The sequence below is a fragment of the Pseudomonas sp. SWI44 genome, from assembly GCF_002947915.1.
In the GTDB taxonomy this organism is placed as follows: Bacteria; Pseudomonadota; Gammaproteobacteria; order Pseudomonadales; family Pseudomonadaceae; genus Aquipseudomonas; species Aquipseudomonas taiwanensis.
In genome coordinates this window covers 621,426-670,662 of the sequence record NZ_CP026674.1, presented here as the reverse complement: position 1 = coordinate 670,662, position 49,237 = coordinate 621,426, and the positions used below count along the sequence as shown (strand labels likewise).

77 protein-coding genes (2 of these 77 only partly in view) are annotated in these 49,237 nt (G+C 60.3%); 51 read left to right on the top strand and 26 right to left on the bottom strand.

What is annotated here, in order from left to right:
• From C4Q26_RS03390 to C4Q26_RS03305, 17 genes are all read right to left on the bottom strand, one after another.
• Positions 1 to 379 carry the 5' portion of a hypothetical protein gene (locus tag C4Q26_RS03390; RefSeq protein ID WP_104882769.1) on the bottom strand. It extends 362 nt beyond the left edge of the window, so the window shows 379 of its 741 coding nt (coding positions 1-379); the start codon lies at positions 377 to 379; its stop codon lies beyond the left edge, outside the window.
• A 12-nt stretch (positions 380 to 391) separates the two neighbouring features.
• Positions 392 to 625 (bottom strand): hypothetical protein, encoded by a 234-nt coding sequence (locus C4Q26_RS03385; protein WP_177429821.1) that lies wholly within the window; start codon positions 623 to 625, stop codon positions 392 to 394.
• Positions 606 to 1,316, bottom strand: a complete 711-nt coding sequence (locus C4Q26_RS03380; RefSeq protein ID WP_104882767.1) for an HNH endonuclease signature motif containing protein — start codon at positions 1,314 to 1,316, stop codon at positions 606 to 608. Before C4Q26_RS03380 ends, C4Q26_RS03385 begins: the two co-directional genes overlap by 20 nt.
• A gap of 68 nt (positions 1,317 to 1,384) precedes the next feature.
• A complete protein-coding gene (locus C4Q26_RS03375) occupies positions 1,385 to 1,747 on the bottom strand; it encodes a hypothetical protein (protein WP_104882766.1) in 363 nt (120 codons plus the stop codon).
• Positions 1,722 to 2,069, bottom strand: coding sequence for a hypothetical protein (locus C4Q26_RS03370; protein WP_104882765.1), 348 nt, complete (start codon positions 2,067 to 2,069; stop codon positions 1,722 to 1,724). Before C4Q26_RS03370 ends, C4Q26_RS03375 begins: the two co-directional genes overlap by 26 nt.
• 41 nt (positions 2,070 to 2,110) lie before the next feature.
• A complete protein-coding gene (locus C4Q26_RS03365) occupies positions 2,111 to 2,305 on the bottom strand; it encodes a hypothetical protein (RefSeq protein ID WP_104882764.1) in 195 nt (64 codons plus the stop codon).
• 3 nt (positions 2,306 to 2,308) lie between these two features.
• The gene (locus C4Q26_RS03360; protein WP_104882763.1) at positions 2,309 to 2,821 is read right to left on the bottom strand and encodes a hypothetical protein; all 513 of its coding nucleotides are present in this window, start codon (positions 2,819 to 2,821) and stop codon (positions 2,309 to 2,311) included.
• A 7-nt stretch (positions 2,822 to 2,828) separates the two neighbouring features.
• Positions 2,829 to 3,392 (bottom strand): siphovirus Gp157 family protein, encoded by a 564-nt coding sequence (locus C4Q26_RS03355; protein WP_027907654.1) that lies wholly within the window; start codon positions 3,390 to 3,392, stop codon positions 2,829 to 2,831.
• Complete coding sequence (locus C4Q26_RS03350; RefSeq protein ID WP_104882762.1) at positions 3,389 to 4,120, bottom strand: Rad52/Rad22 family DNA repair protein; 732 nt, start codon at positions 4,118 to 4,120, stop codon at positions 3,389 to 3,391. The genes C4Q26_RS03355 and C4Q26_RS03350 overlap by 4 nt, the downstream gene beginning before the upstream one ends.
• A 484-nt stretch (positions 4,121 to 4,604) precedes the next feature.
• Complete coding sequence (locus C4Q26_RS03340; protein WP_104882760.1) at positions 4,605 to 4,820, bottom strand: hypothetical protein; 216 nt, start codon at positions 4,818 to 4,820, stop codon at positions 4,605 to 4,607.
• Positions 4,817 to 5,011: a hypothetical protein gene (locus tag C4Q26_RS03335; RefSeq protein WP_104882759.1), complete on the bottom strand. Its 195-nt coding sequence runs from the start codon at positions 5,009 to 5,011 to the stop codon at positions 4,817 to 4,819. The genes C4Q26_RS03340 and C4Q26_RS03335 overlap by 4 nt, the downstream gene beginning before the upstream one ends.
• Entirely contained in the window at positions 5,008 to 5,421 is a 414-nt protein-coding gene (locus C4Q26_RS03330; protein WP_104882758.1) for a hypothetical protein, read from the bottom strand. Before C4Q26_RS03330 ends, C4Q26_RS03335 begins: the two co-directional genes overlap by 4 nt.
• Before the next feature lie 20 nt (positions 5,422 to 5,441).
• Positions 5,442 to 5,702, bottom strand: a complete 261-nt coding sequence (locus C4Q26_RS03325) for a hypothetical protein (RefSeq protein ID WP_104882757.1) — start codon at positions 5,700 to 5,702, stop codon at positions 5,442 to 5,444.
• Complete coding sequence (locus C4Q26_RS03320) at positions 5,699 to 6,061, bottom strand: hypothetical protein (RefSeq protein ID WP_104882756.1); 363 nt, start codon at positions 6,059 to 6,061, stop codon at positions 5,699 to 5,701. Before C4Q26_RS03320 ends, C4Q26_RS03325 begins: the two co-directional genes overlap by 4 nt.
• Positions 6,062 to 6,529: 468 nt before the next feature.
• Positions 6,530 to 6,676 (bottom strand): hypothetical protein, encoded by a 147-nt coding sequence (locus C4Q26_RS03315; protein WP_218274787.1) that lies wholly within the window; start codon positions 6,674 to 6,676, stop codon positions 6,530 to 6,532.
• A 117-nt stretch (positions 6,677 to 6,793) separates the two neighbouring features.
• Positions 6,794 to 7,006 (bottom strand): hypothetical protein, encoded by a 213-nt coding sequence (locus C4Q26_RS03310; protein ID WP_104882754.1) that lies wholly within the window; start codon positions 7,004 to 7,006, stop codon positions 6,794 to 6,796.
• A 29-nt stretch (positions 7,007 to 7,035) separates the two neighbouring features.
• Positions 7,036 to 7,353 carry a hypothetical protein gene (locus C4Q26_RS03305; RefSeq protein WP_104882753.1) on the bottom strand — a complete coding sequence of 106 codons (318 nt, stop codon included), beginning with the start codon at positions 7,351 to 7,353 and terminating at the stop codon, positions 7,036 to 7,038.
• A 455-nt stretch (positions 7,354 to 7,808) separates the two neighbouring features.
• Here C4Q26_RS03305 and C4Q26_RS03300 point away from each other — a divergent pair, with 455 nt between their 5' ends.
• Both C4Q26_RS03300 and C4Q26_RS03295 read left to right on the top strand, forming a co-directional pair.
• A complete protein-coding gene (locus tag C4Q26_RS03300) occupies positions 7,809 to 8,135 on the top strand; it encodes a DUF1654 domain-containing protein (RefSeq protein ID WP_104882752.1) in 327 nt (108 codons plus the stop codon).
• A gap of 86 nt (positions 8,136 to 8,221) precedes the next feature.
• Positions 8,222 to 8,803, top strand: coding sequence for a hypothetical protein (locus C4Q26_RS03295; protein ID WP_104882751.1), 582 nt, complete (start codon positions 8,222 to 8,224; stop codon positions 8,801 to 8,803).
• Between the two features lie 63 nt (positions 8,804 to 8,866).
• On the opposite strand, the gene C4Q26_RS03290 is transcribed toward C4Q26_RS03295, so the two are convergent.
• The 4 genes from C4Q26_RS03290 to C4Q26_RS03275 form a co-directional block, all read right to left on the bottom strand.
• On the bottom strand, positions 8,867 to 9,250 hold the full coding sequence (locus C4Q26_RS03290; RefSeq protein ID WP_104882750.1) for a hypothetical protein: 384 nt from the start codon (positions 9,248 to 9,250) through the stop codon (positions 8,867 to 8,869).
• 153 nt (positions 9,251 to 9,403) lie between these two features.
• A complete protein-coding gene (locus tag C4Q26_RS03285) occupies positions 9,404 to 9,739 on the bottom strand; it encodes a hypothetical protein (protein ID WP_104882749.1) in 336 nt (111 codons plus the stop codon).
• 54 nt (positions 9,740 to 9,793) lie between these two features.
• Positions 9,794 to 10,024, bottom strand: coding sequence for a hypothetical protein (locus C4Q26_RS03280; protein ID WP_104882748.1), 231 nt, complete (start codon positions 10,022 to 10,024; stop codon positions 9,794 to 9,796).
• Between the two features lie 2 nt (positions 10,025 to 10,026).
• The gene (locus tag C4Q26_RS03275; protein WP_104882747.1) at positions 10,027 to 10,833 is read right to left on the bottom strand and encodes an XRE family transcriptional regulator; all 807 of its coding nucleotides are present in this window, start codon (positions 10,831 to 10,833) and stop codon (positions 10,027 to 10,029) included.
• Positions 10,834 to 10,936: 103 nt separating this feature from the next.
• Here C4Q26_RS03275 and C4Q26_RS03270 point away from each other — a divergent pair, with 103 nt between their 5' ends.
• The 16 genes from C4Q26_RS03270 to C4Q26_RS03205 all read left to right on the top strand — a co-directional run bounded on the left by C4Q26_RS03270 (position 10,937) and on the right by C4Q26_RS03205 (position 17,586).
• A complete protein-coding gene (locus tag C4Q26_RS03270; RefSeq protein ID WP_009397152.1) occupies positions 10,937 to 11,152 on the top strand; it encodes a helix-turn-helix transcriptional regulator in 216 nt (71 codons plus the stop codon).
• 30 nt (positions 11,153 to 11,182) lie between these two features.
• Positions 11,183 to 11,383: a hypothetical protein gene (locus C4Q26_RS03265; RefSeq protein ID WP_060476701.1), complete on the top strand. Its 201-nt coding sequence runs from the start codon at positions 11,183 to 11,185 to the stop codon at positions 11,381 to 11,383.
• An 18-nt stretch (positions 11,384 to 11,401) separates the two neighbouring features.
• Complete coding sequence (locus C4Q26_RS03260) at positions 11,402 to 11,608, top strand: hypothetical protein (RefSeq protein WP_104882746.1); 207 nt, start codon at positions 11,402 to 11,404, stop codon at positions 11,606 to 11,608.
• A gap of 31 nt (positions 11,609 to 11,639) precedes the next feature.
• Entirely contained in the window at positions 11,640 to 11,834 is a 195-nt protein-coding gene (locus C4Q26_RS03255; protein ID WP_104882745.1) for a hypothetical protein, read from the top strand.
• A gap of 94 nt (positions 11,835 to 11,928) precedes the next feature.
• Complete coding sequence (locus C4Q26_RS27825) at positions 11,929 to 12,222, top strand: hypothetical protein (RefSeq protein WP_158664880.1); 294 nt, start codon at positions 11,929 to 11,931, stop codon at positions 12,220 to 12,222.
• Positions 12,223 to 12,372: 150 nt separating this feature from the next.
• A complete protein-coding gene (locus tag C4Q26_RS03245; protein WP_218274786.1) occupies positions 12,373 to 13,116 on the top strand; it encodes a phage antirepressor KilAC domain-containing protein in 744 nt (247 codons plus the stop codon).
• Entirely contained in the window at positions 13,113 to 13,889 is a 777-nt protein-coding gene (locus C4Q26_RS03240; RefSeq protein WP_104882742.1) for a DnaT-like ssDNA-binding domain-containing protein, read from the top strand. The genes C4Q26_RS03245 and C4Q26_RS03240 overlap by 4 nt, the downstream gene beginning before the upstream one ends.
• On the top strand, positions 13,886 to 14,647 hold the full coding sequence (locus C4Q26_RS03235) for a replication protein P (RefSeq protein ID WP_104882741.1): 762 nt from the start codon (positions 13,886 to 13,888) through the stop codon (positions 14,645 to 14,647). The genes C4Q26_RS03240 and C4Q26_RS03235 overlap by 4 nt, the downstream gene beginning before the upstream one ends.
• Positions 14,647 to 14,802 carry a hypothetical protein gene (locus C4Q26_RS28055; RefSeq protein ID WP_177429820.1) on the top strand — a complete coding sequence of 52 codons (156 nt, stop codon included), beginning with the start codon at positions 14,647 to 14,649 and terminating at the stop codon, positions 14,800 to 14,802. The genes C4Q26_RS03235 and C4Q26_RS28055 overlap by 1 nt, the downstream gene beginning before the upstream one ends.
• Positions 14,799 to 15,269, top strand: a complete 471-nt coding sequence (locus C4Q26_RS03230; RefSeq protein ID WP_104882740.1) for a hypothetical protein — start codon at positions 14,799 to 14,801, stop codon at positions 15,267 to 15,269. Before C4Q26_RS28055 ends, C4Q26_RS03230 begins: the two co-directional genes overlap by 4 nt.
• Positions 15,266 to 15,565: a response regulator transcription factor gene (locus tag C4Q26_RS03225; RefSeq protein WP_104882739.1), complete on the top strand. Its 300-nt coding sequence runs from the start codon at positions 15,266 to 15,268 to the stop codon at positions 15,563 to 15,565. Before C4Q26_RS03230 ends, C4Q26_RS03225 begins: the two co-directional genes overlap by 4 nt.
• Positions 15,556 to 16,158, top strand: a complete 603-nt coding sequence (locus C4Q26_RS03220) for a recombination protein NinG (protein WP_104882738.1) — start codon at positions 15,556 to 15,558, stop codon at positions 16,156 to 16,158. Before C4Q26_RS03225 ends, C4Q26_RS03220 begins: the two co-directional genes overlap by 10 nt.
• The gene (locus C4Q26_RS28265) at positions 16,155 to 16,283 is read left to right on the top strand and encodes a hypothetical protein (RefSeq protein WP_256583370.1); all 129 of its coding nucleotides are present in this window, start codon (positions 16,155 to 16,157) and stop codon (positions 16,281 to 16,283) included. The genes C4Q26_RS03220 and C4Q26_RS28265 overlap by 4 nt, the downstream gene beginning before the upstream one ends.
• Positions 16,274 to 16,864, top strand: a complete 591-nt coding sequence (locus tag C4Q26_RS03215) for a hypothetical protein (RefSeq protein WP_104882737.1) — start codon at positions 16,274 to 16,276, stop codon at positions 16,862 to 16,864. The genes C4Q26_RS28265 and C4Q26_RS03215 overlap by 10 nt, the downstream gene beginning before the upstream one ends.
• A gap of 141 nt (positions 16,865 to 17,005) precedes the next feature.
• A complete protein-coding gene (locus C4Q26_RS03210; protein WP_104882736.1) occupies positions 17,006 to 17,317 on the top strand; it encodes a peptidase M48, Ste24p in 312 nt (103 codons plus the stop codon).
• A complete protein-coding gene (locus C4Q26_RS03205) occupies positions 17,317 to 17,586 on the top strand; it encodes a hypothetical protein (protein ID WP_104881553.1) in 270 nt (89 codons plus the stop codon). Before C4Q26_RS03210 ends, C4Q26_RS03205 begins: the two co-directional genes overlap by 1 nt.
• A gap of 37 nt (positions 17,587 to 17,623) precedes the next feature.
• On the opposite strand, the gene C4Q26_RS28260 is transcribed toward C4Q26_RS03205, so the two are convergent.
• Positions 17,624 to 17,860 carry a hypothetical protein gene (locus C4Q26_RS28260; protein WP_104881554.1) on the bottom strand — a complete coding sequence of 79 codons (237 nt, stop codon included), beginning with the start codon at positions 17,858 to 17,860 and terminating at the stop codon, positions 17,624 to 17,626.
• Between the two features lie 59 nt (positions 17,861 to 17,919).
• Here C4Q26_RS28260 and C4Q26_RS03195 point away from each other — a divergent pair, with 59 nt between their 5' ends.
• From C4Q26_RS03195 to C4Q26_RS03065, 28 genes are all read left to right on the top strand, one after another.
• Positions 17,920 to 18,135 (top strand): hypothetical protein, encoded by a 216-nt coding sequence (locus tag C4Q26_RS03195; protein ID WP_027907677.1) that lies wholly within the window; start codon positions 17,920 to 17,922, stop codon positions 18,133 to 18,135.
• 20 nt (positions 18,136 to 18,155) lie between these two features.
• Positions 18,156 to 18,767, top strand: coding sequence for a putative metallopeptidase (locus C4Q26_RS03190; protein WP_104882735.1), 612 nt, complete (start codon positions 18,156 to 18,158; stop codon positions 18,765 to 18,767).
• Positions 18,768 to 18,798: 31 nt separating this feature from the next.
• The gene (locus C4Q26_RS03185) at positions 18,799 to 19,272 is read left to right on the top strand and encodes a DUF2280 domain-containing protein (RefSeq protein ID WP_104882734.1); all 474 of its coding nucleotides are present in this window, start codon (positions 18,799 to 18,801) and stop codon (positions 19,270 to 19,272) included.
• Positions 19,272 to 20,822 (top strand): phage terminase large subunit, encoded by a 1,551-nt coding sequence (terL, locus tag C4Q26_RS03180; RefSeq protein ID WP_104882733.1) that lies wholly within the window; start codon positions 19,272 to 19,274, stop codon positions 20,820 to 20,822. Before C4Q26_RS03185 ends, terL begins: the two co-directional genes overlap by 1 nt.
• A gap of 15 nt (positions 20,823 to 20,837) precedes the next feature.
• Positions 20,838 to 22,226: a DUF1073 domain-containing protein gene (locus C4Q26_RS03175; protein WP_104882732.1), complete on the top strand. Its 1,389-nt coding sequence runs from the start codon at positions 20,838 to 20,840 to the stop codon at positions 22,224 to 22,226.
• 121 nt (positions 22,227 to 22,347) lie between these two features.
• A complete protein-coding gene (locus tag C4Q26_RS03170; RefSeq protein WP_104882731.1) occupies positions 22,348 to 23,163 on the top strand; it encodes a phage minor head protein in 816 nt (271 codons plus the stop codon).
• A 24-nt stretch (positions 23,164 to 23,187) separates the two neighbouring features.
• The gene (locus tag C4Q26_RS03165; protein ID WP_104882730.1) at positions 23,188 to 24,351 is read left to right on the top strand and encodes a DUF2213 domain-containing protein; all 1,164 of its coding nucleotides are present in this window, start codon (positions 23,188 to 23,190) and stop codon (positions 24,349 to 24,351) included.
• A 2-nt stretch (positions 24,352 to 24,353) separates the two neighbouring features.
• A complete protein-coding gene (locus C4Q26_RS03160) occupies positions 24,354 to 24,848 on the top strand; it encodes a hypothetical protein (RefSeq protein ID WP_104882729.1) in 495 nt (164 codons plus the stop codon).
• A 6-nt stretch (positions 24,849 to 24,854) separates the two neighbouring features.
• Positions 24,855 to 25,883 carry a DUF2184 domain-containing protein gene (locus tag C4Q26_RS03155; RefSeq protein WP_177429819.1) on the top strand — a complete coding sequence of 343 codons (1,029 nt, stop codon included), beginning with the start codon at positions 24,855 to 24,857 and terminating at the stop codon, positions 25,881 to 25,883.
• Between the two features lie 65 nt (positions 25,884 to 25,948).
• Positions 25,949 to 26,266 (top strand): hypothetical protein, encoded by a 318-nt coding sequence (locus tag C4Q26_RS03150; protein ID WP_104882727.1) that lies wholly within the window; start codon positions 25,949 to 25,951, stop codon positions 26,264 to 26,266.
• Between the two features lie 45 nt (positions 26,267 to 26,311).
• Complete coding sequence (locus C4Q26_RS03145; RefSeq protein WP_104882726.1) at positions 26,312 to 26,731, top strand: DUF4054 domain-containing protein; 420 nt, start codon at positions 26,312 to 26,314, stop codon at positions 26,729 to 26,731.
• The gene (locus tag C4Q26_RS03140; RefSeq protein WP_104882725.1) at positions 26,731 to 27,330 is read left to right on the top strand and encodes a hypothetical protein; all 600 of its coding nucleotides are present in this window, start codon (positions 26,731 to 26,733) and stop codon (positions 27,328 to 27,330) included. The genes C4Q26_RS03145 and C4Q26_RS03140 overlap by 1 nt, the downstream gene beginning before the upstream one ends.
• Entirely contained in the window at positions 27,327 to 27,695 is a 369-nt protein-coding gene (locus tag C4Q26_RS03135; protein ID WP_104882724.1) for a hypothetical protein, read from the top strand. Before C4Q26_RS03140 ends, C4Q26_RS03135 begins: the two co-directional genes overlap by 4 nt.
• Positions 27,692 to 28,237 carry a hypothetical protein gene (locus tag C4Q26_RS03130; RefSeq protein WP_104882723.1) on the top strand — a complete coding sequence of 182 codons (546 nt, stop codon included), beginning with the start codon at positions 27,692 to 27,694 and terminating at the stop codon, positions 28,235 to 28,237. Before C4Q26_RS03135 ends, C4Q26_RS03130 begins: the two co-directional genes overlap by 4 nt.
• Positions 28,238 to 28,255: 18 nt before the next feature.
• Positions 28,256 to 29,398 (top strand): DUF3383 family protein, encoded by a 1,143-nt coding sequence (locus C4Q26_RS03125; protein ID WP_104882722.1) that lies wholly within the window; start codon positions 28,256 to 28,258, stop codon positions 29,396 to 29,398.
• Between the two features lie 12 nt (positions 29,399 to 29,410).
• Entirely contained in the window at positions 29,411 to 29,818 is a 408-nt protein-coding gene (locus C4Q26_RS03120; protein ID WP_104882721.1) for a hypothetical protein, read from the top strand.
• A gap of 3 nt (positions 29,819 to 29,821) precedes the next feature.
• On the top strand, positions 29,822 to 30,223 hold the full coding sequence (locus C4Q26_RS03115) for a hypothetical protein (RefSeq protein WP_104882720.1): 402 nt from the start codon (positions 29,822 to 29,824) through the stop codon (positions 30,221 to 30,223).
• 160 nt (positions 30,224 to 30,383) lie between these two features.
• A complete protein-coding gene (locus C4Q26_RS03110) occupies positions 30,384 to 31,727 on the top strand; it encodes a hypothetical protein (protein ID WP_104882719.1) in 1,344 nt (447 codons plus the stop codon).
• A gap of 2 nt (positions 31,728 to 31,729) precedes the next feature.
• Positions 31,730 to 32,389: a phage baseplate protein gene (locus C4Q26_RS03105; RefSeq protein WP_104882718.1), complete on the top strand. Its 660-nt coding sequence runs from the start codon at positions 31,730 to 31,732 to the stop codon at positions 32,387 to 32,389.
• Entirely contained in the window at positions 32,389 to 32,691 is a 303-nt protein-coding gene (locus C4Q26_RS28655; protein WP_104882717.1) for a hypothetical protein, read from the top strand. The genes C4Q26_RS03105 and C4Q26_RS28655 overlap by 1 nt, the downstream gene beginning before the upstream one ends.
• Before the next feature lie 2 nt (positions 32,692 to 32,693).
• Positions 32,694 to 34,109 carry a transglycosylase SLT domain-containing protein gene (locus C4Q26_RS03095; RefSeq protein WP_104882716.1) on the top strand — a complete coding sequence of 472 codons (1,416 nt, stop codon included), beginning with the start codon at positions 32,694 to 32,696 and terminating at the stop codon, positions 34,107 to 34,109.
• Positions 34,110 to 34,119: 10 nt separating this feature from the next.
• Positions 34,120 to 34,776 carry a Gp138 family membrane-puncturing spike protein gene (locus C4Q26_RS03090; protein ID WP_104882715.1) on the top strand — a complete coding sequence of 219 codons (657 nt, stop codon included), beginning with the start codon at positions 34,120 to 34,122 and terminating at the stop codon, positions 34,774 to 34,776.
• Positions 34,773 to 35,120 carry a hypothetical protein gene (locus C4Q26_RS03085; RefSeq protein WP_104882714.1) on the top strand — a complete coding sequence of 116 codons (348 nt, stop codon included), beginning with the start codon at positions 34,773 to 34,775 and terminating at the stop codon, positions 35,118 to 35,120. The genes C4Q26_RS03090 and C4Q26_RS03085 overlap by 4 nt, the downstream gene beginning before the upstream one ends.
• Positions 35,113 to 36,330: a baseplate J/gp47 family protein gene (locus C4Q26_RS03080; RefSeq protein ID WP_104882713.1), complete on the top strand. Its 1,218-nt coding sequence runs from the start codon at positions 35,113 to 35,115 to the stop codon at positions 36,328 to 36,330. The genes C4Q26_RS03085 and C4Q26_RS03080 overlap by 8 nt, the downstream gene beginning before the upstream one ends.
• Positions 36,327 to 36,968 carry a DUF2612 domain-containing protein gene (locus tag C4Q26_RS03075; RefSeq protein WP_104882712.1) on the top strand — a complete coding sequence of 214 codons (642 nt, stop codon included), beginning with the start codon at positions 36,327 to 36,329 and terminating at the stop codon, positions 36,966 to 36,968. The genes C4Q26_RS03080 and C4Q26_RS03075 overlap by 4 nt, the downstream gene beginning before the upstream one ends.
• Position 36,969: 1 nt before the next feature.
• Positions 36,970 to 37,824 carry a hypothetical protein gene (locus tag C4Q26_RS03070; RefSeq protein ID WP_104882711.1) on the top strand — a complete coding sequence of 285 codons (855 nt, stop codon included), beginning with the start codon at positions 36,970 to 36,972 and terminating at the stop codon, positions 37,822 to 37,824.
• A gap of 1 nt (position 37,825) precedes the next feature.
• Complete coding sequence (locus tag C4Q26_RS27820; protein WP_158664879.1) at positions 37,826 to 37,975, top strand: hypothetical protein; 150 nt, start codon at positions 37,826 to 37,828, stop codon at positions 37,973 to 37,975.
• On the top strand, positions 37,975 to 39,444 hold the full coding sequence (locus tag C4Q26_RS03065; protein WP_104882710.1) for a hypothetical protein: 1,470 nt from the start codon (positions 37,975 to 37,977) through the stop codon (positions 39,442 to 39,444). The genes C4Q26_RS27820 and C4Q26_RS03065 overlap by 1 nt, the downstream gene beginning before the upstream one ends.
• A gap of 15 nt (positions 39,445 to 39,459) precedes the next feature.
• On the opposite strand, the gene C4Q26_RS03060 is transcribed toward C4Q26_RS03065, so the two are convergent.
• Both C4Q26_RS03060 and C4Q26_RS03055 read right to left on the bottom strand, forming a co-directional pair.
• Entirely contained in the window at positions 39,460 to 40,284 is an 825-nt protein-coding gene (locus C4Q26_RS03060; protein ID WP_104882709.1) for a S9 family peptidase, read from the bottom strand.
• On the bottom strand, positions 40,281 to 41,564 hold the full coding sequence (locus C4Q26_RS03055; RefSeq protein ID WP_104882708.1) for an acyltransferase: 1,284 nt from the start codon (positions 41,562 to 41,564) through the stop codon (positions 40,281 to 40,283). Before C4Q26_RS03055 ends, C4Q26_RS03060 begins: the two co-directional genes overlap by 4 nt.
• Between C4Q26_RS03055 and C4Q26_RS03050 the strand changes: the two genes are divergently transcribed.
• Together C4Q26_RS03050 and C4Q26_RS03045 are read left to right on the top strand one after the other, a co-directional pair.
• Positions 41,563 to 41,994 (top strand): lysozyme, encoded by a 432-nt coding sequence (locus C4Q26_RS03050; protein WP_104882707.1) that lies wholly within the window; start codon positions 41,563 to 41,565, stop codon positions 41,992 to 41,994. The genes C4Q26_RS03055 and C4Q26_RS03050 overlap by 2 nt on opposite strands.
• Positions 41,991 to 42,503 carry a DUF2514 family protein gene (locus C4Q26_RS03045; RefSeq protein ID WP_104882706.1) on the top strand — a complete coding sequence of 171 codons (513 nt, stop codon included), beginning with the start codon at positions 41,991 to 41,993 and terminating at the stop codon, positions 42,501 to 42,503. The genes C4Q26_RS03050 and C4Q26_RS03045 overlap by 4 nt, the downstream gene beginning before the upstream one ends.
• An 877-nt stretch (positions 42,504 to 43,380) precedes the next feature.
• On the opposite strand, the gene C4Q26_RS03035 is transcribed toward C4Q26_RS03045, so the two are convergent.
• Together C4Q26_RS03035 and C4Q26_RS03030 are read right to left on the bottom strand one after the other, a co-directional pair.
• On the bottom strand, positions 43,381 to 44,337 hold the full coding sequence (locus C4Q26_RS03035; protein ID WP_027906777.1) for a DMT family transporter: 957 nt from the start codon (positions 44,335 to 44,337) through the stop codon (positions 43,381 to 43,383).
• Positions 44,334 to 44,906 (bottom strand): TetR/AcrR family transcriptional regulator, encoded by a 573-nt coding sequence (locus C4Q26_RS03030; RefSeq protein ID WP_104882704.1) that lies wholly within the window; start codon positions 44,904 to 44,906, stop codon positions 44,334 to 44,336. The genes C4Q26_RS03035 and C4Q26_RS03030 overlap by 4 nt, the downstream gene beginning before the upstream one ends.
• A 561-nt stretch (positions 44,907 to 45,467) precedes the next feature.
• On the opposite strand from C4Q26_RS03030, the gene C4Q26_RS03025 reads away from it, so the two are divergent.
• The 3 genes in view from C4Q26_RS03025 to fdhF are tightly spaced (each overlapping or abutting the next) and all read left to right on the top strand, a layout consistent with a single transcriptional unit that may run on beyond the window.
• Complete coding sequence (locus tag C4Q26_RS03025; RefSeq protein WP_023379606.1) at positions 45,468 to 45,950, top strand: formate dehydrogenase subunit gamma; 483 nt, start codon at positions 45,468 to 45,470, stop codon at positions 45,948 to 45,950.
• Positions 45,944 to 47,503 (top strand): NADH-quinone oxidoreductase subunit NuoF, encoded by a 1,560-nt coding sequence (locus C4Q26_RS03020; RefSeq protein WP_104882703.1) that lies wholly within the window; start codon positions 45,944 to 45,946, stop codon positions 47,501 to 47,503. The genes C4Q26_RS03025 and C4Q26_RS03020 overlap by 7 nt, the downstream gene beginning before the upstream one ends.
• A protein-coding gene (fdhF, locus tag C4Q26_RS03015; protein ID WP_104882702.1) for a formate dehydrogenase subunit alpha crosses the window boundary here: on the top strand, positions 47,500 to 49,237 show its 5' portion. The gene runs 1,142 nt beyond the window's last position; only the first 1,738 of its 2,880 coding nucleotides appear in the window; it begins with the start codon at positions 47,500 to 47,502; the stop codon falls past the right edge of the window. Before C4Q26_RS03020 ends, fdhF begins: the two co-directional genes overlap by 4 nt.

Below are 49,237 nucleotides of genomic sequence, written 5' to 3'. Positions count from 1 at the left end.
TGATGTTCTCGGCGCGCAGCCGTTCAACTTCAACTGTATCGATCATGGACCCCAGACCGATCACCGGCTGTCCAACTTCCGCCGAATCCCTCTCTGCCTCTTCTTTGGTCCACCAGAAGGCAGTACCAACCATCCACGCTATCGGCTCGGGGTGGGGCTGCGGGACTGGCTGGGCAAACTCTTTGTAGGCTACCCACAAGCCCTGCACATATTTGTCTGCATAGCCTTCGCGATCATCGCCTCGGGCAAGCCAACTGCCATCGAGATATCCGAGGACTGGGTGCTTGGTCTCGATAACCCATTTTTGGAATCGTTCACGGCGACCCTGTGAGTGCTGGGTCGGCGCCTCTGTGATGCTGGATCGGTTTTCTGTGGGCATTGGTTGCTCCTTTCAGCGTGCGCCCGGCGACGGCAATGCGCGCTCAGACTCGATAAATCCGGTGGACGAGGCTTCAGCCCCGGTGGCGACAATGAACGCGACTTCAACCTTGGCGGAGTCGACCAACACCTTACCGACATCAGCAATCGCCTTGGCTCGGTCGATATCCATGGGGTTGTCCCGGTCTTGCAGCGCCTCAAGCGTTGCGAAAAGGTGATTACGCAGGTCAGTCATCTTGTTTTTCACTAGAGGCCTCGCTGATTGCGCGCTTCAGCTTGCTAAGCTGGCGGATGGTGGATTTCAGTTCTGGTGGATACCGGTGGATGGTGTTGCGGCGCATGTTTTCGGCGCGGCTGACCAGCTCAAGGTTGTCGAGCTCGATGTGTTGCGGATTGCGATCCTTAAAAACCACTAGATGGCCGGGCGGGATCTCGCCGTGGGCTTCTTCCCAAAGCAGCGAATGCACCGATTTCCACCGGCGATACGAAGGGCCGTCATCGCACACCTTCCGCTGAAGTATCCCGTCCTCAGTGATTCGCTCTGTGCCCACTGGCAGCCATGTGTGAGGCCTGTTCCCCTTTCGGAACTGAGTAGCTTCGCCGCCGATCTGCAGGCCTTTCAAACCCTTGTTCCATGGGTCTTGACCAGGCTTAAACCGATATTCGATTCCGGGGTTGTCCTCCCGTCTCAGGCGGCAGGCGTGCTCACTGGCGAGATATTCAGCGCTTCTGACCAGGCCCAAGGCATGGGCCTTGTTGTATATCGCGTGGTCGGGCCGATTGAATGCGCGGACCAGGTCCGGCATTGGGGTGTCGGGGTACAGCTCCCGGAGCCTGGCCACCTCCGCGTCGGTCCAAAATCTACGCGACGGCTCGGGCGAGTCCTTCACAAGCCGTCGCCTTGCGTCTTGCAAGGCCTGCAGGGCGATTGGGTTCATGGGTGATCCTCGCCGGGGAGGCGTTCCTCGTTTGAGAGGGTAAGGCGCTGGCGGGCAGCGCCGGAGGGTCAGGCCCGTTCTGCCAGCAGGATCAGGCCGGTATCGTCCGGGTCGTTGCCAAGCATCAGGTCAGGCGTGCGAAGCTCGCGGCTGATGCGGAACCGGTCTAGCTTTCGCGCCACGGAAGGGCTTAATTCAATCTTGTGGCGCGGAGGTTTGAGCAGCTTGACTGCTTCGTCTCGGGTCAGTTCATGCAGGCGATGAATCATCAGCGTCATCGCCTCGCCCTGTTCCTCGATCCCGGCCCACTCCATCAGTTCCAGCAGGGCCTGCTTAGTCCCTGGTCGAACCTTCAAGCGCAGGTCTTCTTCCTGCAGGCGTTCGGCCTTTGCCCTGCGCTTCTCGTCACGCTGCTGCTGCGTCAGAGCCATCATCGCCTCCATTGCGCACGAAGGTAGTTCCCGGCCCGATGTCGAGCAGGTCGCACACCCGGTTGATGATCTTGAGCGCGGCGTCGAACACCTTGGCGTCGTCCGGCTCGCGGGCGAGGCGCTTCATGTTCGGCTGGCGCTCCAGGCAGACCTTATCGACCAAGCGCCGGGCCAGCCTGCGCAGATGATCCGCGCTGTCGTGCATGCGCAGGCTCAGCGCGAATGCCAGGGCCACATCATCAGGCCGGTACTGGCCGCCGCTGCGGGTGATGTACAGCTTTCGGACCGGCTTGCGAATCGATGCGTCGAAAAGGGATGCCATGCTCGACCTCCTGCAGGCCGCTTGGTGGAAGGTGGAAATGCTCACGCCGCCTTGTTCTTTGCAGCGCGCTTCGGATTTTTCTGCTCAATCTCAAGATCCATGTCGTTCCAGCCGGCCAAGAACCAGGCCCCATGGAACGTGTGATAGGCGAATGGGTTGGCCATCTTGCCGCCACCGTTTTGGCGGCATTCCCGGCCAAGGTAGTAGACGCTGGGGTGCTCGCCGTGCTCGCTCATGGCCTACCCCTGGCGCCGCTGAACTGGAAAATCAATGCCGAACTCATCGAGGATCCGCACAAGACGACAGTTGCCGATACCCAGCTCAGACGTGGTCCGGCATCTGGACTTGCCAGCATCACGCATGGCAATGATCTTGTCGGCCAAGTCGCGATCCTCCTGGCTCGGTTCGGCATTTACCTTCGCCGGTCTGGCTGACTTAGGCGGGTTGAAGAATCTGAATCCTCCCCGCGCCGCTACGCCCCATAGAGCGGTCTTGGTTTCGCCCAGGAGCTCTGCGACCTCACCACAGGTCATGGTCTTGGCGAGCTCTTCGATCTTGGCTGTGCGTGCCTTGGCGCGGCTTTTGCGCTCGCCGCCGCGCTCCTGCTTGACTGGCTTTGGCCGCTTTGGCCTCGGTTCGGGGTGCTTGCGCTGCCGAAATGGCACGTATTCGAAGCCCTCAAGCACAACCAACTGGCCGCCAGATGCGAAGAAGGCAGCCTTCGCTGCCTCCAGGTCGATTGATTGGTCCATGGGCGCCTCACTTGATGCGGATCGAGCTCTCGCCGCGCTCAAGATGCGCCCAGCCTGGCTCGGGGATGAGTTCGTGCTCGCAGTCTTCGCCTGCGGCCATGCGCTTGCGGACAGCTTCGTTGTGCTCGCGGTCGGCCTTGAGCTTGGCGGCGATGGCGTTCTTGTCCGGTGCGATTTTGGTCACCACCGACGTCAGCTCATCGGGTACCGCCTGCTCGTTATCGACGATCACCTTTTCCTTTCCGGCTACCAGGCTGATGGTGAACAGCGGGCGCTTGATCGACTTGATGTTTGCGGCATCCATGTTCCGGCGCAGGTAGTCGGTGATGGCTGTCACGCTGTTGGCCTTGATGCGCTTGAGCTCGCTCAGGCGGTTGATCTCGGCGTCGATCGCGCCAATGTCGCCCTCGATGTTGCGGCGCAGCATCACGATGCTGTCGGCCTTAACCTCGAATTCGCCCTGGATACCGGCCATGGTGTCCTGAATGGCCTGCTTGAGACCTTCGTCGTCGGTGTCACACATGGCAGCCAATTCGGCCATCTGACCGGTGAGTGCGTAGAGCTGGGTCATGCTGCGGCCTCCTGCGGTTTGCCGGCTTCGAGGTTCTTCAATTCAAGGGCGATACGGGCGGCGCCTTTCTCATCCTTGCGGCCGATGAGCTTGCGCACGGCATGGTCGTGGATCTTCTTGCGCTCATGCGGCGTCACCGCCCTCTGCATGGTCTCGATCGTGTCCTTGATGAAGTCCAGGCGCTGTTGCTGTTGGCGTTCGATTTCGGCCTGACGGTCCTCGGCCTGTTCAATCGCCTGCTCAGCCTGTAGTTGCTGGACGTAGTTCACGTCATCGAACATGCCCAGGAACACGTCCGCGCTGAAGCCCAGCATGGACAGGGCTTTCTTGATGGCGTCGGTCAGCGACTTCTTCGGCGCCTCGCCATCAGTGGTCATGCCGTACTTGGTCTTGTACTGGTACCGGGTGCACCCGTACTGCTCGACCTCGCCGCGCTGGCCGTCCTGCATGAACCAGAGCTGGATCTTGACGGTGTGGCCGATCTCCCGGCCCAAGCAGATTCGCTTGTCGCCTTCACCGGAAAACACCTCGTGGCCGTCGTCGAATCGCTCTTCGAGGACCTTCCAACCCCAGCCGATGCCGACCGGTCCGAACACTTCGGTCGCCTTCATGACCATCGCGGTGCCGTTCAGGCTTGTGATCTTCTGGCCGCCGACCTCGGCGTTCTTGGTGTAGCGGGTATCGGTGGTCTGCACCTGCTCCCAGATGCGCATGTTGGTAGTGGACATTGGAAAACCTCGCGCCAGGCCGGCGCCGTCAGTTGAAAGGGGAAATGCCAGGTCACCCGGATTGGAGGTGCCACCAGGCCCTGGCTGCGGTGGATGGTTGCGCGCTCTCGCCGCTTACGCTCCGGGTAGGTCCGGTTATCCCCTAAGGGCCCGCCGGGCTCGGGCGTGTGTTCAGGAAGTGATGCTGCCGGCCAGTGCGCTGGCGAGCATGAAGAAGGTGCAGGCGAAGAGCATGGAGAAGGAGCCGCGCCAGATGACCAGGCGGCGGGCGCGCTGGTAGCGGGTCATGACGAGCTACCCATCAGGTCATCGCCGTAGCACTCACCGTTGCAGCCAATTGCGCCGCATTCACGGCAAGAATCTTCTTGGCCTTCCTCGCGCTGGCAGTTCTGCCCGCCGCAATGCGGGCACTCTGTATGGGTTAGGTTGCTGAATGGCCCCATCCAGCGGATGCCGTATTGGCCGCAGTTGCCGCAAATCATGGTCATGTCCGCACCTCGTAGGCCAAGGTGCACATGCCGCACAGGTAAGCCCGGCCCGACCAGGCCGCCGGGTTCTCGATGTGAGCCATGCGCGCTTGATTCATGGCGTCCGCCATGGTCAGCCCCTTGAACACCAGCAGGATGCGGTCATCTGGCAGGGCCTGCGCAGCCTCGGCCACCTGGTCGTCGATGATCGACGGGAAAACAGGCGTGGTCATGCAACCTCCTTGCGCCCATCAACGATCTTGTTGAGGCGCCCGCAGTAGTGGTTGAACTCTTCAATGGTGATGCGCTGATCGGCCAGCATTTCAGTGAGGAGCTTCTGCACCATGACGCTCCAGCTCAGATCCGTGCCGGGGTGCGCCATGGCGTCGAGCTCTTCGTCGATCAGAACGTGCGGGCTTCTCATTGCGCCTCCTCGGCCTGGGCCAGCACTCCTTCCTTGGCGAAGGGGGTGAGCAGCTGGCGTGCGATTTCTTCCAGTGCTGCCTCGGGGTTGGCGACGCTCATGATCTCGTCGGCCGCTGCCTTTGCGTCGCTGGTGATCTTGGAGCGGGCTGCCAGAACCAGGCGGCCCAGTACCGAGCTGCTGATCCCCGATAGGCCCAGCTGGCCCATCACAAACTCATCCACCGCCTGGGCGAAGCGCTCGTAGGTGACGCCCTGCTTCGGGCGCATCCGACGCTGAAACACAACGTCGCGGCGCGCCATCAGCTCAGCGATGCCATCGTCGATCCACAGGCGCTCCGGCACATCGTCCGGGTGCTCGCCTGGAAGGCGGTTGTCGTACTCAAACTGTGCTGCTCGAAGTGCGCCCATGGTCGCCTCCAGGTGGTGGGTTACTCGGTGGGTTCGGCTGGCAGCGGGTGCCAGTGGGTTGTGATTGGCCGGGCGACTTGGCCAGGGCCGTCAGCGCAGGTTTCGATGTGCTGGCAGGATTCCTCTGCCTCGTACCAGGCGCCGCCTTCGGTATCGCTCGAATCCGCCTGCCAGCAGTCCAGCTCGGCAGCGAAGCAGTTCCAGTTCGGCCACTTGCGCCATACGACAACGGTTTGGCCATCAGTTGGCTTGGCGTCTTCGCACTTGATCCAGCCGCTCATGGCTTCACCCGGGCCTTGTCGATGGCGTCTAGCTGCTCAGCCCACGCCTCTGTGAATTCGAGATAATCGGTGCTGTCGAGCCACTGAGCCTGTACTGAGTCGACGTCTCCACTTGGGGTTACACGCTGAATCCAGTCTTCAAAAACTCGTTGCTCGGCGTTCTCTACCAGCGACACCAGCGCAGCGAACATTTCAGGTGCAGCAGCCATCAAGCAAGCATTGGCCTCGCCTTGTTCAATCAGGCTGTTGTAGGAGGCGATCACGATGTCGCCACCTTCTGCTGTTACCTGAGCTTCGAGCTTGTCTACAGCGTTATAGCCGGACCAGTAGCTCCAAGGCCCTGGAGTGTGATTGCTCATTGCGTGAACCTAAGTAGCCAACCGCATTGGCCAGGAGCCAGGCGAAGGTGACCAAACCCACCGTGAAAGGTGGCCTGGCGCCTGCCAATGCGGTCGAAGTGAAGGGAAGGGGATGCAGAGGCCGGGCACTACCCCGGCAGCTGGCTTGGCGTGGACCCATCCAGCGGCGCAATTCGTTTACCCTCAGAGCGAGGGAAGGGACGTCCACAGGTGCTTCGGTAACCGCGCCCGGAGCTGGGCGCTTCTCTGCATCGGGGTGTGATCTGGCCGGTGCTGCGTTCTCTCCGGCTTGGCGGCCTAACTCTGTGATGTCTCAGTAGCTCGCCAACGAGACTAGGTTTGCGCATCAGCCTGCGCACTCAGATCACACTCCGATGAAGCCTGCGATGGGGAGCAGGGCATCGGGCAGTTAGCGACAGGCTGTCGGAGCGAAGACCTTGCATTCCGTTTCTAGCGCTGCCGAGGCAGCTACGCGGTTTGCAGCGGGTCACGCTCATTTTCCAGCAGCAGGCCGTGCTCAATGCAGAACTGAATCTCTGCGTCAAAACCGGCACGGTTCAGAACCTGCTGGCCGTTCGGATCGTAAATGGCTCGATGGTGGCCGGCGCCGGTCACTCGTGGCGTCCTGACGACTGCATAACCGTGACGTTCGAAGCAGCCGTTCGGGCTGTTTGGCTGAGGTTGCATAATCAAGCCTCCAGGGCATCGGGCCGTCTTTCCGGCTGTCAGGGATCAGCGCTTGCCCAGGACCGCCTTGGTGACGACCTTGGGGAATTTCTTGGTGCGGATTTCGTTCGCCTGCTTGTCGGTAAGCAGCCCCGCTAAGTACAGCGTGGTGATCGAGGTATTGATGTGGTCGAGGCGCTTGGCCTCGTCGGCGTTCATTTCCGGGAACTGCTGGGCGAAGGGCCGCGCGGCCCAGCCTTGCTCGAATGTCTGAGGCATCGATCTGCCCTCCAGGGCGGTTGATCAGGTCAGGCCGGTAAGTTTCTGTCGTCGCCTTCGTGCGAAAGAAACTCATGAATCTTGTCAAGGCCGATGTGCTCCAACGTGTCGTCTGGATCGCTATTGGCCAGAAGCCAGGCGCGAACTTCCTCCTCTCCGATCTGCTGCAAAAGGGTCTCGGCGCCTACCTCGCTCACGATGTCCACGGGGTCGAGATCGTGGAGGCGGTCGTCAAGGTCAAGCTGAGCAGCGACCTCTCGGCCATTGGCCTGAACCGTTACGCTGACTCCGCTGTTGTGATAGGTGCTATCCACGCTAACGCTGTCTGCTGGGAATGTGATTTCCATTGGTGTCACTCCAGTTGATTTCCAATGCCGGCTCAGTGAACCGGCATCAGTAAATCGTTCTGTCCCATTACCGCCGGGGTGGCGGTGCGCATTGCATGCCCGGGTCGTTCTCTCGGTTAAGGCGTTTCACCTTCGTCAGCCGTACAGGGTTCTCCCTGTCGTGGGCAGCCTTTCGGGGCTGTCTGGCGCCGGTCGCCGGTAGAGGCAATGCGGTCTGTTGGTTGTTGCGCTGGTTGTTAAAGAGCGGTGAGGCTTGAGGGCCTCGGCAGTCCCTCGTGAGTGACTGCTGTGTTGAGGCAAATATCACGCAATGTGTTTTTTATGTCAACACGAAATGTGATTTATTTTTTCGAGGCCGTGTTGAAAATCTTCCAAGCGAAGCGTGTTCACCTTTCACAGGGCGTGATGTATGCTTCGCTAAATACTGGATGGATGTACAGTTAACGGAGGAAGGTATGGCCAAGCAGAAGAAGTCGGCGCCGCAGGCGCGCCATGAAATGACCGGTCTGGAGCGCCTTGGCTTGCGGGTCTCGTCGATGATCAATCACCCAATCGCGCAGGCTCAGCGCTGGGTGACGATCCATCGCCTGGACACGGACGGTGATATGGAGTGGGAGGAGGTGATGGGGCTGCTGGCCGAAACGCCAGAACTGGACCTGACGTTCAATGACGACGACAGCGTGACCGTTCGGTGGGAGCCGCAGACCGCAGACGATCGAGACGATCTGGTTGTGGAGCGAGATTGGGAGGAGGAGAGGGTGGAGGAAGAGGCGCCTTTCTGACAGGCACAAAAAAGCCCGCGCTAGGCGAGCCCTGGCAGGTGGCAACTCCCTGCTACAATCGGCGCATTCGAGGGCCGGAGAGAGAAATGAAAAGGATCATCGCAGCAGCTGGTGCTGGAGCCTTGCTAGTGAGCGCAGGAGTACTGGCGAGTGAGTACACCGTGCCCCAGGAGAACTGGGAGTTCATGCGCGGGTATAAATACGATTACCCAGGCTGCTCAGTCAGATGGCATGAGAGGACTGCGTTATTCCTTGTCGCAGGCGAAGGATGCGAGAAGATCAGCCCACAGAAAATGAGGGCTGACGCGCTCAAGTCGATTGCGTACGTTAAGAAAAACAGCAGCGCCTCGGACTTCGACGACTACTACGACCTGGTCGACCAAGCTAACAAGCCCTATACGATTCAGGACGCCAACCGAGACGCCCAGCAGATATGGCTATCCGGCTGCTCTGACTTCAAGAGCGGCATGAACGCTGGCAATTTTCAGGGATGGTTGCGCCTGGATGATGCCGAGAAAGCCCATCCGGGCATCAAGAAAACTGCTGTTACTAGGCTCTACATGGACGGCTGGAGGGTTGCGCATGGGCTGGGCGGGGTCGTCAATTGCAATGATCTAGCCCCATATCGCGCTGCTGACTACGTATCAGGGGTTGATATCAGGAATTGATGCAGAGCGCGCAGGCATGAAAAAGCCCGCCGAGGCGGGCTTGGGGGAGTGTGGGGTGGAAGGCTAGCTGCAGCCTTTCGCGCCGAACTGTATTACTGAGCGACGAGCAGATTCCTGATCTGAAGGCTGGACATAAACCTTGTCGCCAGATGACTCCATGCGGTATCTGATGGTAAGGGCGCTGTCATCCTTCCCGGAAATGAATAGGGTCGCATCACCCTTAGTGGAGAAGATTGATCCGCCATCTACCAGCACAGAGTCGATCTTTGCATTGGCCCTGCAAGATGGACTGAACTCGCCCAGGCTTGTGACAATTTTTGCCCCTAGCTGTCTGACGAGCTTCTCTCCCTCGCGCTCAAACGCGGAATGCATGCCCCATTTGCCAGAGAGGTATCCACAGGCGAGCAGAATGGCTATGAATGCTCCTAGCTTTTTGATGAAAGACACTGATAGGGCTCCGTCCGCAAAATGGTGACGTAATGATATCACTGTAAGTCATATCGTGCCTGGGATAACACCGGAGGCGGTAGCGTGTCTATAAACCCACATCTGGCCTTCTTCTCTGGCCGCAAGTCATCACGCAGGCGTAGCGCTGGGAAATCAGTTGTTCTGAGGAAGGTCTCTTGGCTTCACAATCAGACCAAGCATTGCAACCAGATAGAACAAGGCCCACCATGTCCAGAAGGCGATCAACAGCACTGACATTCTGGTAAGCGGCTTATCGGTGAACACGTTGAGCTGAATCTGAAGGAGCAAAAACCACATGATCACAGTATGGCGCAGCGCAGCTAGGACGATCTCTCTCATCGGCTTGACCGCGCTGGCGGCCACGCCTTTCAATCTACTTCTTGATTCCCAGATCAGCTTCGACAATCCGATAATTGCTGCGGTTATCAAAGTGCCTACCACGTTTGTTGCAATGCTGTTTGTGTCCAAACTGCCTCCATTTCGAAAAAGCCGAGAAGAATCCAGGCCGGCAAAGTAGCTTCCTCAGGATCGCTTGATTCGACCCGCTTTTACCTCCTCCCCATACCCATTCAGCCGATCCTCCCCAGCCTGCATCACCTGGCAGATCCTGATCACTGCCTGGGCGTCATGCTCGTTTCCGGCCAGGCTCAGTCGTTCGGCAATCCGCATCAGCTCGACCGCTGACCATTTGAGGTCTGAGGCCAGCCCCTGAAGGTCGCGGCGCAGGTCTTGGTTGGGCCTGGTGAGGGGCATGGCTACACCAGGTGCGCGTTCCAGACCAGCAGCACGCGGGCCTGGATATAGGTCATGTCCCGGCGGATCAGACGATCCTTGTGCCTCGGGTTGTCCGAAATCATCTCGTAGTGATCCTCATCAGCCACCTGCAGGCGCTTGATGTAGAGCAGGTCATCCCAGACGAAGAGATATATCCCGTCGCCCACGAACTCGCGGACGTTGATGTTCACGATCAGCGGGTCGCGGTGCTTGATGGTGGGCTCCATCGACTGGCCCCAGCCGGTGACCACCTTGAGGTGGAAGTGCTCTTCGAACTCAACGCCCAGCTCCCGTAGATGGCTCGGGCTGACGCGGATGTCCTTGAGCAGTTCTGGGAAGTCGTGCGCGTTCTGTCCACCGCCCATTGACGCCCGGACATCGTAGTGGGCGATCCACACCTCATCACCAACCAGGCCTGGGCGGGAGAAGTCAGCCTCAATCACGTTGGACGGTTGCGGCTCCTCAGCTGCTGCGAGAAGCCGGCGGCGCGCCTCTTCGGAAAAGCCTTTTCCGCTCTTTGCGAGCATCTGCTTCACAAGATCGGCCATGCTCCGTTCAGGCGCGGCAGTTGGTTCTGGCGCCGGCGAATTCAGGAGCAGCTCGGACTGGTCCACGCCCAAGGCTGCTGCCATCGAGGCGATATCGGCCAGGGTCGGCTCGCGAGTGCCGACCTCATAGTTACCAACCCGGGATTGTGATTTCCAGCCGCAGGCCTCCGCAAGTTGGGCCTGGGACATCCCTTTGGCTTTTCTCAGGCGCTTGATGCGCTGGCTCAATGATTCGTTCATGCGCGGAATTTCATCACGAAACGAAATACCCGGCTTTCACTTATTGTGATTGCAATTAACACGATTCGTGTTTATCCTTCGGTCATCAATGGAGGAAGACCGTATGAACCAAGTCCGAACGATCCGCGAAAGGGCTGGCGTTACCCAGGCAGCGCTGCGCCGTCAGCTCGGCTGGAATCAGTCCCGCCTGGCGAATTACGAATCAGGCCTCAGGAATCCTGGCCTTCAAGAGGCGCGCCAGATCGTGGAAGCGCTGAACGTCCTGGGCGCCAGTTGCGCCCTTGATGATGCGTTCCCGCCGGCACAAGTCGCCGCCTAACCAATTCCAACCGCAAGGAGCAGTACCCGTATGTACGCCGACCAATCCCACAAGCGTGATACGCCTCGGAAGGTCCGTTTCAACAAAACCCTGGACCGCATCCTGGCCCGGGCAGCAGAGCGCGCAGAGATGCAGCACGCGACCTACCTCTACGAAATGATCGAGTGGGCCGTGGAAAACGGTGCGATTGAAGCGCTGAGCAAGGACGACAAGCAGTCTAGCGCGGCCTAGAGGCCCTATGGAGGTCACGTGGCTGAAATCGACTACGAGCACCTGAGTGATGGTGCGAAGAGACAGATCAGTGCTTTTGCCCTCAGCAAGGGCTTAAGCATCGACCAGGCGCTCGAAGCTGTTGCTATCGAGTTCCTGGCCATGGGTGGTCCGAGTCGTCTCGGAAGGCCCAAAGCACAGGTAGTCCAATTGGTCCCTAAGGAGGGCCTCAAGGGCGACTTATAGGCCGACGGCCGTAACAGAGAAGGAGAGAGTTATGGGTACTCAGCAGAAGGCTGAAGAGATCGGTGTGAGCCTGGAATTGCTGGAAGAGACGCTGGCCAAGATTCTGGTCGCGTCTCTTCCTTCGCTCCCGGCAGATCGCCACGAAGAGTTTGCCATCTCTGCCGCTCGAGCCGTGAGGCTTGGATACCGCGAGATGCTTCTGGTTGCAGGCCCTATCAGGGATTGATCGCTTCGGCACACAACAGGAGAGGGAAATGGTTGGATCATGGGGAGACATCCCGCCGCCGCCAGGAGCTAGCCAAAAAAGAACCCCTCACGAGGTGAAGATCGAGATCATCGCGGACCTCACCGACCTTGAGGGGAAGGTGACTAGCACCGTTGAGCGATTACCACTTCATCTTCGAAAGGGCTTTTTCGAGAGCGTCCTCAATCTCGTCCGCAGCGGCGCCGGCCGCCTTGTCTACTTCCGATCCGGAGAGTCCAAGCGCGTCGACAGTGCTGATGGAGCCGCAGCCTACACACTCATACCTCGCATTGGCCGCTTCGATCTCGTCGGCATCGATGAACTCTGCGCCGCCGCATTGGGGGCATCTGGCGCTGAAGCTGGCAACTGATTTTATCGACATCGGAACCTCCTGGTTCGCTGTGTTGGGTGAGAGCTTCACAGCCTAGCAGGAGGTTCCGACCTAAACGCCCGAATTGCGGGCACAAAAAAGCCGGGATTACGGCCCGGCTCTCTGCAACACAAAACTCTGAAGGGAATTATGCATATGCAGACCCAAAGTGTACATACCCTACCTAGATCGGCGCCACAAAATGCGAATAACGATTTCGTGGCGCGCACGATGTCGTCGCGCGAGATTGCCGATCTGACTGGAAAGCAGCACTTCCACGTCAAGCGAGACATCGAAAAGCTGCTCGCCGACCTCGGTGAAGATGCATCCACTTTTGGATGCACCTACCTGGACGGCCAGAACCGTAGTCAGATCGAGTACCGGCTCGATCGCGAGCACACCGACTGCCTGCTCACCGGCTACAGCGCCGCTATGCGCATGGCCGTCATCAAGCGCTGGAGAGAGCTGGAGGAGGGCTCAGGGCGAGTAATCGCCACCCTTCCTGACTTCTCCAACCCCGCAGCGGCAGCCCGCGCCTGGGCTGAGCAGTATGAGCAGCGCCAGGCTGCACAGCAGGCCTTGGCCATCGCCGCGCCAAAGGTTGAGTTTGTCGACAAGTACGTCGAATCGACCGGCCTCAAGGGCTTCCGCCAAACCGCCAAGCTCCTGAGGGCCAATGAGGCCCGCTTCCGCGAGTTCCTGATTGACAAAAAGATCATGTACCGCCTGGGCGGGGAGTGGCAGGCCTACCAGCAGCACATCGATGCCGGCCGCTTCGACGTGAAGACCGGCACCAGCGAAAGCGGCCACGCCTTCAATCAAGCCAAATTCACCCCGAAGGGCGTCACCTGGGTGGCTGGCCTGTGGGCGCAGTACAACCTGGAGGTCCAATGATGGCCCGCATCCGCACTATCAAGCCCGAATTCTGGTCGAGCGAGCAGGTCATGTCCTGCCGTCCGCTGGCCCGCCTGCTGTTCATCGGTCTCTGGAACTTCTGCGACGACGGCGGCAATCACCCCCTGGCCGCCCGTACGATCAAGGCCCTGATCTTTCCCGGTGACGACATCACCACAGAGGAGGTGAGCGCGCTCCTGGGTGAGCTGGAAGGAGCCGAGCTGACTCGCAGCTATTGGGCAGCAGGCAAAAACTACCTGCACATCTGCGGCTGGAAGCACCAGAAGATCGAGAAAAAGAACTTCAAGTACCCAGCGCCACCGGCAGAAATCGACGATGGGTCGGAGAGTAGTCGTCGACAATTCGCCGAGGAGTCGCCAACTGGTCGTCGACCAGTTGACCCCGGAAGGGAAGGGAATGGAAAGGAAGAACACAACACACAACGCGCGGGCGAGGAATCCGGCGTTGACCCAAAGCTCCCGACCGAGATGGACCTTGAGTGGAAGCCCGACGACAACCTGCTGAAGGCCTACGCAAAGCGCATGGGCATCCCTGTCGACCTGTTCACCGATGAGGCGACCGCCGCATTCGTCTGCCACTACTCGGCATCTGGCCGCTGCGAGACCCAGGCCTCGTGGGTGAGCCTGCTGGTCAAGTGGGTGAAGCGTGACATGGCCAGCGCGAGCAACGTTCGACCCTTCCCGCTGAAGCGCCAGGCCAATGGCCCCGACTTCAACGACACCAGCTGGGCTGATGACCTGGGGGCACTATGAGCACGCAGATCGCTCCCAAGAGCGTCACGCAGATCATGGCCACGGCCCGCAACCTGCCCGCCGAGATTCAGGCCCCGGCCAAGCAGCTGGACCCAGGCACCACCGAAGTGGTCAACGCCCTGTTCAAGGAGCTGCAGGCCATCTTCCCGGCATGGAAGCAGGCCTGGCCGGATGATGACGCGCTGAAGGCAGCCAAGCGCAGCTGGATCAAGTCCTTCGTTGCCGCTGGCATCAACACGCTCGAGCAGATCCGCTTTGGTATCCAGAAGTGCCGGGTGCTGGGTACCGACTTCGCCCCGAGCAGCGGCAAGTTCATCAAGCTGTGCCAGCCGACCCCGGAGGAGATGGGCATTCCGCCGCTTGCGCGGGCCCTGGCAGAGGCGCTGGAGAACTTCCACCCCAGCAGGGCAGGGTCACGCGTTTGGACGCACGCAGCGGTGCGCCACGCGGCCCTGCAGTGCGAAGCGCAGAACCTGGGGTCGATGGAGGTTGAGCGGGCCGAGAAGGTATTCGCCCGCGCCTACGACATCACGATCCGCATGCTGGTCGCCGGCGAGCCCCTGGGCGACATCGCGACCGGTATTGGCCACGACAGCCAGAAGAGCGCTGCCCAGTTGGCCGACGAGTACGCGAATCAGCGCCAGGTCCGCCTGCTGGAGATTCAGCAGATCCCATCGAGCGCCGCCGCATGCCGTGCACACCTGCTGGCCAAGTTGAACATCAAGCGCGCCGGGCAGCCGGCCGGGGAGGGGGTGTGATGAATTCCCTCTGGCTTGCCTTCGTCTTTGCGCTTTGCGCGCTCGGCGGCTGGGTTGGAGCTCACGAGAGCATCAAGAACGACTGCGACCGCATCGGTGGCTTCTACATCGGCAACACCACCTACAACTGCGCCATCGGGAGGGCAAGGCCATGACCGAGAAAATCAGCGTCAATTGCCAGGCCAAGCTGTCCGAGGCCGTAACCATGCTCACCCGTCTGTTCCGCGACAAGAAGTTCGTCGTGGTCACCATGCGTCCGGGCAAGGATCGCACCCTGGACCAGAACGCCCTGTGGTTCGCCATGTACGACCGCATCGCCAAGAGCACCGAGATGGGCGACATCGAGGATGTGCGCCGGTACTGCAAGCTGCACTTCGGCGTGCCGATCATGCGCGCCGGCTGCGACGAGTTCCGCACCGGTTGGGCCGAGTCGTTTATCCACCTGCCGTATGAGGTGAAGCTGCGCCTGATGGGGCCGTGCGCCATGTTCGGGCCGGATGGCTTCCCGGTGACCCGGCTGTTCGACCGGGCCCAGGGATGTCAGTACACCGACCGCATCGTGGCCGAGTTCGCGCCGCAGGGCGTGGTGTTCAGTGACCTGCTTAGCGAGGAGGCGGCATGAAGAGCCAGGAAGCAAATCTCAAGCGGAACAAGGACCAAGGCGTTTTCGCAGCGCCCGGCTGGCGAGGGCTGTATGGCCATGGCCTGACGCGGCGCGGGGTGCAGTGCGTAGTTCTCGCTGCAACAGGAAAGAGCGGAAAGCAGATCGCCCGCGAGCTTGGCATTTCGCCGGGAACGGTCACCAGCAGGATGGCGGATGCCCGCCTGCACCTGGGAGCCTCCAACCGTACGGAATTGGTCGCTAAGGCAGTGGCGGCAGGAATCATCTACACATCGGAGGCCGAGCCATGCGCGTAGCCGAGATCAAGCCGAAGAAGTGCAAGGCACCAGGTTGCGGTAAGCACTTCAAACCGACCATGACCACACAGAAGGTGTGCAGCATCGCCTGCGCCAAGGCCATGGCTAAGGACCCGAAGCTGCAGAAGATTGCGGCCAAGGCGATCACTAAGCAGGCCCGCCAAGACCTGCATGAGCGCCGGGAGAAGCTCAAGACCCGCCGCGAGCACATGGCCGAGGCCCAGACCGCGTTCAATGCCTACATCCGCGAGCGCGACGCCGGCCTGCCGTGCATCAGCTGCGACTCGAACCCGAGCGACCACGACCTCATCACCGGCAGCCGCTGGGACGCCGGCCATTACCGGTCGGTGGGCGCCTGCCCGGAGCTGCGCTTCGAGCCGCTGAACGTCCACCGCCAGTGCGTGAAGTGCAACCGGAACCTTTCGGGTAACGCGGTCGAGTACCGCATCCGCCTGTTGAGGCGGATCGGCGCCGATGCCGTGGAGTTCCTCGAAGGGCCTCATAAGCCCCGCCGCCTGACCATCGAAGACCTGCAGGCCATCAAGTCCCTGTACAGGCAAAAACTCAAAGACCTTAGGAGGGCAGCAGCATGACCTGGACAATCGCAGATACCGCCGGCGCGCTGCTGCTGGCAATGGCCATCACTTCAACCTGGTGCGTCGTCCGCGCCAGGGCCATCGCAGGCCGCCGCAATAAGGAGAACGGCCCATGCAACTGAGCAGCGCAAGGATGGCATGGCACGACGCACACTACGTCCCGCGTGACAGTCAGGGCGTCGTGATGCAGGAAATGGGGCTGCTCGGTCGCATGATCCAGAAGACCGACAAGCAGCGGAAGGCCGGCCACCAAGCTCACCAGGCGGTCGCTGCCCACATCCAGCGGGCGATCGACACGCTGCCGGCCCACCTCAAGGCATTCGGCAACCACATGTACAGCCCGCTGGCCACCGCTGACGACGCAGAGGAGGCGCACGAAGCGATGTTCCGCGTGGCCTATGCCGCTGGCCCACGGATGTACGCCAAGAAGTTCGAGAAGGCCCGAATGGTCGCGCTGGGCGTACTGCACCGGTACCGCCGCATGCATCAGGGCGGGCAGAGCGAAGGGATTGATCCGTGCCCGACGCCGGAAGGGTTCCGGGCGTGGCTGCTGCACATGCTCGGCCTGGAGCTGGATTCGCGGAACTGGGACCGGGAATGGCAAGACTTCGTAGACTCCTGTTTCAACGCCTGCAACGACCTGGACAAGGCTGCTTTGGTACCTGTCTCCTCGGTTATAAAAATCATGAAAACTGCCGCTTGACGGAATTGTGCGGCTGATGGCACTATTTCGCCATCCTGATAATTTTGCCTTTGGCAAAAATCACTCTGAACCCGGCCAAGTGCCGGGTTTTTTATTGCCCGAATAGGCCCTCAAGAGGCCCTGATTTTCGAAGGACATCCAATGCCCGAACCAGCAAGCACGACCGCCGGCGTCCTGCTGGTGAAGTACGGCGTGATCATTGGCGGCTTCGCAGGAGCGATCCTCTCGCTGACCTTTCTGCGGGGTCTCACGCGCGGCCAGGCGGTCGCCGCCTTCTTCACCGGCTTCGCATCCGCGATCTTCTGCACCCCGCTCGCCATCAGCTACTTCAGCCTTGGCACAAGCGGAGAAACCCAATACGGCGTGGCCTTTCTGATAGGCCTTCTGGCAATGAACATCATCCCGGCGCTGAAGTCGCTCGTGGGATCGTTCGGAGCCAAAGGAGCTACCTGATGAGCTCGACCCTGATTTCAGTCCTGATCGGCGCCAATGCCTTCCTGAGCGTGCTGGTGGTGATCGCTGCGTGCGACTACCTGCGCCGCATCCGCCCAATGGATCACCCGCTACTGGCCGTCGCGTTCTACCTGGTGGCCATCGGCGCCTTCGGCTCGTTCGTCCTGGCCATGAACGGTCATGTGCCCACCGTGTACGGCGTGATCCTCAAGCTCGGGATCGTCCTGTACGCGGTCGCTCGACGTGGCCATGTGTTTCAGCCGGGGTAGGGCGCCACAAATTCGGGATGCGCCGTTTCGTAGCGTTTCACTCTGAGCGCAGCAGGGGGAATAGCTCGTCCGGATTGCGTGAGTCGGCGTTCATCTTGTCGCACGCAGCTGCGGCGTCAGATCTGTTTGTGAAGCCAAATTTCAGCCTGGCCTTTTCCTGGTTGTCATAGATATCAAATCCGCCCGAAGTTGTGGCGGAGTAGAACCGGTTACCGATTTGGAAGGACTCGCCTTCTATTGGCACAGCCGGAACGATAACGAATCTTGGTTGCATATTCTGTGCCTCCCCAGGCAGATAACTAAGTATTAGTCCCACAGAGGGAAACCATCAACATGACTCATCGAGACGATTCGATGACGGGTCGTGTCACTCGGATCCGCCACGAGCTACCGGTCAGTAACGAGATCAAGGCTGCTGTATCCGGCCTAGATGCTGCGCTGGCGGCTGCAATTGACGTCGCAAAGACTGCCGGGCTTCCGCAAGGATTGATCGTCGGCCTGCTGCATGGCCATGCCCACGCCGAGACGCACAAGATGGTGTGCAAGTGAGTGGAGAAACGGCCAGGCCCATGCCGCCACCTGCATTGCTTGAGCTGACCGATCTATCGATGCTCGGTACCAGGCTTAAGCCAGCGCCTGAGGTCGGCGAGTGGGTACAGGCTGCGATCCTCAGTGACACAGGCGATCTGCACAATCCCGACCATGCCCACTTGATCGACGCACCGCTGCGCTTTCTGTGGGCGTCCGCCTGCTTCGAGAGGCAAGGTCGAACCGTGGTAGGTCAGGCCGAACAGCTGATGTTCCGCGCTGGCGGATGGCAGAAGGCTCGGCAAGAGCAGCAAATGATCGACTGGTTCGGCGAGGTGCCGGGCTTCGTTATCACCCTGGCTGCCGATTACTGCTCCCAGTGCTCCGACACCGAGTTCTGCGCTCTGGTCGAGCACGAGCTTTACCACATAGCCCAGAAGCTCGATCAGTACGGCGCGCCCAAGTTCACCCAGGACGGACTGCCCAGCCTGACGCTGCGTGGACACGATGTGGAAGAGTTCGTTGGCGTGGTGCGCCGCTACGGTGCCAGCAACGACGTACAGCAGCTGATCGACGCTGCAAGCCGGCCGCCTGAGGTGGCCAAGATCAACATTTCAAGAGCCTGTGGTACATGCCTGCTCAAGCTGGCCTGATATGACACGGGCGTGATACGGAATCCGTCCTATGGCCATCCTCACCGCTGAAGTCAAAGGCTTCATCGTGCAGGCCTTGGCGTGCTTCGATACCCCGACGCAGGTTGCTGAGGCCGTAAAGAAAGAATTCAACATCGAGATCACCCGCCAGCAGGTTGCTCAGCACGACCCAACAAAGAGCACAGGGGCCAACCTGGCTGCCAAGTGGAGGGTTCTGTTTGAGGATACGCGCAAGCGCTTCCGCGAGGATGCGGCAGATATCCCGATCGCCAACCGCTCGTACCGGCTCCGGATGCTTGATCGCATGGCTGCGCGGGCCGAGGGCATGAAGAACATGGCCCTTGCCGCCCAGCTCCTTGAGCAGGCTGCCAAAGAGTCTGGCGGGGCATACACCAACAAGCAGCAGGTTGACCTGAGCTCGTCGGATGGATCGATGACGCCCAAGGCGCCTCAGCAGGTGGATCAGGCGCTGGTATCCGCGCTGGTAGACAAGCTGGTGGACTGATGGCTATTAAACCTATCGAGTGGGACGCGCTGAGCCACGCTGAGCGCGCCGCCTTGATAGCAGCTGGCGAGCACAGCCCGCTGGCGTTCACGTCCCTGTGGTTCAACATCACCCAGGGCGACAGCTTCCGCACCAACTGGCACCACCACTACTTCGACTACGCCGCCCGCAAGATGCTTGCAGGCGAGGCGCAGAACATCATCGTGAACATCCCACCAGGGGGTACCAAGACTGAGTTCTGGTCTGTGCACCTGCCGGTCTACACGATGGTCAAGCACCGCCGGGTTCGCATCCTCAACACTAGCTATTCCAAGAACCTGGTTGACGAGAACAGCCTGCGCAGCCGCGCATTGGTCAAGTCAGCCGAGTTCCGCGAGTTCTATCCTCTCGAAATCGAGAAGGACAAGGTTGACGACTGGACACTGGCTCGGGACGGGAAGCGCATCCACCAGCTGTTCAGTCGCTCAAGTGGCGGCCAGATCACGGGTGTCCGTGGCGGCTACATGGGTGATGGCTACACCGGCCACATCCAGGCGGATGACTGGGACAAGATCGACGACCTGTTCAGTGAGGCGAAGCGGCGCAAGTCGCACACTCGCCTGGTGAACACTCTGCGCAGCCGGAAGGCGCACAGCGGCACGCCGTTCGTCGCCATTCAGCAGCGTGGGCACATCGACGACTCGACGGCCTTCCTGCTCTCTGGTGGCATGGGCCTGAAGATCGATCTGCACATCAAGATCCCAGCCCTGGTCAACCAGGAATATATCGACAGCCTGCCCGATGGCATCCGCGAGCGATGCATCAAGAGCGTGTGCGGGTCTGAACAGGTCGACGGCTACTGGTCATACTGGCCGGCCAAGGAGAGCGTTCACGACCTGATCGCGCTCCGCACGGCGCACCCGTACACCTTCAGCAGTCAGTACATGCAGGACCCCGACACGCTGGACGGAGGGATCTTCTCCGCTGAGGACTTCCAGTACTTCGGTGACGTGGACGCCGGCGCAGACCTGCCGGAGCCGGACAGGTACGACTACCGCTTCATTACTGCCGACACCGCCCAGAAGACCAACACCTGGAACGACTGGACGGTGTTCTGTGAGTGGGGCGTGGCCGAGGGCCGCATCTACCGCCTGGGCCTCAAGCGTGGCCGGATGGATGCCAAGACCCTCAGGCGAGAGTTTGAGGCATTCGTCAAAGGCGCCTGGGCAAAAAACGGCAAGAAGAACGGCATCCTCCGCAAGGTCTACGTCGAGGACAAATCCAGCGGCACCGGCCTGATCCAAGAGATGGAGAAGCGCCTACCGCTCAAGGTGACGCCCGTCCCGCGCGACCGAGACAAGCTGACTCGGGCGCTCGACATCCAGGGCTTCCACGCCGCCAAGCTGGTGTGCCTGCCCTATGACGACGACCAGAACTACGAATTCGTCTGTGAAGTGGCCTCGTTCACCGCGGACGACAGCCACAAGCACGACGACCAGACGGACGTGATGATTGACGCCCTGTCCGAGGTTTACATCAAAGGCAAGCGCTCGATCCGCGAACTCCTCTGACCCATTGGTGACTACATGAGCAAAAAGGGCTTAGCGCCGGCCGACAAGAAGCTGGGCAAAGCCCTCGTGAAGGCCGCGAAGCAGTACGAGGCGACTATCCGGTCTTCGTCGGATGGCTTGGTCAACGTAGTGTCGGGCCTCGGCACCCAGAAGGCCAAGCGCTCGCACAACCAGTTCCAATACGCATTCCTGAATGACTTCCAGCAGCTGGACGCGGCCTACCAGACTTCCTGGCTGGCCAGGGCGATCGTCGACTACCCGGCCGAGGACATGACCCGCGAGTGGCGCACCCTCAAGTGCGACGATGCGGACGTGATCAGGGCCGAGGAAGACCGCCTGCAGTTGCCAGCCATGGTAAGCGAGGCCACCAGCTGGGCCAGGCTCTACGGCGGCGCCGGTATCCTCATGCTGACCAATCAGCCGCTGGATAAGCCGCTGCGCCCCGACCGCATCAAGAAGGGCGACCTGTACCGCCTGCTGGTGGTCGATCGCTTCGACATGACCGCGATGGACCTTAACCAGACCAACATCCTGGCCGCGAACTACCTGCAGCCGGAGTTCTACACCATCTCCGCAGGCGCACAGCAGATCCACTGGACGCACTTCGCCCGGTTCGCGGGGGCCAAGCTGCCGCGCCGGCAGCGGGCACAGACACAGGGCTGGGGTGATTCAGAGCTGCGCAAGTGCCTAGACGACGTGATGGACATCGTTGCGAGCAAGGACGGCATTGCCGAGCTGCTTCAAGAGGCGAACGTCGACATCATCACCCGTGAAGGCCTCTCGGATGAGATGGCCAGCGATCAGGACGACGCGATTACCAAGCGCTACGCCCTGTTCAGCATGATGAAGTCCAGCATCAACATGGCGCTGCTCGACGGTGACGAGAAGTACGACCGCAAGACCCTGGAGCTTTCCGGGGTTGCCCCTGTGCTCGACCTGCTCATGACCTGGATCAGCGGCGCCGCCGGCATCCCGGTGACCCGCCTGTTTGGTGAGTCGGCCAAGGGCCTGGGTAACGACGGTGAAGGCGACGACACCAACTACTACAACCACCTTTCCTCGAGGCGGTTGACGCAGATCGACCCCGGCCTGCGTCAGCTGGATGAGGTGCTGGTCCGCTCGGCCACCGGGCGCTGGATCGATGACTTCAACTACGTCTGGAACCCGTTCAAGCAGCCGGACATCGTCCAGATCGCCCAGGCGAACAAGGCCAAGGCCGAAACGGACATCCTCTACAAGGACGGCGGGATCGTCACCACCAGCCAGATTCAGCGCCGCCTGCAGGCCGAAGAGCTTTACCAGTTCGACGACGACAAGATCGCCGCGCTGGAGGAGAACGAGGACTTGGACATGTTCAACGACCCGATGGACGAGAACGATGACGATCGATCAGCTCAGACGTAAGTTGGGTTTGCCGTTCAACCACAACCCGACGCTCCAGCAGATGCGCGAGTATGGAATCGAGCCTCCCAGGCGACCAGCTACGGCACCAAAGGCTCCGCCTCCGCAGCCAAGGCAATGACTCATGGACATGATCGGCATCCAGTACAACGCCAAGCTCCAGCGCCTGGTGAAGCAGGTCAAGGCCGACATATCCAAGGAGATCATGCCGCTGGTTCGCCAGCTTGCCCCGGAGTACACGCAGGACGCGGTGGCCACCACTGATGCCTGGTCGGACCTGATCACGAACGCCATGAGCTTCCTGTTCGCCAAGTGGAGTTCTGAGCGGGTATCAGCGGGCGCCCAGCGCATCGCCAGCGAGTTCGTCCAGGCCTCTGTGAAGAAGTCCGAGCGAGACATGAAAAAGTCGGTCGGCATCGACGTCTTCAGCGGCTCCAAGACGATGCAGGACTACCTGCACGCATCAGCTCAGCAGAACGCGCAGCTCATCAAGTCCATCCCGGCCAAGTACCTCGAGGAGGTACAGACGCTGGTAATGGGCAACATGCGAGCTGGCATGCGGCCTGGCTACATCGAGAAGGCGCTGACCGAGCAGTATGGGATCACGCAGCGCCGGGCCAGGGTCATTGCTCGCGACCAGACCGGGAAGATTCAGGGAGAACTCGCTGAGAAGCAGCAGCAGGACGCCGGCTTCGAGTACTTCCAGTGGATCGACTCGGAAGACCGCCGAGTCCGGCATCGGCACCGAGAGATTGCTGACAAGGTGACCGCCTACGGCAAGGGCGTGTACCGCTGGGACAACCTTCCGCTCAGCGACAAAGGCGTTCCCATCAAGCCCGGCTCCGACTACCAGTGCCGATGCATCGCCCGCCCAGTCAGCGCGCGACAGGTCAAGGCCAACCAAGATGCCGGGAAGACCAATCCAGGCGTTTATCGATAACCCGTTCCAAGGCGAGGCCGCCACATGAAGTGCACGGTTTTTGACCGGGCTGGGTACCGCATTACCCAAAGGGAATACACCGAAGAGGGTTTCCTCAAGGTTCCGGGCCGCGTGGCCAGGACAGGGATTCAGGAATACCTGGCCCGTGAGCTGCAGTTGGACGGCGATCCGAACCGCATTGTCCGCGTCTATCGGCCACCCGAAGAAGTGTTCGCCCAGGCGTCACTCGACACCTACGACGCCAGCGACATCACCAACGACCACCCGAAGGAACTGGTCACCGCCCTGAACTACAAGGGTGTGGCAGTCGGCGTGGTCCGCGGGTCTGGGCGGCAAGACGGCGACTTTGTGGTCTGCGACCTGATCGTCAAAGACCAGAAGACCATCAGCGACATCAACGCCGGCAAATGCGAGATCTCCGCCGGCTACACCGCAGTTTACGAGCACTCGCCTGGCCTAACCGCTGACGGCCAGCCATACGACTACATCCAGCGCGACATCAGGATCAACCACGTCGCCATCGTAGATAGAGCGCGGGCAGGTGCCAACGCTCGCGTTTTCGACACCAACCCAGGAGGCAACACGATGCCTGTACTTATCACCACCGATAGCGGGCGCAGCGTTGATGTTGCTGATCCTGCGAACGCCCAGCTGGTCGCCGACTCGTTCGACCGCCTGCTGAAGCGTGCCACCGATGCAGAAGCCAAGGTTGGCCAGGCCCAGGCCGATGCCGACAAGGCCCAGGCCGCCGCCGACGCTGCCAACGAGAAGCTGGAAGAAGCGCGCAAGGCATCTGGCGACGAAGCCATTGCCGCCCGCGTGAAGGCCATCAGCACCACCCAGGAGCTGGCCCGCAAGGTCGCCGGCGACGGCTTCACCTGCGACAGCCTGGACGTGACCGAGATCAAGCGCGCCGCGATGGCCGTGGCCCGCCCGAAAGTCGCATGGGGTGACAAGTCGGCGGCCTACGTCGAAGCCGCTTTCGACGCCGAGTCCGAGAAGGATGAGGAGGAGGAAGGCGACAAGGGCGACAAGAAGCCGACCGGCGATGCCGCGGTGCTCCTCGCCCAACTGGCGCAGCTTGCCAAGGACGGTGCGACCACGGTGACCACCGTAGACGCCAAGCCGAGCGCCTACCAGCAGCACAAGCAAAACCTCGCCAACGCTCACAAGTCTAAGGGGGCCTGATCATGCCAGTTATTGGTGGCAACGCAATCAACCACGGCGCCGCGTACGCGGGCATGGTCGCCGACGGCGAGCTGTCAAACGCCGTATCGAAACTCAACAAGGGAACCGCCAACATCCCGTTCGGCCTGGGCGTGGTGAGCGACGGTGACGACGGCGCCAAGCTGCCGACCTCGGCATCTACCGCTGCCCAGTTCATCGGCGTGGTGAAGCGCGAACTCAACCGCGCCTACCAGACCGGCGATGCCTTCGGCGCCGTCGCCAAGCGCGACATGTCCGTCGAGACCGTCGCTCCGATCTGGGTTACCGCCCGCGTTGATGTGGCCAAAGATGACCCGGTCTATCTGGTCGTCGGCGACGGCACCGGCACTAACCAGGGCCAGTTCTCCAACGTGGTCGGCTCTGCCGCCACTCTGGCAGTCCTGATCCCCAACGCCAAATGGGTCAGCTCGGCATCGGCCGGCGCTCTGGCGAAAATCTCTCTGAAAGTCGGGGGCTAATCGATCATGAAGCTCAAGAAACTCGTCGTAGCCATCGACGCCGCCATCGCGTACCAGGTAGGTCGCGACATCGAGCAGGTCGCGTTCCATGATGGCCTGCCAACCGTCGATGACGGCCTGGCGTTCTACATCAGCCAGCTGGCCAGCCTGGAGTCTCGCGTCTACGAGGCCAAGTACGCGGCCATCAACTACGCCGAGCTGATCCCGGTCCACACCGGACTGCCGGAATGGTCGGATAGCTGGGACTACATCAGCTACGACGCCGTCACCATCGGCAAATTCATCGGCTCCAGCGCCGACGATCTGCCGAACGTCGCCCTGTCCGCCAACAAGTCGTCCGTGCCGATCGGCTACGCCGGCAACATGTACGACTACAGCCTGGATGAGCTGCGCAAGTCGCAGCAGCTGCGCATCCCTCTGGACACCACCAAGGCCCGCGCGGCCTTCCGTGGTGCCCAGGAGCACACCCAGCGCGTTGCGTACTTCGGCGATGCGACGCGCGGCATGACCGGCGCGTTCAACAACCCGAACCTGGCCCTGTCGAACTCGACTCTGAACTGGTTCGACCCTGCCACCACCGGCATGCAGATCGTTGAGGACATCGACGACTTCCTGGGTGATGTCTGGACCAACTCGGCCACCGTTCACGTGCCGAACGTCCTGGTGCTGGACTCGGCGCGCTGGCGGAAAATCAACAGCATGCCGATGTCGAAGGAACTGCCGAACACCACTGTTCTGCAGTACCTGAAGGAAAACAACGTCTACACCGGCCTGACTGGCCAGCCGCTGCGCGTTGAACAGCGCCTGCAGTTGTCCGCCGCCCAGCTGGCAGCCAACGGCGTGTCCAACGGCAACAAGGACCGCATGATGGCCTACGAGCTGAACGACGAGAACCTGGGCATGCAGGTGCCGATCCCGTGGCGCTCCCTGGCTCCGCAGATGTGGAACCTGAGCGTTCGCGTTCCGTGCGAGTACAAGATCAGCGGCGTTGAATTCCGCTATCCATTCTCCGGCGCGTACCGCGACCACGTGTAACCCTTTACCTGGCCGCCGAATTTCCTACATAGGGCGGCGGCTGGGAAAATAGGCGAGGACATGACATGTACCTGAAGAACGAAGCTGCACGACTGATCACCATCAAGCACAAAGCCGGCGATGAGCTGGTCAGCTACCAGATCCTGCCCGGCGAAAACCCAGCGGTAGAAGTCCCAGACGCGGTAGCCAAGATTGATTTCGTCAAGGCTCTGCTCGAAAGCGGCGACCTGCGTCGCGTAGGCGCAGATGAGCTGGACGACGAAGACGACGCCGACGACATCGACGCCCTGCGCGAGCAAGCAGACCTAGCCGGCGTCAAGGTCAACAAGACCTGGGGAGCGGCCCGCTTGCGAGAAGAAATCGCCAAAGCCACCGCCGAGTAACACCTGGGCGCTGAGCGCCCACTTACTCTAATCACGGAGCGTCACATGATCATCACCCCAGAGATCCTGGCGGCCTTCCGTGCCGACCCGCTGCTGGCAGCCTTCACTGACGCCACCAAATGGCCGGATGACTTGATCATCGAGGCCCTGTGCGAGGCGGATACCGAGACCGGCTCCTGCCGATGGGGGGCTTTCGAGCTTGCCTGTGGCAACTTCAAGTGGCGCGGGATGAAGTACTTCGCCGCCCACTGGCTGTCCACCAACTTCGGCACGCTGGGCGCAGGATCGGCCCCTAACTCGGATGCGCGCCTGAACGTGGCCCAGAAGGCAGTCGGCGATGAATCCATCGGGTACCGCGTAGCGGCCATGATGGATGCCGGCAACGACTGGCTCACCTACACCAACTACGGCCAGCAGTTTTACCGGCTCAAGAAACGCGCCGGGATGGGCGCCAAGGCGGTCTGATGATCAATCTTGACCTGATTGGCTTTCAGGAACTGGAAGACCAGCTCTCGAAGGAACTGGCCACCCTGCGGTCCGACAAGATCGTTACCGTGGGCATCCATGAGGAGGCCGGCGATGTCGAGTCTGGCGAGATCACCATGGCCGGGCTGGGCGCGACCCATGAGTTCGGCGCCGAGGTGAAGCATCCCGGCGGCACGTCCTACGGTTATGCCACCAAGGCGGCAGCCGACCGCGACGAGGTGCGATTCCTCAAGACCGGTACCGGATACATGCAGCTGGGGGTGACGCAGCCGCACAACATCACGATCCCGGCCAGGCCATGGCTTGAACCGGGTGTGCAGCAGGCAACCCCGCTGATCCTTGAAGCGATCGAGGCTGGCCTAGGGAATGACCAGCCGATGGATCAGATTCTGGAAGCGGTCGGAGTGATCGCGTCCGGTGAGGTGAAGGTCTACATGACCCAGCTCCGCACGCCGCCCAACGCCGCCTCCACCGTCCGCAAGAAGGGCAGCGATAACCCGCTGATCGATACCGGGGCTATGCGCGCCTCGGTCACCCACAAAGTGTCAGCAGAGCCTATGTCGGAGGGCCTGGAATGAGCCTTTCCATGCAGGGGCACATTGACGGCGTGTTTCAGAGCGTGCCTGCCTCGCGCACCGTTACCGGTGGAAACTTGGTGGGTGGCATCTGGACGCCGGGCGCACCGGTGACAAGCCAATACGTGGTCAACATTCAGCCCGCGACCGACCGCGAGGTTGATTTCATCCGTCAAGGTGGTGAGCGCATCGTCGATGTCCGTCGCATCTACATCAACGAAGGCGACATGCAGCTGATCGATCAGACCGGTACCTGGGAATTCCTGGGCCAGCAGTGGAAGGCCGTGAAGGTCGATAACCGGTACTGGCGGAACTACTGCAAGGTGATCGTCAGCCGCATCGATGATCAGGACGGTGGCCCAGCATGACCAACGAAGAGCTTTTTGCGGTACTGCGACCGATCGTGATGCTGGCCACAGGCGTTCCTGAGTGCATTCTGGCTGACCAGGCTGGACCTGGCAGCATGCCAGCCCCAAAAGGCCCCTACGCAACTATCACCCCTCGCCAGTCAGTCACCGAGCGAGGCCAGGCCAACATCGTGTCTCGGGACGTGCCGGGCGACCAGGTGGAAGTCGATGTGCGGGCGCAGATCATGTGCGCCGCCAGCGTGAACTTCTACCGCGGCGAGGCCTTGATGTACGCCGAACGGCTGAAACAGGCCAACAAGCGCCCTGATGTCAGCGTGATGCTGTTCAAGGCCAAGGTCGGCTGGAGCGGTGCCGACGGCGTCAACAACCTAACGTCGCTGCAGTCGGCCAACTTCGAACAGCGTGCCCAGATCACCCTTCGCCTGATGTACGAGACCAGCAGCCTGCCGGTCGTAAACAACATCTTGAGCGCCAGTGTGGCGTTTGAGAACGAGCGCGCTGAGGTCCTTGAGACCTTCACCGTGAGCGTTGATCCCACATAACCCCATGGAGCTAGCACAGTGAGCTATCCAGCATCCAACATCATCCGGATCAATGCCCGGATCAGCCCGGCTGGCCTGGGCACTGCGAACTTTGCGAGCGCCATGCTGTTCGCCCCTGAAACGGAGCTTCCCGCAGGGTTCTCCCCGAACACCTATCGGTCGTATTTCAGCTTGCCGTCGTTGGCTGAGGATTTTGCAGACACCACCGAGACCTACAAGGCGGCTCAACGCTGGCTTGGTGGCGTGCCAGCGACTCGCGAGATCAAGGTATGGGGTGCGGCTACTGCTGACGCCACTCGCGCCGCCACCCTGAACAAAGCCCGCAATGTGGTCTGGTGGTACTGGACCATGTGGACCGCGCCAATTCTGGCCGTTAAGGCGGACGTCCTGGCCATCGCGCAATGGTGCGAGGACAACACCAGCATGTTTGTCGACAACCAGACCGGCGCGTCGGCAACCGAGATTCGCGACCCGGCAGACGTCGACGACATTGCCACCCAGCTGACCACGGCCGGGTTCCGCCACGTTTATACGGCCGCGCACGCCACCGACGCCTACGCAGGCTCGGCTCTGGCCAAGCATTTCGCCGCAGTGAACTACAGCGCTGACCGCTCGACCATCACCGGTGAGTTCAAGAAGTCGCCAGGTGTAGCAGCTGAGAGTCTGACCGACACCGCGTATACCGCGATGCAAAGCGCGACCAAGAAGTCGGCCTTTTACACGGTCGTGGACAACCAGGGCTCTGTCGACTCGGGCCGCTGGCTGAACACCGTGACACACAGCACATACGGCGAGTTCATCGACGACGTGGTGAACCTGGACGCGTGCGTGAACTTCCTCACCACCGCCCTGTACAACACTGTGGCCAATCAGCCCACCAAGCTTGCCCAGACTCCTGTCGGCCAGGCGGTTCTGATCGGTTCGGCTCGGGCGACCATGCAGCAGTTCATCAACAACGGCTACTTGGGCCCGCGCAACTACATCGACCCAGACGATGGCCTCGAGAAGTACACCGCCGGGTTCGAGATACTGACCAAGCCCGAGGACATCCTCGACCTGTCGGACGCCGACCGAAACGCCCGCAAGTCGGCGCCGCTGCGCATCCGCCTGTTCCGCGCCGGCGCCATCCACATTGTCGATGTCGACCTCGACGTCTATTGATAGGTGACCTGAATGAGCCTGAGCAACTTTTCGACAGACCTGTTCGTCGTCACCGTCAACGGCCGACAGATCCAGGACTGGGGCGAGACTGCCACTCCATACACCGATGCGCCGATCGACGCCAAAAGCCAGCTGAGACGCGGCCAGGGCGGCAATGCGGTGCGCCTGGATCGCATCAACCCGGGGCGCGAGGTGAATATCTACCTCAACCCCGGCTCGCCTGACTCGGCCTACATGCAGGGCCTGTACAACTCGAATGCCAACGTGACCGTATCGGTAACCCAGATCGGCACGCTGGAGACGGCGCTCGGGTCTGAGGGTGTGATTGTCAATGACGGCCAGCGCGGCCGCGGCGGCTCTACCATCACCGACGACCAATTCACCATGCAGTTCAACATCTGGGAAGCGACAAGGGGCTGATAGATGACCGTGAAATCCTTCACTGTCGGCGGTGTGCAGTACAACGCCGCCATGGCCAGTGCCGTCGATCAGGACAGACTCATGTCGCTGCTGTCAGCGGGCTTGATCGAGCGATCGCTCACCGCCGCCGCTACCGGCAAAGACCTGGACAGCAACATTCTGGTGCCGATGTTCATGGCCATGCCGCAGGCGGTAAAAACGCAGGTGGCTGAGGTACTGACCGCCAAGGTGCTCATCAACGGTACCACCCAGGCCATCTCCGCCTCGGACTTCGGCGGCAAGATGGTCCAGTACAACCAGCTGCTCGCCGAGCTCCTAAGCTGGAACCTTGGCGATTTTTTCGACTGGCTGCGCGACGCCCACGTCGTCGACGCGGCAACTCAGGCGCCAGGCGCAGCAGCGTAAATTGGTTCCTCATGCGCCCATGTGTCGGTATCGCGGGCCTCTGCCCGCCGCTGTGCACGTGGGCCAGTCTAACTGATGGGTCACTGTCGCTCGCCGATGTCGAGCGCTTCAACCAGGCCATGGATGAAATCATGGCGATGCATGAAGAGAGGACGCGCTGATGTCGGTCAAGACGCTGAAATCGTTCCTGATCGGAATCGGGTATGACACCAAGGGGCTGGAGGCCGGCGAAAAGCGAATCACCGGCAGTCTTGAAGGGCTGAAGGGCCGCACCCTGCAGATCTCTGGCGCCCTTGTTGGCGCGTTCAGCGCAGGCGCCGCGAGCGTGGCTGCTACAGCCAGGGACGTTGACCGGCTGGCAGCATCAACGCAGAACCTGCGTACCTCCACCAACGCCGTCTACAACTACGGCAACGCCTTCAAGCTTATGGGTGGAGAAGCAAGCGAGGCCCTGGATGCGATAAGTCGCTTCGAGGAGTTCCAGAACAACCTCAGGCTTAACGGCCAGGATGGATCAATCGACAGCCTGGCAAAAGCCGGAATCGACGTCTTGTCACTGAGCAGCACTAGCACTGGCGAAGAGTTCATGCGCGCCCTTGCCGACATGCTGCCAAGTCTGGATGAAGGGCAGCGCGCCCAAGTCCAAAACACTCTCGGACTGTCAGATTACGCCATGCGGGCTATGTCCGGAGGATCTGGAAATCTAGATGACCTTGCACGCCGAGCCTCAGATCTGACCGGGCCTGTAGATAGCCTTGTTGAGAACAGCCGAAAGCTTCAGGAGAGCTCTTCGCAGCTTGGGTTGACGATCGAAGGAATTCGAAACGAGCTGGCTGACAAGTTTCTGCCAAGCCTAATCGGCGCAAGCAACTGGCTGAACAAGCTGATCAGTGATAATCGGGAAGGCATCTCGAAGGTCATTGACTATGCGGCCGAGAATGATGGGGCAACATCACTTGCGGGAATTTCTGCCGGGGCAACATTGGCAGGAGCTGCAGCTTCGAAAGTCGGATTGCGCGGCATTGGTGGAATAACAGCAAGGGGCGGTCAGGCAGGGCTGGCGGTCGGTGCCAGTGCGATAGGCGCGCATGAACTCAGCCAGTACCTAGACAGCAAGCTGCCCGGCTACGGCCAGGCATCACGCGAGTTCGACGACTGGATCAAGAGCATCACCGGACTCAAGACGATCAAAAGCCCCCTACAGCTGATCAATGATGTGTTCGCCCCTGACGATCCTGCCGCCGACCACCAGTCATCTGCCTATGGCGGACGAACGGCTCAGGACAGCATGCCCCCTCCAGATGATGGGTCTAGGTCGAGAGACCAGCGCGAGAATGCAGAGCTTTTGGCTGGAGCGCTATCGCGCAATCCACTGAGGGTGGACAGCCATCTTGACGTGGTCTTGCAAATGGACGGACAGGCTATCGATAGCCGGATAATCATGGTCAACGAGCGGCAGAACTACGACACGCTCAATGACCTGACGACTACCACGGAGCGCTAGCCTTGAGCATCGTCAACATCTTCACCCGTCAGGCCCCAACCATTGCGGGGTACGCATTTGATGCCGTGCTGGAGGACACGTTCGAGGCCACGGTCACGATCACCTCCGTGCCGATTGAAAGCGGCGTACGGATCGCCAACCACCGTATTCTGAACCCACTCAAGTGGACCATGACGGGCGCGATCAGCAATAACCCGGTGAAAGTCCAGCTGACGGACTTCATCGGAGGCGCGCTTTCGAATCTGACCGACAACCCAGTTGTGGCTGGGATTGCCGGCCTGTCGGCTGGATGGCTGGCGGGCAGCGATGAAACCAGGGGCAGTAGCACGCTCGAGTTCTTGCTCTGGCTCATGCGCGATTACGATTCCCCCTTCGACATCGATGCCGGCGACATACTGCTCAAAAACATGGTCATCACGCGCCTGTCGCGCACCAAGGAGCCTAGGAACGAAGGCGGCCTGGAGTTCATCGCCGAACTGCAGGAGGTCATCGAGCTGGACCGGATTGCCAATAGCACCCAATGCTCGGTAGAGCAGCTACGCGACGGCGACCCATCACAGTCAGCCCTGGCGAAGGTAATCAACAAGGGACAGCAGATCGCCAAGGAGGCGAATGCGGCTGTTACTAACGCGGTTAACAACATCCTTGATGGGGTGATCTGATGCTAACGATACCCCTGGGCGCTGGTGCCACCAATGCCCACCAGAGATTCAGCGTTCAGCTCGGGGACAGCCTCATAGACTTCGAGCTCGACTTCATCTCGTACTTGGACTCTCCAGCCTGGTCCATGAACCTCGTCAGGGACGGTACGCGACTTGTGTCAGGCGCAATGCTCGAACCTGGGTGCGACGTCATCCAAAGCTATCGCGCCGGGATCGGCCAACTCGTATTCACGGGCGCAGAGGTGACGCTGGACAACCTCGGCATTGAAAACTTCCTCGTATGGGTCCCGCCGGTAACTTAAGAATGAGAGAGCGCACCTGGTCAATCGACATTGGCGGAAAGCCGTTCATCGCCGACCAGATCGGCCGTCGCCAGTTCAGGGTTCAGTTCGATATCGACATCTCGCCCGGGAGCGTCCTGTCGTTCGCTGACATTCGTCTTTACAACATCGACAAGGATTCGAGCATCTCGCAAGGCCAGAGCGTTGTTCTCAGGGCCGGATACACCGACAACGTAGACGCCGTCTTTGTCGGGTTCATCACGAACGTGTTTCGTGAGCGGGCGCCCGGTGCTCCAGAGATCACCACGCGGATCATCTGCAAGTCAGGATCGCCGGCGTCCGATCGCGGCTCGGCGCAAGCGTGCTTTGGCCCTGGGGTTACTGTCGTGGAGGTGATCAGGTACCTGGCCAGGGCATGGCCCATTGCGCTGGACATCGATGAAACCCAGTTCGCCGCTGATCCTGCAATGGCCTCCGGATACGTTATCGATGGCGATATCACCAAAGCCATGAAGGAACTGAGCTACGCCTACAAGTTCGAGTGGATTCAGCACCTGAACAGGATGGTAGTCAGCAAGATCGATAAAGAGCGTCGAATCAACGCGCTGCAGGTCGATCAGTTCACCGGCATGATCGGCATTCCAGAGGTGTCGCTTGGGCCTGATGGGCTGGGGTTGAAGGTGTCTGTTCAGCTCAATCCGGCGATCAGTTTGAAGGGTGTCGTGAACATAGAAAGCGAGTTCGCGACATTCAACACCGGAAACCTGTTCGTGGTGAGCGTCGGCCAGGGAATAAACGCCAACGGCCGCTACAACGTCTTTAGCCTGCGTCACTCCGGCGACTCACATACCGATCTGTGGGCTACCGAAATCTATGGCCTGCGAGACGGAACGGCGCCGAAGCCGCCGGTGTCAACGCCGGACAATGGAAATCTCATCTGGGGCGTTCGCGTGGACCAGGCCTTCCGCGCCCGGGTGCGAGAAATTGGCCAGACCCTTTCGCTTGATCCGAACTGGTTGATGGCGGTCATGGCCTTCGAGACGAGGCGCACCTTCAGCCCTTCCATCGTCAACCAGGCAGGCAGCGGAGCAACTGGGCTCATCCAATTCATGCCAAGCACCGCGCAGGGCCTGGGGACCACTACTGCCAAGCTCGCACGAATGACGGCCGTCCAGCAGCTGGATTACGTCGAGGCCTATTTCAGGCAATACGCAGGACGCATCCGCGATCTTGGGGATGCCTACATGTCGGTGCTCTGGCCGGCTGCAATTGGTCGCCCTGACGATTACGTGCTCTGGGAAAAAGACACGGGCCCGTACCAGCGGCAGTACAACCAGAACTACGGCCTTGACGCCAACCACGACGGCATCATCACGAAAGCCGAGGCTGTGGCACCCGTCAACCGTGCGTATCAGGAAGGGCAGAAGTACGTCGCCTAAGGAGCGCGCCATGCAAGCAAAAGAAGGCCGCGCCAAACAGGCGAGGCTGATCAGTGACGCCTTCAGGGAGGCGATGAAGGGGGTGTGCACTTCCATCCCTGGGCACGTCCTCACGTTCGATCCAGGCACTCAGCTTGCACAGGTCCAGGTAGGGGTTCTGCGAGTGGACATCAACGGCGCAGAGTTCACCGTTCCGCCAGTGATCAACGTGCCGGTGTGCTTCCCTGGCGGCGACTTCGTGCTTGAGTTCGAGGTGGGTGCCGGGTGCGAGGGCAGCATCTTCTTCTCGCAGCGCTGCATCGATGGCTGGATTCAGTCGGGAGGCGTGGCCGCCAACCCGATCGGGCGATTCCACAGCATGCAGGACGCGATGTTCATGCCTGGCTTCCGCTCGATTCCAGGGGCTGTTTCAGGGTTTGCGAATGATGGTGTTCGCCTGCGCAACAAGGCCGGAAGTCAGTTCGTTTGGCTGAAGGGCGACAACACCATCTCGATGCAGAACGGCGCTGGCAGCTTCGAGCTTCGCGCAGATGGATCTTTTCTAATCAATGGGCTGCAGATCACACCTGACGGCAACGTGATAACCGCGGCCGGTGTGAATCTGAATACCCATCGCCACAGCGGCGTAACGCCGGGCACCGGAAACAGTGGAGCGCCAGTCATATGACCGTTCGCAGGCTCGACGAAAACGGCGACATCGCCACGCAGGGCGTTCAGTTCATCAGCGGCAGGGAAGAGGTGGCCCAGACGGTTCTGACGCGCCTTCGCCTGTACCTTGGAGAATACTTCCGTGACACCACCGATGGCACGCCCTGGTACGAGCAGATTCTCGGCAAATTTCAGAACCTGGCCGCGGCAGAAGCAGCTCTGCGCGCCAGGATCGCCAACACCCCCGGCGTCATCCGATTGACCAGCTTCTCGGCTGATTTCGATGTCACCACCCGAAAATACACCGTGACCGCCGGAATCCTCACGGAGTTCGGCCTCGATGAGGTAACACTTGATGGCTAGCCTGACTCCGACGGGTTACTCGCTTCAAACGCAAAACGAGTGGTTCGCACAGGAGAGGCAGTTCTACCTCGATATCGACCCGCTGTGGAACCTAGACCCGTCGACACCGGATGGGCTGAAGATGGCGCATGACGCGGAGATTTTCTACGCGCTGGACGAGACCCTGCAGCAGGCTTACAACTCCAAGGACCCAAACAAGGCCAGAGGCATCGATCTCGACATAGTCTGCTCCCTGACTGGAACCACGCGGTCTCTCGGCTCAAAGTCCAGCGTCTTGCTGCAGCTGACTGCAATCCCGGGAGCCCTGATTCCCGCCGGAACCACCTTTAAGTCAAGGGTCACCGGAAGCCGATGGACGACTGACCAGGCCGTTACCGTTGCGGTCAGCGGGCTTGTTACCGTAGGGGCAACCTGCACTGTGATAGGCCCAAACCAGGCGCCGGCAGGAACTATTACAGAGTTTGTTGATGTGGTTGGCGGCTTGTCTGCCGTAACGAACCCAGGCGCTGCCACCCCGGGCAGCGACGCTCAGCGCGATGAGCAGCTGCGTGTGACCCGAGCAACATCTGTTGGCCGACCTGGCAACAACCAAGTCGACTCGATGATTGGCGAACTGTTCAGCGTTGATGGCGTGCGCAGGGTCAAGGTGTACGAGAACGACACGAATAGCGAAGCTGTGTCCGCTGACAACCCGCACGGACTGCCGCCGCACTCAATCGCGCCAGTTGTTGATGGAGGAACCGAGGCAGATGTTGCCATGGCGATCTACCTGAAGAAAAACCCGGGTACCACACTTTTTCAGGCCGGCACCGCATTCGAGGTGCTGGTCACCTCACCGAAGTATCCGACCAATCAGAAGCTGATCAAGGCCAGCCGCCCGATCTATGTGGACATGATTGTGGTGATCCAGATCGCCGACGACGGCACATTGCCTCCGGATGCCGACCAGCGCATCAAGGACGCGGTGATGGAGTTCGCAGCTGGCGACCTCATCCCGGCCGACGTCGGATTCAAGATCAGCGGCTTCGATATCGGTGAAACGGTCCCCTACAGCACGCTGTTCACTCCGATCAACCAAGTGATCGGATCGTACGGGAACAGCTACGTGACCTTGCTGCAGCTCAACGGCGCCCAGGCGAACGTGGTGATCAACTACAACCAGATGTCACGCTGGACGTCTGACAACATCACGGTAGTGGTGACCCGATGAACGTACCGGACAGGATCTACGCCCAGTACCGAACCAAGCCAAAAGCCGTAGCGTGGTACGAGATCGCCAGGAAGATGGGCGGAAGCCTTGAGGCCGCCGCAGAGGCTGTGCGCAAGAGCTACGACATCGACTCTGCGGTAGGCGAGCAGCTCAGCGTTATCGGGCGCATTGTCGTGGCGCCGCGGAGTTTCGTCGGCGCCATCCCGATGAATCCAGGTGAGTTCGACCTAACTGACGGTTCGGAGTTTGGCGACCAGGACGCGATGTTCAGTGCGCTAACCATTGATCAAGACGGGCAGCTTTCAGATGAACTCTACCGACTGGTCATAAAGGCGAAAATCGTAAAGAACAACGGCGATGCAACGATCGAAAACATCCTGGCTGGGATGAATTTCCTTCTGCCAAATGCGGAAGTGTTGCGCATCACGGACGGCGAGGACATGTCGTTCAGCATCGAGTTCTATGGGCAAATCAGCAATCTCGAGCGATTCGCGTTGCTCAATTCTGGGCTCGTACCAAAGCCCCAGGCAGTCCAGTTCAATGGATTCCTAGAAGGTTTCAATATGTCTGAATTCGGCGATATGGATGCCGAATTCGGAGACACAGACGCAGAATTCATCGGTTACATAGGGGCATAGCATGGCACTTAAACTAAACGAGAGGTATCCGAGCCGGTTCGACAACCCGTCAGCCGGGTATCCTCAAGGTTCGTTCAAGAACAGAACGACTCCTGCTGCCAAAGATGGGTCATACCTCGAAAAAGACTGGGCGAACGACAAAGAGGGATTCTTTCAGCGCCTGATGCTTGTTGCTGGAATACCTGCGAATGGATCAGTGGACACGGCACTGGCCTCTCAGTATTACGATGCTCTTTTGCAGGTCATTGCAAATAACACAGCCGACACCTTAAACGCCGCAATCGCCAGCATTGCCGTGGCCAGCACTGTAAACCTGACGACTGGTGCGGCTGAAACCAGCAATATCGTTTTCACTGGATCTGGCACGATCAACAACTTCACCGTAGCCGCTGGTCGCGTGTTCATTGTCCGGTTTGGCGGCGCTGCAACGCTGACCAATAGCGCGTCGCTCGTAACCAACACCGGCGCAAACATTACGGCGGCAGCCGGTGATACGTGCATAATCCGCGCCACTGCAGCAAATACGGTTGAGATTCTGTGTGGGCGTTTCTTGCAAAACGCGGCGGTCGGCACGCTGGGGCAGGCCCCGCAGAATGTAACCGCTAGCCGTGCGGCAAATACCACCTACACGAACGCAACTGGTCGCGCTATCAGTATCCTGATCACGCGCGGAACCGGCTCTGCAGGAGCTAACAGTTCGGAACTTTTGGTTGATGGTGTTCAAGTGCACTCTATTTCCGCCACTTCAACGATCAACGTGTTTACTATTTCCTGCGTCATTCCAGCCGGATCGACGTATCGGCTAAATCTTACCGGAACGGCCAGCCTGATCCATTGGTCTGAGGTGAGAACTTGACATGAGACATCTATTTGAAGCAGATAACGGCGAGATTTTTGAGTACTCCGATGAGCAGTTAGAGGCCGGCTACGGGGCCAGTATGCGCCGCCTGACCGACGCAGAAGCGGACCAGCACCTGGCCGTCAATTCTGCGGAGGTCGCTGAATAATGCCAACTGATAGCGAAGTATTTGAATCACTGCGTTCGCAGATTCTCGGCGATTTGCCGGAGAAGGTTGCGGCCATCGAGCAGCAATTTTCTGGAGGCACGCCAACGGAGCCGGAAGAGCCTACCGAGCCGACTGGCCCGAGTGAACCTGTCGACCCAATCCCGGCAGACATCCAGCAGAAACTTGACAGCAAGGTCGATAAGGTCGAAGGCAAACAACTGACGACAGAAGACTTCACCGCCGACCTAAAAGCTAAGCTTGACGCGCTGCCGCTTGAAGTGATTACCGATCCTGAGCAGCAGCCGAGCGGCAGCGCAACCGGCGCAACCGCCTTGGTGGGTAACGGCACGTTCAACGCCAACTCGATCAGCGGCGACCCGTACCACCTGCTGGAAGTGAACAACAACAACAGCGGTAAGCAGTGCGTCCGAATCAACAGCTATGGCGCTAGCAGCTATGGGAACAACGTGCACTTCTGCCGATATTTCGGCACCCAGGCCGCGCCAAGCGCCATTGGATCAGGCGCGTTTCTGATGTCCACCGGGTATCGCGGGCACGACGGGAGCGGATTGTCCCAGAGCGCTGCCGCATTCCAGGTTGTGGCCACCGAAAACTGGACCGCCGGTGCTCACGGTATCCGATTCCAATGGGAGGTCACCCCGAAAGGCAGTATCACGCGAAAGCACATGATGGAACTGGACGCCGGCTCCCTGTATGTGAACGGTTCGATTGGCGTCGGCAAGGCGGTAGCGCCATGGCACTCGAATTATCGAGTCGTCGAGCTGGGCGGCGTATCGGGCTGCGCTATCCGTGGGCACGTTTCTGACGCTGAGCTGACGCTGACCAGTAACGCCTACTACGACACTGCTTACAAACGTGGCATGACTGGCGGAGCTTCGGCGTATCAAATGACTGACGGCTCGCACTCCTGGCTTGTGGCTGTCTCTGGCTCTGCTGGTGCAGCGATCACGTTCAAGTCGGCCATGAAACTCGCTTCCGATGGAATTCTTCGACTTGGCAAGGACACAGTCACCGGCCGCTCCATAAATGCCGCAGGGACCGTGAACGCCAGCGGCGCCGACTATGCGGAATACATGCGCAAGAGCGATGCTTGCGGCGTAATCCAGGCCGGGCAGATAGCTGGCGTCGATGCGGCAGGCCTGCTGACTGACAAGTGGGCAGAGGCGGTTTCGTTCATCGTGAAGTCGACGGCGCCGGCGTATGTTGGCGGGGATGATTTCGATCCAATCGAGATTGCACAGTATGACCGCATGGCGTTCGCCGGCCGCGTTCCGGTCAATGTGACTGGCGCGCAGCCTGGGGATTACATCGTTCCAACTCCCTACGGGAATGGAATCTCCGGCTATGCGGCAGCCGCCCCAAGCTTCGAGCAGTACCGAGCTGCTGTTGGTCGGGTAATCTCGATTGCCGAAGATGGGCGCGCAATCGTGATAGTTAAAGCCGCGTAGGAAGATCGGCATCCATCAAGGGGCCGAGATCTGAGCTCCATCAACAGTGCTACTGTTTCGCTTAGAATACGCCCAGGCGGCGGCCATTTCATGCTCGCTTGTCGAATGTCCTTTCTTTGGTGTCAACACTGCGGTGAGGTCTACAGCTCCTTGGCTGCCGGCCGCAGTCACTCCAGAAATGAGTGCTATGGCTTGCGCCGTACCAACCCGGTCGTCGTCGTTGTTTATCTGGATGAACAGATGCTTTTTGGAAAGCTCCGGGTAGTATGGCGCCAAGGAATACAGTGACTTTGATGCAGTCGATCCATCGAATTCGCGCAGGCGGAAGATGTCGGTGACTGGGGCGAGGGCTATGACGGTGCTGACCTCTGGAATTTCAGCAGCAGCTTTCATTGCTATATACCCGCCACGAGAAACCCCAAGCAGTGTTATTCCTTTTACGTCAGTTGCATTCTTGTCAGCAATATCGCTAATGGTGGATTTGAGATTGCTGATATATGTGTCAAATACATTGTTCTCTGTATTGTCCGCACGCGACCTCCAGCAGTCCAGCCCGTACTTCTCCTTTTTCTTAAGGTCCTTTCCGTGGCAGGTAACGTCGATGGACGCAATGCTGTAGCCCTTTGATGAAAGGATTCCGCCGATAGGGCTGTAGGTGTCGCTCATTGATTCCTTAATGTCGGTGGTTATTACAATGAGTAGCGGGGAATTTTTCTCACCCTGGTGGAATCCATACTCGACACCGTCGGCTGTAACCTGATTTCTGAAGTCGTAGGCGTGTGCACTCAATGTAGCCAGCAGGCCGAGGAAGGTGCCGATTAGAGGGGTGAGTTTTTTCATTTGCTAATGACCATGCGCTTTACACCGGAAGCGGTGTTTTGAAGAAGTGTTTTGTTCTCAAGAAAGCACGCAAATAGTTTCGCAATCGCGATAGCTATTACGATTGTCGCGATAGCGACAACGAAAGAGTTAAGCAGTGAGCCATAGATGAATGCCTGCGACACGCCTAGAATGAAAAGCATGATCGGGAAATGCGTGACATAGAGGGTGTAGGAGTACCTAGCGTGGGCGTTAAACCAGATTGGGAATCGTACGGCGCCGCCCATGAGAAGGGCTAAGAAGCAGGAGAACCAAAGGCCGGAAGCAAGACGGAAATGGTTCAAAGGATCAGACCATACGCCTTTAACCGGCCCATTCGGATACCAGACTAGGAGCACAGTCACCACCAATAACACAGTGAGAGAGACAAAGAGCCATCCGAATAATCGGTTGTTCATCTCCGGCTTACGCTGGTGGAGGAACGCCAAGCCAAATCCGGCAAACCAGATAGGCGCTAGCATGTAGAATAGTTGATGCTTGCGAGTTACCAGCAAGGTAGCCAGCAGCAACCCTGTCGCCAGCCATTTGCGGGTTGGCCAGATAACGAGTGCTCCAGCTGCTACGTAATACCAAGCCTCTATGGATAGGCTCCACAGCGGACCATTCGCGGATGGCGTGTTTGTCTTGAAATCATTCAAGAATAATAAAGCGCCGACAAGATCTTTTGTGACAACTACGTATTCTGATCGTACAAATTTGACACCGGGTATTGATAGTAGTGCATTTGTTCCAGATGGAAAAAGATATGGTGCCGCAGTTGCAAGCAGGACCATGAGTAAGAGTGCTGCGATTAAGGGTGGGTAGAGCCTCAGTGCTCGATCACGAGCGTACTGAGCGAAGTTGAATGCGCCGTTCTTCGTAATGTTATTGCAGACGGACTTCCCGATAAGGAACCCGCTTAACACGAAGAACACCATTACGGAAAGCTGCGTAAAGTAGCCAATTACAGTGGAGCCATGCCTAAGCGTGGGCAATAGAAGCGTCTGGTTCGTGTGGCCGAACAAGACGATTAGAGCCGATAGGGCGCGTATCGAATCGAGTTGCATAGATTGATCTTGGGTGATGCGAGACAAGGAACGGCCCTCGGTCCATGAAGAGAGAATTACGCGATTGTCGCATTTCATACGGAATGCCGCATCTATGGAGTAGTTGAATGACACCTTTGAGCGAGCAGCATCTGCTGCAGGCCATCCCCAAAGCCCGCCAAGTCGCGGGCGTTTTTTTACCTGGAGAAAACCCATGCGTACATCGCAACGCGGCTTGAGCCTGATCAAGTCGTTCGAAGGACTGCGCCTGCAGGCGTATCAGGATTCCGTGGGCGTTTGGACGATCGGCTACGGCGCCACCCGGGGCGTAAGCGCTGGCATGTCGATAACCAAGGAGCAGGCCGAGCGCATGCTGCTGAATGACGTGCAGCGCTTCGAGCCCGAGGTTGAGCGCCTGATCACGGCGCCATTGAGCCAGAACCAATGGGATGCACTGGTCTGCTTCACGTACAACCTGGGTGCCGCAAACCTCGAGTCGTCTACGCTGCGTCGGCTGCTGAATGCTGGTGACTATGTCGGCGCTGCGGATCAGTTCCCGCGCTGGATCAAGGCCGGTGGCAAGGTGCTTCAGGGGCTGGTACGACGCCGGGCTGCTGAGCGCGAACTGTTCCTGGAGGCTGCGTGAGCTGGGTTGCTGCGGTGCCGGCCTGGTGCTGGTGGCTGATCGCCTTGGTGCTGGTTTCCGGCGGCCAGCAGTACCGGGTGGTGGTGGCGCAGGGCGAAACCAGCACTGCCCGTAGCGAACTGGCCGATTACCGTCTGGAGGTTGCAGAGCGCGACCGACGAGCCGCTGCTCAGGACAGACAGAAAGAACAACGACGCCAAGCAGTGGCGGACGAGGAGGGTGAGAGTGCACGACAACAACTGGAGCTTGCCCAAGGCCGCGCTGCTGCTGCTGAGTCTGCTGCTGGTGGCCTGCGCGGGGAAATCGCCCGACTGCGCGCCGGGCACCGAGCCACCTGCGATACCATCGCTTCCCAGCAGCGCCAGGCAGGAACCTCTGCCGTCGTGGTGCTCGGGGGATTGCTTGAAGAAGCTGACCGAATGGCGGGAGACCTCTCGACAGCGCTTGAGCGAAGTCGAATAGCTGGGCTGGCGTGCGAGGCTGTGATTGACGGCATCCGGAGGCCGTGAGAAACACCAGCAGTGGCAGACCGGAGTGCCACTGTTTTCCTGCCTAAAAAATGACCATTTCGATGGTCATCCTGCCTTCCTTGCTGAATTTTTGCTTTAGCAAATTTCCAAGCGTCCTTATGGCCCTGTAAATGCTGGTCCTTCCCGCTTAATCGACCCGATCCATCATCGGCGCCACGCTGAAGCGGCGGGAGGGCTCAGGGCGCGTGCTTTTTGGCTTTGAGGCTGATTCTAGGGGCATTCTGGGTCTACGCAGTGTGTACCGTCCTGGAGGCTGCTGAGAGCGACAGGGTAGGGCGTACCCATACCGAGATCGTGCTTGTGCCAACGCAGAACATGTCAATGTCCAAGCAAGCGGGGAGCTGACGGGGCGGTCGACTGCACCGTTCAGGCCCGCCTGAAGAGAAAGTGCCCTAGTTTACCAAGAGTGCCGCACATTCGCCTGTGTGCAGGTCGCATGGGTTTACACCCGATCTTTGCGGTTGCCGGTAGTTCTGGGTTGAACCGAGTTTTTGCTCTGCCATCGAGCGCGAAAAAGCGTCACTGCGCAGGGAGCGGCATTATTGTTCAGGAGTTTGAGTGCACGCCTGAGGCCGATATCGGATCGGTCTGCATGTCCAAACAGACTTCTCTCGACAGCGTGCGTGACCACTGATGCGCGGGATCGGCCGCGAAGCGAGGATGCCAAAGCAACGACAACGTAAAAGCTTCGGTTGGGACGGCAACGGAAAACTGTACATGCTTTGGTACGGTGATGCGATCAAGCCCAGCTTTCCTCAACTTGCGTCGCTTTCCAGTCCGGGTCATTCAATCTTAGGAAGAGGAAAGGGCAATCGGTAAGGTCCGCTTCCGACTCTTACCGCGAGATCCTGAAGGTTTACCTGCTGCCTTGGCGATGACGTTGATCAGCACGATAGAACTGCCCGATCGCCACGGTAACCCCGAGGAATAGGGTTGCCGTCCCCAGCGCTTCCAATGGCGATGGCCAACGCTGCTGGATGAGAAGACCGAACGTAGTGGCGTAAAGCGTTTCGCTGGCAATCAATTGCCCGCCTAACGCCAGAGGAATGCTTCGCGTTGCGATGGACCAAGCCCAGGCACCGCCGAGGGTTGCTGCCAACCCCTGTACCAGTCCGCAGAGAAGCACCGCCGAGGTTCCGTCGAGAGCGCCGCCGTGGCTTACGAAACTGGACAGTTTCAGGTAGAGCCCCACGGGTAGGAATGCGACCATTTCGATGCTGCACGTCAGGATAAGCAGTGCCGACCAGAACAGCGGATCCATGCCCGGTCTTGTCCGGAGCGCGCGCTCGTTCAGCAAGCCGAAGGCAGTCCAGAATCCAATCGCCAGCAGGGAAAGCAAGATGCCCGCCAGCACCATGACAGCGGGCTGCGAGGCTTGCCCATTGGCGCGCTCGAAACTGCTGGCATTGACCATGATGATACCCAACGCGCCCAGCAGCAGTGGGGCGGCGATGCTACGCCAAGGAATCACCTGGCTGTGCAGGTTTCCGGCGATGGCCAGGACGATGGGCACGCAACCTAGCATCACCGGTGGAATCACCGGCCCAGCTGCGATAACGGCACTGGTGATCAGGAAGAAATAGCCGATGTAGCCCAGAAAGCCGAGCAGGCCGACCGTCAGCCAATCGCCAAGTGTCAGCGTCGTCACTTGTCGACGGAACCGAACCAGCACAATGAGCGCCCCCAGGCCGGCAAACGCGTAGCTCACCACCGCTAGGTCAAAGGTGCTGTACTCCCCGATCAGGCTCGGCAACAAATAGAGCAACGACCAGGAAAAAGTGGCTGCGATGGCCGCGATCAATCCAACTTTCATGTGCACTGCTCTGTGTGAGGTTGGCAATGCAGCCATTGTCTGGCCATATGTCGTGCCGTATTGAAAACCGCCGCGCAATTGCCGTGCGCGGCACTCACAAAGCTGCCCTCCAGCAGCAGAAACAGGCTATCGGCGATTTGCTGTGGGGCGTTGAACTTCGCCAGCCTGGCCAGCGAAACCAATTGCTCGCGCACCCCCGCTTTGTGCCGCTCCGCAGCAAGGAATACCGGGTGACTGAATGAGGAAAACTCGGCAGCACTGTTGACGAACAGGCAGCCGCGATGACTGTCGCGCTCGACGTAGCCCTGATAGAGATCGAAGAACGCCAGAAGCGCCTCCAGGGGATCGGGCAAGTCGTTGCGCAGTTGCTCGACTCTCGCTCGCCAGATGCGATCACGCTCCTCCAGGCATGCAACGATCAGCGAATCCTTGGATGGAAAGTGGCCGTAAAGCGTCATCTTGGTGACACCGGCCCGCGCAGCGATGGCCGCTACGCCGGTGACATGTAGTCCTTGGCTCAGAAATAGCTCCAGGGCGGCGTGGATAAGTCGCTGGCGAGTTTCTTCCATGGCGGTTGGCCTTCGCATATTGGGCGGTGATTCGACTATACCGACCGGTAAGGATTGATTGGGCGCAGAAGCGACCACTCTCGACGTACCAGCGACACCGGCCTGCGAACTGATCTTGATGAGGCTGTCACCTGCGCCCGCGTCTGCAGGAAGCGCTAGCTTCGCCGACTGAATCGCGCACTGAAGACAGCCCACCGAGGCGGACAAGGCGCTTCGCGACCCTGGCACGGTTGTGGTGCTGACGCAATAACTTGCGCCGGGGTTTATCGTTGAGCGATGGGCATCCCGTTGGGCGTGTATGGCCACTGCGACAAGCGCACGCAGCTGCCAACCCTTCACGTCGGTTTCAGGATGCGCCTGGTCGCTCCCACGCACCTTCTTGGCCCTACAAGTGCCATGCTTGTTGGATGCCCCGGAGTCCAGTGCGCGCAGACGCACGGCCTTGGGCAAGGAGGCTGCCGACAACCACGCAACCGTGACGTGGTCGGTACGCCGCAGCAGAACACGCCGGGCACTTGCCACTACAACAAAAGGCGGGCCCGTGATGCAGAGGTCCGCTGTATGCCTGATGAACTGCTTGACCTGCCGTTGATCCACAGCATTCTGGCGCGCGAAAAGGAAAACCCTGGCGCGCTGTTACCGATTCTCCATGCCATCCAGGACAGCATCGGCTACGTACCCGATGCCGCCGTCCCCGAGATTGCCCATGCCCTCAACCTCAGCCTGGCCGAGGTGCGTGGGGTCATCAGCTTCTATCACGATTTCCGCACCGCGCCGCCAGCCCGGCACACCCTACGCCTGTGCCGCGCCGAGTCGTGTCAGAGCCGTGGAGCCGAAGCCCTGGCCGCGCAACTGCGCGAGCAGCTGGCGCTGGACGATCATGGCACCAGCGCCGATGGGGCTATCGGTTTGCGACCTGTGTATTGCCTGGGAGCCTGTGCCTGTTCGCCAGCCCTGGAGCTGGACGGTCAACTGCACGCAAGGCTCACCCCTGAGCGGTTGCGGGCCTTGGTCAAGGGTTGCCTGGAGGACGCAGCATGCTGAAGCTGTTCATCCCCTGCGACTCCGTGGCCCGTGCCGTCGGTGCCGATCAGGTCGCCGATGCCCTGTTGCGCGAGGCCGAGCGTCGGCAATTGCCGCTGCAGATCCAGCGCACCAGCTCACGTGGTCTCTACTGGCTCGAACCCTTGGTGGAGTGCGACTTCGGCCGGGGGCGTCAAGGCTTCGGGCCGGTTACCCCGGAGGACGCGCCAGCCTTGCTCGATGCGCTGGTGGGCGAGCCGGGTGGCCATTCGCTGGCCTTGGGTGCCGTTGAAGACATTCCGTATCTGAAAAGCCAGCAGCGCCTGCTGTTCGCCCGCGCCGGCATCACCCGGCCCTTGTCGCTGGAGGACTACCGCGCCCATGGCGGCTTCGAAGGCTTGCGCAGCGCCGTGACGATCGGCGGTGCCGATGTGGTCGCCCAGATGCTCGAATCCGGCCTGCGCGGCCGTGGTGGCGCAGCCTTCCCGGCGGGCATCAAGTGGCGCACCGTGCGTGAAGCCGGCGCTGGACAGAAGTACGTGGTGTGCAATGCCGACGAAGGCGACTCCGGCACCTTCGCCGACCGCATGCTGATGGAGGGCGATCCGTTCCTGCTGATCGAAGGCATGGCCATTGCCGGTCTCGCGGTGGGCGCAACCAAGGGGTACATCTATGTGCGCTCGGAGTACCCGGATGCGATCCGCGTGCTCGACCAGGCACTGCTCATCGCCCGTGACGCGGGTTATCTGGGCGACGACATAGTCGGCAGCGGCCAGGCCTTCGACCTGGAGGTGCGAGTAGGGGCGGGTGCTTATATCTGCGGCGAGGAAACCGCGTTGCTGGAGTCCATCGAGGGCAAGCGCGGAATCGTCCGTGCCAAGCCACCGCTGCCTGCCCTGCAAGGCTTGTTCGGCCTGCCGACCCTGGTGCACAACGTGCTCACCCTGGCCTCGGTGCCGACGATCCTGGCCAAGGGCGCGGCGTTCTATCGCGACTTCGGCATGGGGCGCTCGCTGGGTACCATGCCGTTCCAGCTGGCGGGCAATGTCCGCTACGGCGGCCTGGTGGAACGCGCCTTCGGTTTGACCCTGCGGGACCTGGTGGACGGCTACGGCGGCGGCACCGCCAGCGGCCGGCCGTTGAAGGCCGCGCAGGTGGGGGGGCCACTCGGCGCCTGGGTGCCTCCCAGCCACTTCGACACCCCGCTGGATTACGAAGCGTTCGCCGCCATGGGCGCGATGCTCGGCCACGGCGGCGTGGTGGTGGCCGACGACACCCTGAACATGGCCAGCATGGCGCGCTTCGCCTTGCAGTTCTGTGCCGAGGAGTCCTGCGGCAAATGCACCCCGTGCCGAATCGGCTCTACCCGTGGCATGGAGGTGGTGGACCGGCTGATCGCCACCCGTGACCTCACCGAACGCCACGACCAGGCCCTGTTGCTGCGTGACCTGTGCGACACGATGCAGTACGGCTCGCTGTGCGCCATGGGCGGGATGACCTCCTACCCGGTGGCCAGTGCACTCAAATACTTCCCCGCCGACTTCGGGTTGACCACCACGGAGGCCGCCCAATGATCAATTTCTTCGACCCCCAGACCGACCTCGGAACCCCAGCGCGCGAAAGCGACGTGCAGGTCAGCCTGACCATCGACGGGCGCGCGATCAGCGTTCCTTCGGGCACGTCCGTCATGCGTGCCGCCGCGTTGCTGGGCACCAGCATCCCCAAACTTTGCGCCACCGACAGCCTGGAAGCCTTTGGCTCGTGCCGGCTGTGCATGGTGGAAATCGAAGGCATGCGCGGCTACCCGGCTTCGTGCACCACGCCGGTCAGCGAAGGCATGGTGGTGCGCACCCAGACCCCGCGCCTGGCCGGCCTGCGCCGCAACGTGATGGAGCTGTACATCTCCGACCACCCGCTGGACTGCCTGACCTGCTCGGCCAACGGTAATTGCGAACTGCAGACCGTCGCCGGACAGGTTGGCCTGCGCGAGGTGCGCTACGGCTATGATGGCGCCAACCACCTGGCGGAACAGAAAGACCAGTCCAACCCGTATTTCGATTACGAGCCCAGCAAGTGCATCGTCTGCAGCCGCTGTGTGCGCGCCTGCGAGGATATCCAGGGGACCTTCGCCCTTACCATCACCGGACGCGGTTTCGACTCGCGGGTCGCGCCAGCCGGTGGCGACAACTTCCTCAGCTCCGAGTGCGTATCCTGCGGTGCCTGCGTGCAAGCCTGCCCGACCGCCACCCTCAGCGAGAAAAGCGTGATCGAGCTTGGCCAGCCCGAGCGAGCGGTCATCACCACGTGTGCCTACTGCGGCGTGGGCTGTTCGTTCCGCGCCGAAATGAAAGGCGACCAGTTGGTACGCATGGTCCCGGACAAGAATGGCGGCGCCAACCACGGCCATGCCTGCGTCAAGGGCCGGTTCGCCTGGGGTTATGCGACCCACCCCGACCGCATCACCAAACCGATGATCCGCAAGCGCCTGGAAGACCCTTGGCAGGAAGTCAGCTGGGACGAGGCGGTGACCTATGCGGCCAGTGAGTTCCGGCGCATCCAGCTCAAATACGGGCGCGACTCGATTGGCGGTATCACCTCCAGCCGCTGCACCAACGAGGAAGCCTACCTGGTACAGAAACTGGTGCGCACCGCGTTCGGCAACAACAACGTCGACACCTGTGCCCGGGTCTGCCACTCACCGACTGGCTATGGCCTCAAGCAAACCCTGGGGGAGTCGGCAGGCACCCAGAGCTTCGACTCGGTGATGCAGGCCGATGTGGTGCTGGTGATCGGCGCCAACCCCACCGACGCCCATCCGGTGTTCGGCTCGCAGCTCAAACGGCGCCTGCGCCAGGGCGCGCGTCTGATCGTCATCGACCCTAGGCGCATCGACCTGGTCGACTCGCCCCATGCCCGCGCCGACCTGCACCTGCAACTGCGGCCCGGCACCAACGTGGCCATGCTCAATGCCTTGGCTCATGTGATCGTCACGGAAGGGCTGCTGGCGCAGCGCTTCATCGACGCCCGCTGCGAGACCGTGGACTTCGCCCACTGGCGCGATTTCGTCAGTCAGCCGGAGAACGCCCCCGAGGTACTTGGCCCTGTGTGCGGTGTACCCGCCGAGCAGATCCGTGCCGCGGCGCGCCTGTATGCAACCGGTGGCAACGCGGCGATCTACTACGGGCTTGGCGTTACCGAGCACAGCCAAGGCAGTACGGCGGTAATGGGCATCGCCAACCTGGCCATGGCCACCGGCAACATTGGCCGGGAAGGGGTCGGGGTGAACCCATTGCGCGGGCAGAACAATG

Excerpts from the sequence above, each read along its gene's own strand:
- C4Q26_RS03325 (WP_104882757.1), bottom strand. The coding sequence starts at position 5,702 with ATGAGCGGCTGGATCAAGTGCGAAGACGCCAAGCCAACTGATGGCCAA.
- C4Q26_RS03265 (WP_060476701.1), top strand. The coding sequence starts at position 11,183 with ATGTACGCCGACCAATCCCACAAGCGTGATACGCCTCGGAAGGTCCGT.
- C4Q26_RS03245 (WP_218274786.1), top strand. The coding sequence starts at position 12,373 with ATGCATATGCAGACCCAAAGTGTACATACCCTACCTAGATCGGCGCCA.
- C4Q26_RS03375 (WP_104882766.1), bottom strand. The coding sequence starts at position 1,747 with ATGGCTCTGACGCAGCAGCAGCGTGACGAGAAGCGCAGGGCAAAGGCC.
- C4Q26_RS28655 (WP_104882717.1), top strand. The coding sequence starts at position 32,389 with ATGCTAACGATACCCCTGGGCGCTGGTGCCACCAATGCCCACCAGAGA.
- C4Q26_RS03280 (WP_104882748.1), bottom strand. The coding sequence starts at position 10,024 with ATGCCCCTCACCAGGCCCAACCAAGACCTGCGCCGCGACCTTCAGGGG.
- C4Q26_RS27820 (WP_158664879.1), top strand. The coding sequence starts at position 37,826 with ATGAGACATCTATTTGAAGCAGATAACGGCGAGATTTTTGAGTACTCC.
- C4Q26_RS03115 (WP_104882720.1), top strand. The coding sequence starts at position 29,822 with ATGACCGTGAAATCCTTCACTGTCGGCGGTGTGCAGTACAACGCCGCC.
- C4Q26_RS03055 (WP_104882708.1), bottom strand. The coding sequence starts at position 41,564 with ATGGGTTTTCTCCAGGTAAAAAAACGCCCGCGACTTGGCGGGCTTTGG.
- C4Q26_RS03380 (WP_104882767.1), bottom strand. The coding sequence starts at position 1,316 with ATGAACCCAATCGCCCTGCAGGCCTTGCAAGACGCAAGGCGACGGCTT.
- C4Q26_RS03170 (WP_104882731.1), top strand. The coding sequence starts at position 22,348 with ATGGACATGATCGGCATCCAGTACAACGCCAAGCTCCAGCGCCTGGTG.
- C4Q26_RS03240 (WP_104882742.1), top strand. The coding sequence starts at position 13,113 with ATGATGGCCCGCATCCGCACTATCAAGCCCGAATTCTGGTCGAGCGAG.
- C4Q26_RS03025 (WP_023379606.1), top strand. The coding sequence starts at position 45,468 with ATGCCTGATGAACTGCTTGACCTGCCGTTGATCCACAGCATTCTGGCG.
- C4Q26_RS03145 (WP_104882726.1), top strand. The coding sequence starts at position 26,312 with ATGATCATCACCCCAGAGATCCTGGCGGCCTTCCGTGCCGACCCGCTG.
- C4Q26_RS03350 (WP_104882762.1), bottom strand. The coding sequence starts at position 4,120 with ATGTCCACTACCAACATGCGCATCTGGGAGCAGGTGCAGACCACCGAT.
- C4Q26_RS03220 (WP_104882738.1), top strand. The coding sequence starts at position 15,556 with ATGCGCGTAGCCGAGATCAAGCCGAAGAAGTGCAAGGCACCAGGTTGC.
- C4Q26_RS03235 (WP_104882741.1), top strand. The coding sequence starts at position 13,886 with ATGAGCACGCAGATCGCTCCCAAGAGCGTCACGCAGATCATGGCCACG.
- C4Q26_RS03225 (WP_104882739.1), top strand. The coding sequence starts at position 15,266 with ATGAAGAGCCAGGAAGCAAATCTCAAGCGGAACAAGGACCAAGGCGTT.
- C4Q26_RS03070 (WP_104882711.1), top strand. The coding sequence starts at position 36,970 with ATGGCACTTAAACTAAACGAGAGGTATCCGAGCCGGTTCGACAACCCG.
- C4Q26_RS03165 (WP_104882730.1), top strand. The coding sequence starts at position 23,188 with ATGAAGTGCACGGTTTTTGACCGGGCTGGGTACCGCATTACCCAAAGG.
- C4Q26_RS03020 (WP_104882703.1), top strand. The coding sequence starts at position 45,944 with ATGCTGAAGCTGTTCATCCCCTGCGACTCCGTGGCCCGTGCCGTCGGT.
- C4Q26_RS03275 (WP_104882747.1), bottom strand. The coding sequence starts at position 10,833 with ATGAACGAATCATTGAGCCAGCGCATCAAGCGCCTGAGAAAAGCCAAA.
- C4Q26_RS03330 (WP_104882758.1), bottom strand. The coding sequence starts at position 5,421 with ATGGGCGCACTTCGAGCAGCACAGTTTGAGTACGACAACCGCCTTCCA.
- C4Q26_RS03190 (WP_104882735.1), top strand. The coding sequence starts at position 18,156 with ATGCCGCCACCTGCATTGCTTGAGCTGACCGATCTATCGATGCTCGGT.
- terL (WP_104882733.1), top strand. The coding sequence starts at position 19,272 with ATGGCTATTAAACCTATCGAGTGGGACGCGCTGAGCCACGCTGAGCGC.
- C4Q26_RS03130 (WP_104882723.1), top strand. The coding sequence starts at position 27,692 with ATGACCAACGAAGAGCTTTTTGCGGTACTGCGACCGATCGTGATGCTG.
- C4Q26_RS28260 (WP_104881554.1), bottom strand. The coding sequence starts at position 17,860 with ATGCAACCAAGATTCGTTATCGTTCCGGCTGTGCCAATAGAAGGCGAG.
- C4Q26_RS03110 (WP_104882719.1), top strand. The coding sequence starts at position 30,384 with ATGTCGGTCAAGACGCTGAAATCGTTCCTGATCGGAATCGGGTATGAC.
- C4Q26_RS03310 (WP_104882754.1), bottom strand. The coding sequence starts at position 7,006 with ATGCCTCAGACATTCGAGCAAGGCTGGGCCGCGCGGCCCTTCGCCCAG.
- C4Q26_RS03295 (WP_104882751.1), top strand. The coding sequence starts at position 8,222 with ATGAAAAGGATCATCGCAGCAGCTGGTGCTGGAGCCTTGCTAGTGAGC.
- C4Q26_RS03335 (WP_104882759.1), bottom strand. The coding sequence starts at position 5,011 with ATGAGAAGCCCGCACGTTCTGATCGACGAAGAGCTCGACGCCATGGCG.
- C4Q26_RS03370 (WP_104882765.1), bottom strand. The coding sequence starts at position 2,069 with ATGGCATCCCTTTTCGACGCATCGATTCGCAAGCCGGTCCGAAAGCTG.
- C4Q26_RS03205 (WP_104881553.1), top strand. The coding sequence starts at position 17,317 with ATGAGCTCGACCCTGATTTCAGTCCTGATCGGCGCCAATGCCTTCCTG.
- C4Q26_RS03215 (WP_104882737.1), top strand. The coding sequence starts at position 16,274 with ATGCAACTGAGCAGCGCAAGGATGGCATGGCACGACGCACACTACGTC.
- C4Q26_RS03195 (WP_027907677.1), top strand. The coding sequence starts at position 17,920 with ATGACTCATCGAGACGATTCGATGACGGGTCGTGTCACTCGGATCCGC.
- C4Q26_RS28265 (WP_256583370.1), top strand. The coding sequence starts at position 16,155 with ATGACCTGGACAATCGCAGATACCGCCGGCGCGCTGCTGCTGGCAATG.
- C4Q26_RS03150 (WP_104882727.1), top strand. The coding sequence starts at position 25,949 with ATGTACCTGAAGAACGAAGCTGCACGACTGATCACCATCAAGCACAAA.
- C4Q26_RS03095 (WP_104882716.1), top strand. The coding sequence starts at position 32,694 with ATGAGAGAGCGCACCTGGTCAATCGACATTGGCGGAAAGCCGTTCATC.
- C4Q26_RS03135 (WP_104882724.1), top strand. The coding sequence starts at position 27,327 with ATGAGCCTTTCCATGCAGGGGCACATTGACGGCGTGTTTCAGAGCGTG.
- C4Q26_RS03155 (WP_177429819.1), top strand. The coding sequence starts at position 24,855 with ATGAAGCTCAAGAAACTCGTCGTAGCCATCGACGCCGCCATCGCGTAC.
- C4Q26_RS03175 (WP_104882732.1), top strand. The coding sequence starts at position 20,838 with ATGAGCAAAAAGGGCTTAGCGCCGGCCGACAAGAAGCTGGGCAAAGCC.
- C4Q26_RS03210 (WP_104882736.1), top strand. The coding sequence starts at position 17,006 with ATGCCCGAACCAGCAAGCACGACCGCCGGCGTCCTGCTGGTGAAGTAC.
- C4Q26_RS03355 (WP_027907654.1), bottom strand. The coding sequence starts at position 3,392 with ATGACCCAGCTCTACGCACTCACCGGTCAGATGGCCGAATTGGCTGCC.
- C4Q26_RS03255 (WP_104882745.1), top strand. The coding sequence starts at position 11,640 with ATGGGTACTCAGCAGAAGGCTGAAGAGATCGGTGTGAGCCTGGAATTG.
- C4Q26_RS03230 (WP_104882740.1), top strand. The coding sequence starts at position 14,799 with ATGACCGAGAAAATCAGCGTCAATTGCCAGGCCAAGCTGTCCGAGGCC.
- C4Q26_RS03080 (WP_104882713.1), top strand. The coding sequence starts at position 35,113 with ATGGCTAGCCTGACTCCGACGGGTTACTCGCTTCAAACGCAAAACGAG.
- C4Q26_RS03300 (WP_104882752.1), top strand. The coding sequence starts at position 7,809 with ATGGCCAAGCAGAAGAAGTCGGCGCCGCAGGCGCGCCATGAAATGACC.
- C4Q26_RS03075 (WP_104882712.1), top strand. The coding sequence starts at position 36,327 with ATGAACGTACCGGACAGGATCTACGCCCAGTACCGAACCAAGCCAAAA.
- C4Q26_RS03065 (WP_104882710.1), top strand. The coding sequence starts at position 37,975 with ATGCCAACTGATAGCGAAGTATTTGAATCACTGCGTTCGCAGATTCTC.
- C4Q26_RS03060 (WP_104882709.1), bottom strand. The coding sequence starts at position 40,284 with ATGAAAAAACTCACCCCTCTAATCGGCACCTTCCTCGGCCTGCTGGCT.
- C4Q26_RS03270 (WP_009397152.1), top strand. The coding sequence starts at position 10,937 with ATGAACCAAGTCCGAACGATCCGCGAAAGGGCTGGCGTTACCCAGGCA.
- C4Q26_RS03030 (WP_104882704.1), bottom strand. The coding sequence starts at position 44,906 with ATGGAAGAAACTCGCCAGCGACTTATCCACGCCGCCCTGGAGCTATTT.
- C4Q26_RS03340 (WP_104882760.1), bottom strand. The coding sequence starts at position 4,820 with ATGACCACGCCTGTTTTCCCGTCGATCATCGACGACCAGGTGGCCGAG.
- C4Q26_RS03305 (WP_104882753.1), bottom strand. The coding sequence starts at position 7,353 with ATGGAAATCACATTCCCAGCAGACAGCGTTAGCGTGGATAGCACCTAT.
- C4Q26_RS03185 (WP_104882734.1), top strand. The coding sequence starts at position 18,799 with ATGGCCATCCTCACCGCTGAAGTCAAAGGCTTCATCGTGCAGGCCTTG.
- C4Q26_RS03090 (WP_104882715.1), top strand. The coding sequence starts at position 34,120 with ATGCAAGCAAAAGAAGGCCGCGCCAAACAGGCGAGGCTGATCAGTGAC.
- C4Q26_RS03120 (WP_104882721.1), top strand. The coding sequence starts at position 29,411 with ATGAGCCTGAGCAACTTTTCGACAGACCTGTTCGTCGTCACCGTCAAC.
- C4Q26_RS03360 (WP_104882763.1), bottom strand. The coding sequence starts at position 2,821 with ATGGACCAATCAATCGACCTGGAGGCAGCGAAGGCTGCCTTCTTCGCA.
- C4Q26_RS03160 (WP_104882729.1), top strand. The coding sequence starts at position 24,354 with ATGCCAGTTATTGGTGGCAACGCAATCAACCACGGCGCCGCGTACGCG.
- C4Q26_RS03140 (WP_104882725.1), top strand. The coding sequence starts at position 26,731 with ATGATCAATCTTGACCTGATTGGCTTTCAGGAACTGGAAGACCAGCTC.
- C4Q26_RS03085 (WP_104882714.1), top strand. The coding sequence starts at position 34,773 with ATGACCGTTCGCAGGCTCGACGAAAACGGCGACATCGCCACGCAGGGC.
- C4Q26_RS03320 (WP_104882756.1), bottom strand. The coding sequence starts at position 6,061 with ATGAGCAATCACACTCCAGGGCCTTGGAGCTACTGGTCCGGCTATAAC.
- C4Q26_RS28055 (WP_177429820.1), top strand. The coding sequence starts at position 14,647 with ATGAATTCCCTCTGGCTTGCCTTCGTCTTTGCGCTTTGCGCGCTCGGC.
- C4Q26_RS03050 (WP_104882707.1), top strand. The coding sequence starts at position 41,563 with ATGCGTACATCGCAACGCGGCTTGAGCCTGATCAAGTCGTTCGAAGGA.
- C4Q26_RS03365 (WP_104882764.1), bottom strand. The coding sequence starts at position 2,305 with ATGAGCGAGCACGGCGAGCACCCCAGCGTCTACTACCTTGGCCGGGAA.
- C4Q26_RS03035 (WP_027906777.1), bottom strand. The coding sequence starts at position 44,337 with ATGAAAGTTGGATTGATCGCGGCCATCGCAGCCACTTTTTCCTGGTCG.